The organism is Streptomyces populi (assembly GCF_002911015.1).
In the GTDB taxonomy this organism is placed as follows: domain Bacteria; phylum Actinomycetota; class Actinomycetes; order Streptomycetales; family Streptomycetaceae; genus Streptomyces; species Streptomyces populi.
On record NZ_KZ626852.1, the window covers coordinates 57,672 to 112,664 of the forward strand.

Annotated in this window: 58 protein-coding genes (2 of these 58 running past the window's edge); 35 read left to right on the forward strand and 23 right to left on the reverse strand. The window is 71.2% G+C overall.

What is annotated here, in order from left to right:
• The 4 genes from CW362_RS09650 to CW362_RS09665 all read left to right on the forward strand — a co-directional run.
• Positions 1–769 carry the end of a thioester reductase domain-containing protein gene (locus tag CW362_RS09650; protein ID WP_240657733.1) on the forward strand. It extends 2,090 nt beyond the left edge of the window, so 769 of the gene's 2,859 nt are visible here — the last part of the coding sequence; its start codon lies beyond the left edge, outside the window; it ends in the stop codon at positions 767–769.
• A complete protein-coding gene (locus CW362_RS09655; protein ID WP_103548966.1) occupies positions 766–1,902 on the forward strand; it encodes an alpha/beta hydrolase in 1,137 nt (378 codons plus the stop codon). Before CW362_RS09650 ends, CW362_RS09655 begins: the two co-directional genes overlap by 4 nt.
• 240 nt (positions 1,903–2,142) lie before the next feature.
• Positions 2,143–2,922: an alpha/beta fold hydrolase gene (locus CW362_RS09660; RefSeq protein WP_103548967.1), complete on the forward strand. Its 780-nt coding sequence runs from the start codon at positions 2,143–2,145 to the stop codon at positions 2,920–2,922.
• A gap of 279 nt (positions 2,923–3,201) precedes the next feature.
• Entirely contained in the window at positions 3,202–5,241 is a 2,040-nt protein-coding gene (locus CW362_RS09665) for a DUF11 domain-containing protein (protein ID WP_103548968.1), read from the forward strand.
• A gap of 677 nt (positions 5,242–5,918) precedes the next feature.
• On the opposite strand, the gene CW362_RS09670 is transcribed toward CW362_RS09665, so the two are convergent.
• Both CW362_RS09670 and CW362_RS09675 read right to left on the reverse strand, forming a co-directional pair.
• A complete protein-coding gene (locus tag CW362_RS09670) occupies positions 5,919–7,217 on the reverse strand; it encodes an MFS transporter (protein WP_206300917.1) in 1,299 nt (432 codons plus the stop codon).
• Between the two features lie 17 nt (positions 7,218–7,234).
• Positions 7,235–7,774, reverse strand: coding sequence for an ArsR/SmtB family transcription factor (locus tag CW362_RS09675; RefSeq protein WP_103548970.1), 540 nt, complete (start codon positions 7,772–7,774; stop codon positions 7,235–7,237).
• Positions 7,775–8,106: 332 nt separating this feature from the next.
• Here CW362_RS09675 and CW362_RS09685 point away from each other — a divergent pair, with 332 nt between their 5' ends.
• Together CW362_RS09685 and CW362_RS09690 are read left to right on the forward strand one after the other, a co-directional pair.
• Positions 8,107–8,466 (forward strand): hypothetical protein, encoded by a 360-nt coding sequence (locus tag CW362_RS09685; protein ID WP_103548971.1) that lies wholly within the window; start codon positions 8,107–8,109, stop codon positions 8,464–8,466.
• 490 nt (positions 8,467–8,956) lie between these two features.
• Complete coding sequence (locus tag CW362_RS09690; RefSeq protein WP_162684023.1) at positions 8,957–9,445, forward strand: hypothetical protein; 489 nt, start codon at positions 8,957–8,959, stop codon at positions 9,443–9,445.
• A gap of 66 nt (positions 9,446–9,511) precedes the next feature.
• Here the strand turns inward: CW362_RS09690 and CW362_RS09695 are convergent, their stop codons facing one another.
• Positions 9,512–10,066, reverse strand: coding sequence for a WhiB family transcriptional regulator (locus CW362_RS09695; RefSeq protein WP_103548973.1), 555 nt, complete (start codon positions 10,064–10,066; stop codon positions 9,512–9,514).
• Between the two features lie 233 nt (positions 10,067–10,299).
• Here CW362_RS09695 and CW362_RS09700 point away from each other — a divergent pair, with 233 nt between their 5' ends.
• Positions 10,300–10,827 (forward strand): hypothetical protein, encoded by a 528-nt coding sequence (locus tag CW362_RS09700; protein WP_103548974.1) that lies wholly within the window; start codon positions 10,300–10,302, stop codon positions 10,825–10,827.
• Between the two features lie 358 nt (positions 10,828–11,185).
• Here the strand turns inward: CW362_RS09700 and CW362_RS09705 are convergent, their stop codons facing one another.
• The 3 genes from CW362_RS09705 to CW362_RS09715 form a co-directional block, all read right to left on the reverse strand.
• Entirely contained in the window at positions 11,186–11,926 is a 741-nt protein-coding gene (locus CW362_RS09705; RefSeq protein ID WP_103548975.1) for an alpha/beta fold hydrolase, read from the reverse strand.
• A gap of 143 nt (positions 11,927–12,069) precedes the next feature.
• On the reverse strand, positions 12,070–12,432 hold the full coding sequence (locus tag CW362_RS09710; RefSeq protein WP_103548976.1) for an STAS domain-containing protein: 363 nt from the start codon (positions 12,430–12,432) through the stop codon (positions 12,070–12,072).
• 208 nt (positions 12,433–12,640) lie between these two features.
• Complete coding sequence (locus CW362_RS09715; protein WP_103548977.1) at positions 12,641–13,114, reverse strand: STAS domain-containing protein; 474 nt, start codon at positions 13,112–13,114, stop codon at positions 12,641–12,643.
• 129 nt (positions 13,115–13,243) lie between these two features.
• On the opposite strand from CW362_RS09715, the gene CW362_RS09720 reads away from it, so the two are divergent.
• The 3 genes from CW362_RS09720 (at position 13,244) to CW362_RS09730 (ending at position 15,215) form a co-directional block, all read left to right on the forward strand.
• A complete protein-coding gene (locus CW362_RS09720; protein WP_103548978.1) occupies positions 13,244–13,594 on the forward strand; it encodes a helix-turn-helix transcriptional regulator in 351 nt (116 codons plus the stop codon).
• 371 nt (positions 13,595–13,965) lie between these two features.
• Positions 13,966–14,550, forward strand: coding sequence for a TerD family protein (locus CW362_RS09725; protein WP_103548979.1), 585 nt, complete (start codon positions 13,966–13,968; stop codon positions 14,548–14,550).
• A 191-nt stretch (positions 14,551–14,741) separates the two neighbouring features.
• Positions 14,742–15,215, forward strand: coding sequence for a hypothetical protein (locus CW362_RS09730; protein ID WP_103548980.1), 474 nt, complete (start codon positions 14,742–14,744; stop codon positions 15,213–15,215).
• 36 nt (positions 15,216–15,251) lie between these two features.
• Here CW362_RS09730 and CW362_RS09735 read toward each other — a convergent pair whose 3' ends face one another.
• On the reverse strand, positions 15,252–16,502 hold the full coding sequence (locus CW362_RS09735; RefSeq protein WP_103548981.1) for an MFS transporter: 1,251 nt from the start codon (positions 16,500–16,502) through the stop codon (positions 15,252–15,254).
• 97 nt (positions 16,503–16,599) lie between these two features.
• Here CW362_RS09735 and CW362_RS09740 point away from each other — a divergent pair, with 97 nt between their 5' ends.
• Together CW362_RS09740 and CW362_RS09745 are read left to right on the forward strand one after the other, a co-directional pair.
• Positions 16,600–17,118: an ArsR/SmtB family transcription factor gene (locus CW362_RS09740; protein WP_206300911.1), complete on the forward strand. Its 519-nt coding sequence runs from the start codon at positions 16,600–16,602 to the stop codon at positions 17,116–17,118.
• A gap of 76 nt (positions 17,119–17,194) precedes the next feature.
• Positions 17,195–17,701: a hypothetical protein gene (locus CW362_RS09745; RefSeq protein ID WP_103548983.1), complete on the forward strand. Its 507-nt coding sequence runs from the start codon at positions 17,195–17,197 to the stop codon at positions 17,699–17,701.
• Positions 17,702–17,968: 267 nt separating this feature from the next.
• Here the strand turns inward: CW362_RS09745 and CW362_RS09750 are convergent, their stop codons facing one another.
• Complete coding sequence (locus CW362_RS09750) at positions 17,969–18,643, reverse strand: MBL fold metallo-hydrolase (RefSeq protein ID WP_103548984.1); 675 nt, start codon at positions 18,641–18,643, stop codon at positions 17,969–17,971.
• A 439-nt stretch (positions 18,644–19,082) separates the two neighbouring features.
• On the opposite strand from CW362_RS09750, the gene CW362_RS09755 reads away from it, so the two are divergent.
• A complete protein-coding gene (locus CW362_RS09755) occupies positions 19,083–19,748 on the forward strand; it encodes a transglutaminase domain-containing protein (protein ID WP_420856866.1) in 666 nt (221 codons plus the stop codon).
• 263 nt (positions 19,749–20,011) lie between these two features.
• Complete coding sequence (locus CW362_RS09760; RefSeq protein WP_240657734.1) at positions 20,012–20,761, forward strand: maleylpyruvate isomerase family mycothiol-dependent enzyme; 750 nt, start codon at positions 20,012–20,014, stop codon at positions 20,759–20,761.
• Positions 20,762–20,779: 18 nt separating this feature from the next.
• Here CW362_RS09760 and CW362_RS09765 read toward each other — a convergent pair whose 3' ends face one another.
• Entirely contained in the window at positions 20,780–22,291 is a 1,512-nt protein-coding gene (locus tag CW362_RS09765; RefSeq protein ID WP_103548986.1) for a DUF4246 domain-containing protein, read from the reverse strand.
• A gap of 149 nt (positions 22,292–22,440) precedes the next feature.
• On the opposite strand from CW362_RS09765, the gene CW362_RS09770 reads away from it, so the two are divergent.
• Positions 22,441–22,644 (forward strand): hypothetical protein, encoded by a 204-nt coding sequence (locus CW362_RS09770; protein WP_103548987.1) that lies wholly within the window; start codon positions 22,441–22,443, stop codon positions 22,642–22,644.
• Between the two features lie 51 nt (positions 22,645–22,695).
• Here the strand turns inward: CW362_RS09770 and CW362_RS09775 are convergent, their stop codons facing one another.
• Complete coding sequence (locus CW362_RS09775; RefSeq protein ID WP_103548988.1) at positions 22,696–23,247, reverse strand: DinB family protein; 552 nt, start codon at positions 23,245–23,247, stop codon at positions 22,696–22,698.
• A 260-nt stretch (positions 23,248–23,507) separates the two neighbouring features.
• Here CW362_RS09775 and CW362_RS09780 point away from each other — a divergent pair, with 260 nt between their 5' ends.
• Positions 23,508–23,957, forward strand: a complete 450-nt coding sequence (locus tag CW362_RS09780; protein WP_240657735.1) for a GNAT family N-acetyltransferase — start codon at positions 23,508–23,510, stop codon at positions 23,955–23,957.
• A 278-nt stretch (positions 23,958–24,235) separates the two neighbouring features.
• Here CW362_RS09780 and CW362_RS09785 read toward each other — a convergent pair whose 3' ends face one another.
• Both CW362_RS09785 and CW362_RS09790 read right to left on the reverse strand, forming a co-directional pair.
• A complete protein-coding gene (locus tag CW362_RS09785) occupies positions 24,236–24,799 on the reverse strand; it encodes a GNAT family N-acetyltransferase (protein ID WP_103549029.1) in 564 nt (187 codons plus the stop codon).
• Positions 24,800–24,883: 84 nt separating this feature from the next.
• Positions 24,884–25,636, reverse strand: coding sequence for a hypothetical protein (locus tag CW362_RS09790; RefSeq protein ID WP_103548990.1), 753 nt, complete (start codon positions 25,634–25,636; stop codon positions 24,884–24,886).
• A 523-nt stretch (positions 25,637–26,159) separates the two neighbouring features.
• On the opposite strand from CW362_RS09790, the gene CW362_RS09795 reads away from it, so the two are divergent.
• From CW362_RS09795 to CW362_RS09825, 9 genes are all read left to right on the forward strand, one after another.
• On the forward strand, positions 26,160–26,846 hold the full coding sequence (locus CW362_RS09795) for an HAD family hydrolase (protein WP_240657736.1): 687 nt from the start codon (positions 26,160–26,162) through the stop codon (positions 26,844–26,846).
• A 495-nt stretch (positions 26,847–27,341) separates the two neighbouring features.
• Complete coding sequence (locus tag CW362_RS43240) at positions 27,342–27,563, forward strand: hypothetical protein (RefSeq protein WP_162684022.1); 222 nt, start codon at positions 27,342–27,344, stop codon at positions 27,561–27,563.
• 196 nt (positions 27,564–27,759) lie between these two features.
• The gene (locus tag CW362_RS09800) at positions 27,760–28,707 is read left to right on the forward strand and encodes a M4 family metallopeptidase (protein WP_338069054.1); all 948 of its coding nucleotides are present in this window, start codon (positions 27,760–27,762) and stop codon (positions 28,705–28,707) included.
• Positions 28,708–28,824: 117 nt separating this feature from the next.
• Complete coding sequence (locus tag CW362_RS09805; protein ID WP_103548992.1) at positions 28,825–29,127, forward strand: protealysin inhibitor emfourin; 303 nt, start codon at positions 28,825–28,827, stop codon at positions 29,125–29,127.
• Positions 29,128–29,517: 390 nt separating this feature from the next.
• Positions 29,518–29,793: a peptidoglycan-binding domain-containing protein gene (locus CW362_RS09810; RefSeq protein WP_206300913.1), complete on the forward strand. Its 276-nt coding sequence runs from the start codon at positions 29,518–29,520 to the stop codon at positions 29,791–29,793.
• 305 nt (positions 29,794–30,098) lie between these two features.
• Entirely contained in the window at positions 30,099–31,088 is a 990-nt protein-coding gene (locus CW362_RS09815; RefSeq protein WP_103548994.1) for an aldo/keto reductase, read from the forward strand.
• 280 nt (positions 31,089–31,368) lie between these two features.
• Complete coding sequence (locus tag CW362_RS09820; protein WP_103548995.1) at positions 31,369–32,127, forward strand: MBL fold metallo-hydrolase; 759 nt, start codon at positions 31,369–31,371, stop codon at positions 32,125–32,127.
• A 359-nt stretch (positions 32,128–32,486) separates the two neighbouring features.
• The gene (locus CW362_RS43245; RefSeq protein ID WP_162684025.1) at positions 32,487–32,642 is read left to right on the forward strand and encodes a hypothetical protein; all 156 of its coding nucleotides are present in this window, start codon (positions 32,487–32,489) and stop codon (positions 32,640–32,642) included.
• 343 nt (positions 32,643–32,985) lie between these two features.
• Complete coding sequence (locus CW362_RS09825; protein ID WP_103548996.1) at positions 32,986–34,233, forward strand: MalY/PatB family protein; 1,248 nt, start codon at positions 32,986–32,988, stop codon at positions 34,231–34,233.
• Between the two features lie 83 nt (positions 34,234–34,316).
• On the opposite strand, the gene CW362_RS09830 is transcribed toward CW362_RS09825, so the two are convergent.
• The gene (locus tag CW362_RS09830) at positions 34,317–34,988 is read right to left on the reverse strand and encodes a hypothetical protein (RefSeq protein ID WP_103548997.1); all 672 of its coding nucleotides are present in this window, start codon (positions 34,986–34,988) and stop codon (positions 34,317–34,319) included.
• Positions 34,989–35,133: 145 nt separating this feature from the next.
• Between CW362_RS09830 and CW362_RS09835 the strand changes: the two genes are divergently transcribed.
• Complete coding sequence (locus tag CW362_RS09835) at positions 35,134–35,628, forward strand: SRPBCC family protein (protein ID WP_103548998.1); 495 nt, start codon at positions 35,134–35,136, stop codon at positions 35,626–35,628.
• Between the two features lie 324 nt (positions 35,629–35,952).
• Positions 35,953–36,768, forward strand: coding sequence for an endo alpha-1,4 polygalactosaminidase (locus CW362_RS09840; RefSeq protein WP_103549030.1), 816 nt, complete (start codon positions 35,953–35,955; stop codon positions 36,766–36,768).
• Between the two features lie 167 nt (positions 36,769–36,935).
• Here CW362_RS09840 and CW362_RS09845 read toward each other — a convergent pair whose 3' ends face one another.
• On the reverse strand, positions 36,936–38,384 hold the full coding sequence (locus CW362_RS09845; RefSeq protein ID WP_103548999.1) for a DHA2 family efflux MFS transporter permease subunit: 1,449 nt from the start codon (positions 38,382–38,384) through the stop codon (positions 36,936–36,938).
• 110 nt (positions 38,385–38,494) lie between these two features.
• On the opposite strand from CW362_RS09845, the gene CW362_RS09850 reads away from it, so the two are divergent.
• Together CW362_RS09850 and CW362_RS09855 are read left to right on the forward strand one after the other, a co-directional pair.
• Complete coding sequence (locus tag CW362_RS09850) at positions 38,495–38,980, forward strand: MarR family transcriptional regulator (RefSeq protein ID WP_103549000.1); 486 nt, start codon at positions 38,495–38,497, stop codon at positions 38,978–38,980.
• A gap of 566 nt (positions 38,981–39,546) precedes the next feature.
• A complete protein-coding gene (locus tag CW362_RS09855; RefSeq protein ID WP_103549001.1) occupies positions 39,547–39,816 on the forward strand; it encodes a hypothetical protein in 270 nt (89 codons plus the stop codon).
• A gap of 148 nt (positions 39,817–39,964) precedes the next feature.
• Here the strand turns inward: CW362_RS09855 and CW362_RS09860 are convergent, their stop codons facing one another.
• The 4 genes from CW362_RS09860 to CW362_RS09875 all read right to left on the reverse strand — a co-directional run bounded on the left by CW362_RS09860 (position 39,965) and on the right by CW362_RS09875 (position 43,952).
• Complete coding sequence (locus CW362_RS09860; RefSeq protein ID WP_103549002.1) at positions 39,965–41,110, reverse strand: FAD-dependent oxidoreductase; 1,146 nt, start codon at positions 41,108–41,110, stop codon at positions 39,965–39,967.
• Positions 41,111–41,150: 40 nt separating this feature from the next.
• The gene (locus tag CW362_RS09865) at positions 41,151–41,831 is read right to left on the reverse strand and encodes a TetR/AcrR family transcriptional regulator (protein ID WP_103549003.1); all 681 of its coding nucleotides are present in this window, start codon (positions 41,829–41,831) and stop codon (positions 41,151–41,153) included.
• A 441-nt stretch (positions 41,832–42,272) separates the two neighbouring features.
• Entirely contained in the window at positions 42,273–42,932 is a 660-nt protein-coding gene (locus CW362_RS09870) for a DUF5701 family protein (RefSeq protein ID WP_103549004.1), read from the reverse strand.
• 372 nt (positions 42,933–43,304) lie between these two features.
• Positions 43,305–43,952, reverse strand: coding sequence for a TetR/AcrR family transcriptional regulator (locus CW362_RS09875; protein ID WP_103549005.1), 648 nt, complete (start codon positions 43,950–43,952; stop codon positions 43,305–43,307).
• A 159-nt stretch (positions 43,953–44,111) separates the two neighbouring features.
• On the opposite strand from CW362_RS09875, the gene CW362_RS09880 reads away from it, so the two are divergent.
• Complete coding sequence (locus CW362_RS09880) at positions 44,112–45,584, forward strand: MFS transporter (RefSeq protein WP_103549006.1); 1,473 nt, start codon at positions 44,112–44,114, stop codon at positions 45,582–45,584.
• 200 nt (positions 45,585–45,784) lie between these two features.
• On the opposite strand, the gene CW362_RS09885 is transcribed toward CW362_RS09880, so the two are convergent.
• The 3 genes from CW362_RS09885 to CW362_RS09895 form a co-directional block, all read right to left on the reverse strand.
• Entirely contained in the window at positions 45,785–46,207 is a 423-nt protein-coding gene (locus tag CW362_RS09885) for a DUF6193 family natural product biosynthesis protein (protein ID WP_103549007.1), read from the reverse strand.
• A gap of 221 nt (positions 46,208–46,428) precedes the next feature.
• On the reverse strand, positions 46,429–46,995 hold the full coding sequence (locus CW362_RS09890) for an HD domain-containing protein (RefSeq protein ID WP_420856867.1): 567 nt from the start codon (positions 46,993–46,995) through the stop codon (positions 46,429–46,431).
• A gap of 183 nt (positions 46,996–47,178) precedes the next feature.
• Complete coding sequence (locus CW362_RS09895) at positions 47,179–48,024, reverse strand: oxidoreductase (protein ID WP_103549031.1); 846 nt, start codon at positions 48,022–48,024, stop codon at positions 47,179–47,181.
• Between the two features lie 108 nt (positions 48,025–48,132).
• On the opposite strand from CW362_RS09895, the gene CW362_RS09900 reads away from it, so the two are divergent.
• The 3 genes from CW362_RS09900 to CW362_RS09910 all read left to right on the forward strand — a co-directional run bounded on the left by CW362_RS09900 (position 48,133) and on the right by CW362_RS09910 (position 50,989).
• Positions 48,133–49,047 (forward strand): LysR family transcriptional regulator, encoded by a 915-nt coding sequence (locus tag CW362_RS09900; RefSeq protein WP_103549009.1) that lies wholly within the window; start codon positions 48,133–48,135, stop codon positions 49,045–49,047.
• Positions 49,048–49,191: 144 nt separating this feature from the next.
• Positions 49,192–50,178 carry an NAD-dependent epimerase/dehydratase family protein gene (locus CW362_RS09905; RefSeq protein ID WP_103549010.1) on the forward strand — a complete coding sequence of 329 codons (987 nt, stop codon included), beginning with the start codon at positions 49,192–49,194 and terminating at the stop codon, positions 50,176–50,178.
• A gap of 322 nt (positions 50,179–50,500) precedes the next feature.
• Positions 50,501–50,989: a carboxymuconolactone decarboxylase family protein gene (locus CW362_RS09910; RefSeq protein WP_103549011.1), complete on the forward strand. Its 489-nt coding sequence runs from the start codon at positions 50,501–50,503 to the stop codon at positions 50,987–50,989.
• Between the two features lie 164 nt (positions 50,990–51,153).
• On the opposite strand, the gene CW362_RS09915 is transcribed toward CW362_RS09910, so the two are convergent.
• A complete protein-coding gene (locus CW362_RS09915) occupies positions 51,154–52,269 on the reverse strand; it encodes a serine hydrolase domain-containing protein (RefSeq protein WP_103549012.1) in 1,116 nt (371 codons plus the stop codon).
• Positions 52,270–52,555: 286 nt separating this feature from the next.
• Here CW362_RS09915 and CW362_RS09920 point away from each other — a divergent pair, with 286 nt between their 5' ends.
• Entirely contained in the window at positions 52,556–53,437 is an 882-nt protein-coding gene (locus CW362_RS09920; RefSeq protein WP_103549013.1) for an AraC family transcriptional regulator, read from the forward strand.
• Positions 53,438–53,615: 178 nt separating this feature from the next.
• Here CW362_RS09920 and CW362_RS09925 read toward each other — a convergent pair whose 3' ends face one another.
• Complete coding sequence (locus CW362_RS09925; RefSeq protein ID WP_103549032.1) at positions 53,616–54,038, reverse strand: MarR family winged helix-turn-helix transcriptional regulator; 423 nt, start codon at positions 54,036–54,038, stop codon at positions 53,616–53,618.
• Positions 54,039–54,269: 231 nt separating this feature from the next.
• Here CW362_RS09925 and CW362_RS09930 point away from each other — a divergent pair, with 231 nt between their 5' ends.
• Positions 54,270–54,993, forward strand: partial view of an alpha/beta fold hydrolase gene (locus CW362_RS09930; RefSeq protein ID WP_103549014.1) — the 5' portion only. Its footprint extends 143 nt past the window's final position; only the first 724 of its 867 coding nucleotides appear in the window; the start codon lies at positions 54,270–54,272; the stop codon falls past the right edge of the window.

A 54,993-nucleotide genomic window follows, 5' to 3' on the forward strand; every position in this document is an offset into this window, starting at 1 on the left:
CGCCACCGACGACCGCACCGCCGCGCTCGTCGAGGCGCTCGGGCTGCGCCCCGCGGCCCGCTACGACGCCCGGGCCCAGCTGAGGACGTTCGAGCGGCTCGCCGAGGACGGCCTGGCCCGTCTCCCGCACAAGGACGACCAGCCGTACCTCTGGTTCACCGAGACCACCGAGGGCGCCGTCGGCCCGGTCGGCGCCGACGCCGACATCCCCTGCTCGATGGAGCTCACGCTCTCCATCGCGGGCATGCACCAACTGGTGAAGGAGCGGCGGGTGGACGCGGGCGGCGAGCTGGTGTGCGCCGCGGTCCATCCCGCGCCGCTGCGCGTGGAACGCGGCGACGTCTGGATCCGTCCCGAGGAGGGCATCCCGCAGCGGCACGGTATGCGCGGCCGACTCCTGCGCTACCGACTGACGTTGAGCGACACCGACGGAGGCCGGTGGTGGCTGGAGGGCCACAAGTACGCCCGTGCCCGCCGTGACGTGTGGCGGCAGACCCGCGCGCTGAGCGTCGAGATCGGCCGCGAGGGCGAACCGGCGAGCCTCGCCGGCGAACTCGTCGTCCCCGCCGACAGCTACGTGCGCGACCAGATAGACGGCATCGAGGTGGACCCGCGCCTGACCGGCCGGGAGAAGCGCGCCGCCAAGCTGACCTGGCTCGCCTGGTTCGGCGCGGAGATGGGCCGCGGCCTGTTGGGCCCCTTCACCCGTGCCGCCGCCGACCTCCTCGACCTGCGCCCTGCCCGGACCCCCTCGGAGCGCCACCGATGATCTTCAGAACCACCACCTCCCGTACCAGGCCGACGATCCGCAAGGTCAGGACGGGCACGGCCCTGCGGCCGCTGCGCCACCGCCTCGACCCGGCACGGGTCGAGGAGATCCCCTTCAGGGCCGGGGACGGCGTACGCCTCGGTCTCACCCGTATCGACAGCGGGGACCAGGACCGGCCCGCCGTGCTGCTCCTGCACGGACACACCGCGTCCGCCGACATGTTCCTGCTCCCCGAGACCCGCAACCTGGTCGACGTCCTGCTCGACGACGGGTACGAGCCCTGGCTGCTCGACTGGCGGGGCAGCTGCCGGCTTCCCTACAACGAGACCGGCCAGAGGTACACCTACGACGACGTCGCTCTCCACGACATCCCGCAAGCCGTCTCGTACATCCGCGAACGCATCGGCGACCGGCCGCTGTTCGTGGTCGCCCACTGCATCGGCTCCCTCACCCTGTCGCTGAGCATGACGGCGGGGCTCGTGCCCGGGCTCGCGGGCGTGGTCTCCCAGGGCGTGTTCCTGACGCCGAAGCTCGCGGGACGGACCTCGCTGCGGATGACGGTGGCGGGCGAACTGCTGAAGAACCGGATCGACCACATCCCGGTCGACTTCCGCAAGGTGGGCCTCCGGTCGCGCTACACCCCCCTGTTCGCGCTGGCCTCCCGCGGGGCGGACTGCCCGGACCCGACCTGCCAGATCCTCCACAACTCGGCCTGGGGCTCGGGCGCTTCGCTCTTCCTGCACGAGAACCTGTCCGACGCCACCCACGACCGGCTCGCCGAACTCCTCGGGCCGGCGCCCCTGTGGATCCTGCCGCACCTGCGCCGCATCGAACTGGCCCGCAGCGTCGTCCGCTGGCACGACACGGACCACCGCTACCGGGTGCTGCCGCCCAACGCGCTGGACGCGGCCGCCCGCATCGACACTCCCGTCCTGCTGCTCGCGGGAAGCGAGAACGGGCTGTGGCTGGACTCGCAGAAGCTCTGCCACGAGGTGCTGGCACACCGCCAACCGCAGCTGGACGTGTCGTACACCGAGATCCCCGCCTACGGCCACCTGGACACCTTCCTGGGCCGGGGGGCCGCTCTCGATGTCTTCGGACACATCCTGGAATTCCTCGGCGAACGACGGTGACGGCGGGCCCCGCGGCCGGTTACCGTACCGATCAGTAACCAGAGTGCGGCCCAGGAGTCCGATCCGGAGATCCGCCACCCACCGAGGTCCGACCGCTTCCGGCCGCACAGGACGGACGCGTCCCGATCGGCGGCCAGGGTGCCCGGAGAGCCGGACGGCCACTCCTGGCCGCCGCCGCAGACGAGATCCCACAAGCCCCGTCCGGCCCTCCCGGGCCACCCGACAACTCACGGAGACCCCATGCCGCAGCTCGAAGTCGACGGTGCCGCGCTGACGTACGACGACGAGGGCCCGCGCGACGGCGACGGTGTGCCCCTGGTGTTCATCCACGGCTGGACGGCCAACCGGCACCGCTGGGACCACCAGACGGAGCACTTCGCCCGGAAGCGGCGGGTCGTACGGCTGGACCTGCGCGGGCACGGGGAGAGCGAAGGGTCGGGGCGGCGGACCGTGGCGGAACTGGCCGCCGACGTTCTCGCCGTCCTCGACCACCTGGAGCTCGACCGGTTCGTGCTCGTCGGCCACTCGATGGGTGGGATGATCGCGCAGACCCTGACGCTCGCCCACCCCGAGCGGGTCGAACGGCTGGTCCTGGTGAACTCGATCAGCAGGATGAGCTACAGCCGGGGGAGGGGCCTGCTGATGGCGGTCTCGACCCTGGTGCCGTTCAAGCTGTTCGTGGCCGCCAACATCCAGCGCGCCTTCGCCCCCGGCTACCCGCGCGAGAAGATCCGCGAGTACGTCCGGGCCTCGGCGGACACGCCCCAGGAGGTGGTCATGACGTGCTACGGCGCCATGCGGTCCTTCGACGTCCTCGACCGGCTCGGGGAGATCAGCACCCCCACCCTCCTGGTCCACGGCTACCACGACGTCCAACTGCCCGTCTCCCAGATGCTGCGGATGGCGAAGGCCTACCCGGACGCCGTGGTGCGGATCGTGGACGCCGGTCACGAACTGCCCGTGGAGAAGCCGGAGGAACTCACCGCCGTGCTCGACCGGTTCGTGACGGACCAGCCGTAGCCGAAGCCTTCGGCGGGGGGCCGAGGCGGACAGGCCGGCCGGTTTCGTCGGCGTACTCCGTGACCAGGGGTCCGGGTCCGCTTCCGCCTCCCCCGGTGGCGTTCCGCCGCGGGGACGCGATCTCCCGGCGCCGGCCCGGGTTCCGTGCCCCGCCCGCGAAGGGGCGGGCGAAGCCGTGGCGAGGGAGGCTCACCCGCGCGGATGGATTCGTGCGTCCGGTGAGTGCAACGCCGCTCGTCGTGGCCGTCGGCGCGTGCGGGCGACGGAAGGCTGGCGTTTATGTTCACAGCATATGTACGACCGGCGCGGCAGCGGCACGGTGACCGCCGCCGGTCCTTCCCGGCCCGGGCCGGGACCGTCGCGGCGACAGTCCTGGCACTGGTCCTGACCCTCCCGGGCAGCGCCGCCGCGGTCCCGGGCGGCCTGGACACCGTGTTCGGCGGGGACGGCAAGGTACTCACCGGCATCGCCGCCGACGATCACGCCGACGACGTGGCGGTACAGCCCGACGGGAAGATCGTCTCTGTCGGCGCCTCCGTCGACGACACGGCGACGGAGAGCGACTTCGCGCTGACCCGCCACAACCCCGACGGCACCCCGGACACCGGCTTCGGCACCGGCGGCACGGTGACGACCGCCGTCAACAACACGGGTTCGAACCTCCAGTGGAGCGAGGCGCACGCCGTGGCACTGCAGGCCGACGGCAAGATCGTGGTGGTGGGCGGCAGCTGGCGGGAGTACGAGAACTGCTGCTGGTTCGTGGTGGCCCGCTACAACCCCGACGGGAGTCTGGACAACACCTTCAGCGGCGACGGCCGGGTCTTCGCCGACTTCGACGGTCCGACCGAGGCCCGCGACGTGGCCGTCGACTCGAGCGGCAGGATCGTCGCGGCCGGCTACGCCGGGGGCCGGATGGCGGTGCTCCGCCTCACGAGCAACGGCACCCCGGACACCACGTTCGGGGGCGACGGCACGGTGACCGCCAATCCGGCGGGGCCGGTGCCGCAGGAAGGCGGGGACGGCCGCGCCCTGGTGCTGCAACCCGACGGCAAGATCGTCGTCGGAGGCCAGGTCGGCTCGACCGCGTTCGACTTCGCGCTGATGCGCTTCAACGCCGACGGCGGTGTGGACACGAGTTTCGACGGCGACGGTGTCGTCCGAACCGACTTCGGCGACTACGAGTCGGTGGAAGGGCTCGCACTCCAGCCCGACGGGAAGATCGTCGCCGTGGGCGGCAGCGGCACCAGGTTCGCCCTGGCCCGTTACCTCCCCAACGGTGCCCCGGACACGGGCTTCGGCGGCAACGGCAAGGTGATCACCCCCGGCGGCGGAGCGGCGGACGTGGCGCTGCAACCGGGTGACGGCCGGATCGTCGTCGCCGGAGGCAACGGACCCGGCGGCGATTTCGCCGTCCTGCGCTACAACCCCGACGGCGGCCGGGACACCGGCTTCGGCACCGGCGGCCTCACGACCGCCGACTTCGGCGGCACCGACGCCGCCCGTGGCGTCGCCCTCCAGGCGGACGGAAAGATCGTCGCCGCGGGCGGGGGCGGACCGAACGACGACTTCGCCCTGGCCCGCTTCGAGGGCGGCGGTTCCCCGCCGCCACCGGCCGGCGTGAACCTGTCGGTGACGAAGTCGGGTCCCACCACGGTCAGCATCGGTGACCGGGCCGCCTACAGCGTGCGGGTCACCAACAACAGTGCCACGGCCTCCGCCACCGACGTCTCCCTGTCCGACACGATCAGCGGAGTCGCCGCATCGGTCGTCTCGGTGACACCCAGCTCGGGCACCTGCTCCATCACCGCCACCACCGCGAGCTGTTCCCTCGGCACCCTCGCCCCCGGAGCCACCGCCACGGTGACGGTCGCCGCCGAACCGCGGGCCGTCGGCACCCTCACCGACCGGGCCACGGCCGGCGCCGCCCAGACCGACCCGACCCCCGGCGACAACACCGCCACGGCGACCACCGCGGTCGACAACGCGCGCGGCTGCACCCGCGTCGGAACCAGCGGCAACGACACCATCACCGGTACCAGCGGCAACGACGTGATCTGCGCCCTCGGCGGCGACGACACCGTCAACGCGGGCAACGGCAATGACACCGTCCACGGCGGGTACGGCAACGACCGCATCGACGGCGGCTCCGGCAACGACACCCTCACCGCGGGCCCCGGCAACGACAACCTGATCGGCAACTCCGGCACCGACACCCTCGACACCGTCGACAACGTGTCCGGCAACGACACCGCCAACGGCGGCCTGAACACGGACACCTGCACGACGGACGCGGGCGACATCCGCATCGGCTGTCCCTGAACCGCACCGCACCGCCGTGTCCCGGGCCCCGCATGCCGTACGGGGTCCGGACGGCACGCGGCGCGTGTGCGACGGCCGCGCCGTCGGGGGCGGCACGGGCCGCGGTCCGCGCGCCGACGCCTTCCCGGCATCCCCCCCCCCCGCAGACGAAGAAGACCCCGTCCCGAACCCGGGACGGGGTCTTCGCGGAGCGCCGGGCAGGCCTTGCACCTGCATCTCCCCGCAGGAAGCGGGACGTCTTTCCTTGACGAAGCCGCGGTGCCACCCGACGACACGGGTCAGCGGGCCGTCCGTCTCGATGCGGGTGCTGCCGCCGGGCGGGGTGACGCCACGGAGCTGAGCGTCGTACGCGGCGCGGAGACCGTCGATCGAAATGTCCTTCACGCGAACACCGTACGGACCGGGTCACATGAATAAGCCCCTGCCGGACCGAGCGAGCACCGCGCCCGCACCCCCCGGCACCGGGGCCGGGGCCGGTCGACGCGTCCCGCGCCCACCGTGGGTGACGGTCACTCAGTTCTGTACCCCTCGTTCCTCGTCCGCGCGCCGCATCCGACGCCGGTCCGTGCGCGGTGGTCGATCCGGCGGGCGCCGTGGTCGACGCCGGTGAGGCGGTGGCGGAGCCCCGGACCGGGAGGCGTCCGGGGCTCCGGTGCGCATCGGTGGCCTCGGGTGGTTCAGCGCTCCGGAACCTCGGTGGGCCGCGGCCGTCCGGGGACACTCTCCCGAACGGGTTCCCCGGATTCCGGGTGCCCTGGACCGTCGGCCGGGGCGGCGTCGCGCAGCGCCGCCTCGACCCGGCGGTTGCTGGTCATGGTCGCCGTGACGGCGGTCATGGCGAGGAGGAGGCCGGCGGCGGTGTAGAGCGGGGCGCGCACGTCGTACGTGGTGGCCAGCCAGCCGCCGAGGAAGGCGCCGAACGGGGCGGCGCACATGGCGAGCATGCGGGAGGTGGAGGCGACCCGGCCCATCAGGTGGGCGGGGACGATCGCCTGCCGGAGGGAGGGGCCGAGCACCATCGTGGCGCCCATGCCCGCTCCGCAGACGGCGAGCGCGAGGCCGGCGACGTACGGGTTCGGGGCGGCGGCAAGGCCCAGGACGGCGAGTCCCTCGACCGCGGCCGTGCAGGTGAGCGCGGCGCCGGTGCCGAGCCGTCGGCCGAGGAGGGAGGCGACGCCCGCGCCGAGCAGGCCGCCGGTGGCCTCCGCCGTGAGGAGCAGGCCGAAGCCGTAGGTGTCGATGCCGAGGCGGTCGTGCGCGAAGAGGGCGAGTACGGTCTCCACGGCGATGAAGGCGATGTTCCCGACCGCCGGGCGCAGCGCGAGCCCGAGCAGCAGCCGGTCCCGGAAGACGTACGAGGCGCCGGCCCGAGCCTGTCGCAGCAGCGACTCGCGGGCCTCCGGCACGGGCCGGGGCGTGGCGGGCAGCGACCGTACGAGCAGTGCGGAGAGCATGAACGACACCGCGTCGGCGAGCAGGGGGAACGCCCGCCCGAGCGCGAGCAGGGCACTGCCCGCGGGCGGCCCCGCGAAGCCGGACATGGCGGTCTGGGCGCCGCGCAGGCGGGAGTTGGCGCGCTCCAGGAGCGCGGGGTCGCGGCTGAGCAGATCCGGCAGGTAGGCCGTGGCCGCCGTGTCGAAGAAGAGTCCGCCGAGGCCGAGCAGGAAGGCGACGGCCGCGAGGAGCGGAATGCTCAGCACGTCGAGCGCGGCAGCCGCCGTCGGTATCGCGAGCAGTGCCGCACGTGCCACGTCCGCGGTCCACATCGTGCGCCGGCGGTCCCAGCGGTCCACCAGCGCACCGCCGAGCACCCCGAAGAGCAACCACGGCAGCGTCCCGGCGGCCGTGACGACGGCGAGCGCCATCGGATCCCGCGTCAACGTCAGCGCGAGCAGCGGCAGTGCGGCGTGCGTCACCCCGTCACCGAGCGAGGACACCGTCTGAGCGGTCCACAGTCGCCCGAACCCGGTCGGCAACTTGCCTCTCTCGAAGGTCACTTGGCATCCCCTTCGGCCTGATCGCGCCGCGCCGGGTGGAACAGCGCGAAGACGAATGACGTGTCCGGAAGCGACGGGTCGGACAGCTTCCGGTACTCGTCCGCCAGTGCCCCCAGCCGCGCCCCCAGCTCCGCGAACTGCTCATCGGTGAGCCGCAGATGCGCCATGCCCACGTGTCGCTCGGCATCCGCCGGCGCCGCCTCCAGGTCCGCCACCGCGTGCCGCATCAGCACGTCCGGCTGCCCCGCTCCCGGATCCGGCAGCACGATCGCCTGTGCGGCCATCGCGTAGTACCGCTCGGTGACCCCCCGCACCTTCCGCGTCCGCACCACCTTCACCAGGCCGGCCCGCTCGAGCAGTCGCACGTGATAGCTGGAGCTCCCCTTCGCGAGGCCCACCCGCTCGGCGATCTGCGTGATCGTCGCCGGCTCGAAGCGGAGCACGGCCATGATCCGGTGACGGGTGAGGTTGGAGACGGCGCGCAGTTGTTCGGCGGTGGTGACGTGAAACGTCTCGGGAAGATCATCGGTAGGCATGCGCTCAATGGTCAACGATTCTTGACCATTAGGCAAGGGGGTTCGCCCGGTTGCCCGGAATCCGCTGTCCGGCACCGGTCGGACGGGGCTGTGACCGCGACGCACGCGGCAAGTGGCCCCGGAGGGCCTGGGGAGGGCCCGGGGAGGGCCTGGGGAGGGCCCGGGAGGGCGCGGCGAGGGCGCGAACGGGCGTGCTGCAGCGCACTCTTCCGACGGCGGGCGCCCCGGCGCTGGTCGGAGACGCCCCCCGTTCCGGTGCGACCCGGCCGATCGGCGCCCTGGGCCGCTCCACCGCCGCTAGCATCCCGAGACCGCGCAACCTTGGGGAATTCATGACGAACGATCTGCCGCCGATGCCCGACGTCCCGCCCGCCGTCGCGTCGAAGCCGTCCGCGACGAGGCGCCGCAACCTGATCGTGGCCGTCGCCGTCGCGGGTGCCCTCGCCGTCGGCGGAATCATTTACTGGGCCGGCCGGCCGTCGTACAACGACATCGTCAAGGGGTGTCAGAGAGCCCTCGTCGCCCAGTACGAGGCCGATGGGAGGGGTAAACCGTCCGCCTGCGACGGCGTGAAGGGCGACGACTACGACGCCCTCGTCCTCGGTGCGGCCATGGGTGACCTCGGCTGGCTCGACGACGACGGTGACTTCGACAAGGACAAGATGCTCGAAGGCCTCCTCGGCGAGCCGTAGCCCACCCGGTGACGCCGACGCCCCGGCGTCACGGTCCTGCCGCGGCCCGCCGGCTCCTGCCGTGACGGGAGCCGCGGTGTGCGGCACGTGTGTCGCGGCCGGTCCGCGCCCGTCCGGTCGCCCACGTGGGCCTCCAGGCCGGCCCGCCACCGGGACTCCGCCGCGCGGACGGGGTCGGTGATCAGGGCCGTCCTGGTGGGCACGTAGTCGGTGGCCACGGCCGTGGAGCCGCCGAGTTCCTCGGCGACGGTGCGGATGGTGATGACGTGCACCCCGTCGCGGGCGGCGACCGCGAGGGTCGCCCGGGCGATTGCCTTGCGGCGCTGGACTTCGTCGACGCCGATCGGCATGGAGGAGACCTGGCTCGGAGGCGGGTTGACGCAGAACACCATGTGACGCGGCCGGAACGGCGGTGGTCAGGTCGCCACGGGCGCGGGCGCGGGCACGGAATTCGGTGGCCGGGGCGCCGCGTCGGCTCCACGATGGGCGCATGGATCGACTGCGGCACAGCGCTTGGCGATACGTGGCGGAGGCGCTCCCGCCCGAAGAACTCCCGATGCTCGCCGCTCATGCGCTCGTCGACGGGCGTGATTCCCCTGCTCTGCGCGAGCTGGCCGGACTGCCGCGCAGAGGAGACGGGGACGAGATCCGCGCCCTGTACGTCCAGGCCCTGAAGGAACTCGGCATACCGCTTCCCGACGAGGAGACGGCGGGCCGATGCCTCCTCGTGAGTCTCGCGTTCGGCCTCGAAGAGGGCGAGCTGACCCCCATGGACGTGGTCGCCCGTCTGTCGACGACGGTCGCGTCCGACACCCGGGAGGAAACACGGTTCCTCTCCGTCGCGGCGGACTACAGCGAATGGATCGGCCCCGACGAACTCCCTGGATGGGAACGCGATCTGAGAGCCGCCGCCCGCTCACTGACCGCTTCCACCGACCTGGGCGCCTCCATCGGAGTACCGAGTCCGCGGCGCGCCTGACCTGCCCGCCCGAATCCGCCCCGTGCCCCTGACGGCACCGGCCTCGACGTGTCGTGCGCGGGCTCGTCAGGAGACCTCCGCGAGCGTCTTCGCCGGGCGGGAGGAGCGGACGCCGGCCACGAGCCGGTTGCGGTTGCGCTGCTGACGCGCGGGGGAGAGCGCGCGCGGACGGGGCATCGGGCCGTTGACGTCGCTGTCCAGACGAACGATGCGCGCCTGGTCGATCGTCAGCGGAGCGGTGCGGGCCTCGGCGGCCCGCTCGCGGCGTGCCTGGCCCTGGGCGGCCAGCAATTCGACCCAGTCAGGGCCGAGCCGGTCCGCGATGCGCTTCCGCAGCTGGGTCCGCTCCCTGGGGGTGGTGGCCGCCCAGATGCCGACTCGGGCCGCCGACTCGTTGACCAGCGCCCACAGCAGGCATCCGGCTGCGACGGGACAGCGGGCGCACTCCTTGCGCGCCAGTTCCAGGCGCCGCTCCGCCGCTTCGTCGGTGCGGTCACCGTTCGCGCAATCGAATGCCTGAGGTATCAGCCGGCACCGGGTCGGCTCGGAGGTGTGAGGAAAGCGGAAGCGCGGGTCGGCGCCGGTGCGCTCGGTCGTTCTCGTGGCTGCGGGACGGCTCATGGCTGGACCTCCGTGAGAAGCGCTTCGGGGCGGAGCGGTTGGGGCAGGACCGCTTGAGGCCGGGCGGGCGAGAGCACCGCGGTCCGAACCGGCGACCGCGGGCACGGGCACGGGCAACAGCGGACCGCGGTTGTTGTTCAGAACGAGACAGGAGGCGCCGGAGGTACGCTCACCGGCCGAACGCGCTGTCGCCGGCCCGCTCTTCGTCGCGTGCAGGCCCGGGAAGGGGTGTCATGGGGGTACTGGCGGAGCTCGAGGAACGGCTCGCGGTGATCGATGCGTGCCTCGAGCCCATCGCGACGAGGCCGGTGGACCTCGGCGACCCCCATTGGGCGCGGAAGGCGCGGGAGGGCCCGCGTCCGATGGACGAGGCGGGGATCCGGCCGGAGGCCGAGGCGGCACTGGAGGACGTGCTCTCCCTCTACGAGGAGGGCGACGACGACGTACGGGTCGCCTTGCGCGCGCTCCTGGCGCGGTGCCACTCGTTCCGCTGGGCCACGAGGCTGCCCCTCGAACTCTCGCCCCGAGGTCTCCGGCAGCGGCTGCTCCAGATCTCGGTCGAGGACCAGGGCCACGACGCACGGGACATGATGGCCGACCTGAACGATCTGTGCGGGCGGGCGTGGGACGCCGGAGTCGACATCCGGCCCCTGCTGCTCGACGTGGCCGAACTCTCCAGCGGAGCCGACAGGTACGGGACGGGTTCCACGCGGGACATCCTGCTCAGGGCGGCCCGGAGGGAACCCGGCGGGCCTCGGTGAGCGCGAGCGCCACAGGGGCGGGCGTCGACGTCACGGCCGAGCGCTCTCCCGCGGACGGCGAAGGCTTCCGGTTCCCGCCCCGCGCGGTGGTCACCCACGGCCTCTCCTGGCGCACGGGGCGCGGGCACGGTCGCCGTCGGCCGGACCATCGCCCCGTGCGATCCCCGCGGCGGGCGGGACGGCGCCCACCGGCTCGGGCACCGCCGAACGAACGGTTCCAGCGGACCTCGAGCCCGGGGCGGGCCCGCCGGGGCGTCCGGCACGCCGGTGCGGAACGGGAGCGAGGGACGAAAGGCGGGTCCCCGGCTTTTCGGCGTGCCGCGGCGCGGACCGCCCGGGCGGTCCGGAGGACGGGCGGTCAGTCCTCGTACAGGCCGACGCCCTCGCCGGCCGCCGCGCGCATCAGGACGTCGGCCAGCTCCACCGGGGTGGAGAGCATCGGGTAGTGGCCGGTGGCCAGTTCGAAGAAGGTGACGGCGGGGTCGGCGAGCTTGGCGAACCGCGGCAGGCCGGTGCCGTGCAGCGTGCGGGCGAACTCCAGGCTGAGGCCGTTGGCGAGGCAGAACACCCCGGTGGTCGGGAGCTTGAGCCAGGCGCCGGTCAGCTCGATCGGCTCGGTGACGGTCCGGACCGGCTGCGGGGTGGCCAGACGGTGGTAGCGCTCCAGCTCCGACGGCGGGACGGCGTGCACCGCCGGGATCTCCTCGGGCACCGGGACGAGGCCGTCGAGGGCGTGGTCCGGCAGGCCGAGCTGTGGCATCTGCGCCGCCACCGACTCACCCGGCTCCGGGAAGCCGGTGTCCACGAACACCACCCGGGCGACCTGCCCGGGGTGCCGGTCGGCCGCCGCGAGGGCGGGGAAGATGCCGTAGCTGTGCGCCACCAGCACGATCCCAGGGCCCTCCGTGTCGAGCAGCTCCGCCACGGCGTCGGTGTGCTCGCGCAGCCCGACGCCGACGGGGTCCTCCTCCGCCCGCTCGGCCATGCCGGGCAAGGTGACCGGAAGTGCCCGATGCCCTTGCGCGGTCAGTTCGGCGGCCACCGCCTCCCAGGCCCAGCCACCCATGAAAAGCCCCGGGACCAGCAGAAACGTCGTCATGACAGACCTCTTTCGAAGCAGCGCGTGTGGTCGGTCAGGACGGTAGGACTTCCCCCTGGGGGAGATTCCAGCCGTTCCCGGCGTGCGGGCCCGGCAGGATCCGCCGGACCACTTCCTGCCCGGACCTCCCCGTCACGGCCGGGTCAGGCTGCGAGGGCTTCGTCGAGGCCGGGGTAGCAGGGGAGGACGGTATCGACGCCGACTCTTTGCAGGGTGCGCCGTACGGAGGCGGGAACGCCGGCCAGGCGCAGCCAGCCCTCGGCCCGGGTGAGGTCGCGGTGCGTGGCGAGAAAGGTGTTGATGCCACTGGAGTCCATGAAGGACACGTGCCGCATGTCGACGATCACGCAGGGGCGGCCGACGAGCCGGCCGGGATCCAGGGCCTGGACGAGGGGCCCGACGCTGGCGTGGTCGATCGCACCGGAGACGGTCACCACGACGATGCCGTCGGAGGCGGTGGAGACGACCTCCAACGGGTGCGGCCGGTACGTTTTCTCGCTCTCCACGACGACTTCCCCAGCATCTTCGACGACGGATACGACCTGGTGTTCCGCCCTGGCCGATGCCCGGCACCGTCAGGGCCGACGGTTGCGCGAGGCCCTGCCGACCCGGCGTGATGCCGCCTCGCGGCCGGGCCGGTCCCGCTGCGCGGGCGATTCCCCTCAAGCGGGCTCGGGCACACACCGTGACGGGAAGCGGGCGCGCCGTGCGTCGTCACCGGGCGGTGTTCCCGGCTCCGGCGAGGGCGTGGTGACGGGCCCGCGATGACGCGGTTGCGCGCACCGCGCCCGTAGGGGGCGAGAACAGCTCCCGAACCCCCACGAGATCGAGCAGTCTGCCGACCGCGGGGCCGGCGGCCCGGATGGTGACGGTCTTGCCCTGGCTCAAGGCACGGTGCCGGAGTTCCAGCATCACGTTCAGACCGGCGCAGTCACAGAAGGCGAGCCCGCTCAGGTCCAGCTCGAGACCGCTGGACGAGGCGGCGAGGGCTTTGCCCAGACGATCTCGGACCTGGTGCCCCGAGGCGAGATCGAGTTCACCGCGCACCGTCACCAGGGTCGGGTTGCTGCTCGGTGTGGACGACACGGATGTCCGGCCGGACGGGAGCGGCCCCGCGGCACCGCCTTTGCCGGGGCGGGGGAGGTTCGGCGCCGTGAGGGGCTGGGCCCGGTGCGAGGGTTGCTTCATGGCTCACTCCCACATGCGTTCGCGTGCTCCACTCCAACGTTCCCCCAGGAGGGCAACATACGTCAACTGATACGTGAACGGTAGTACGTGTTTTTGGATGCGCGCATGTCTGCTCAGTAGACTCGGGGCATGGATGGGGTACCCGAGTCACACAACGGATGGACGTTCCTGACGAACCACGCTCGCGTCCTCGCGGCCATCGCGGACAACCAGAGCGCGCGCGTCCGCGACATCGCCGCCCGGTGCCGGCTGACCGAGCGGGCGGTGCAGAAGATCATCGCGGACCTGGAGCAGGCCGGTTACCTCTCACACATCCGACAGGGACGCGGCAACAGCTACCAGATCGACCCCGGCAAAGTCCTGCGTCATCCGACCGAAGCGGGTCAGGGTCTGACGGTGGCCTCGCTCCTCTCGCTCCTCATCCAGGACGAAGCCCATCGTGCGGCGCTGTCCGTCGAGCCCACGCACGCATCCGGATGACGGCTGACGGCGGTTGAGTCCACACCCGCGGGCAAGGACTGCCCGGATCGGCGGACGGAGAAGGCGGGGGTGCCGGGGAAGTGCGCGCCGGCCCATGTCCGTCGGCGTGGCCGACCGGGCCGACGACCCGCAAGGGCGCTCCCTCCGCGACCCGGGTGTCCGCCCCCGTCCCGCCCCGCCGCCCGCCGGGTCCGCACCGTCATGAAGACGTCGGACGACCGTCGCGGTGGAGGCGTCGACGGCCCGCGCGGGAACGTCCGGTGACGCGTCCGCGGCCGAAGCCGGCGAAAGCGGACCCCGAGGCTGTGGAACCAATGAGGGCCCAGGCACACTCTGCGTGTTGTAGCCCTGATCGAGAGGACGGCCCGGACATGATCACGCTCACCAAGGAAGACGGCCCTGCGGACCTGGACGGAGTGACCCATCTGTCCATCGGTGTGTCCTGGGACCCCACGGCCGGCAGCAGTGGTGGAGTGCTGGGCAAACTGCGCCGCAAGACGGGCACCGATCTGGACCTGATCGCCATCGCCATGCAGGGCCGGGACCCGGTACGCCTCGCGGGTCTCGACTCGCTCGACCCCATGGGCAACGGCTCGTTGGTCCACAGTGGTGACAACCAGACCGGACACGGGGACGGCGACGACGAGACGGTGACCGTCGAGTTCGCCCGGATCCCGCCCCACATCACGTCGATCGTGTTCGTCGCCGCCGCGTACAAGAAGGGCAGCGCCTTCGAGAAGGCGCGCAACATCAGCTTCAAGGTGTACGACGCGACCGGTGGGAGTTCTCAGCAGGTCGCCGACATATGGCCCAGCCTGCTCACCCAGGACAACGGCTGCGCCGTGGCGAAGGCGATGCGGGTCGGCGCGGCCTGGAAGCTCGAAGTCATCAATACGACGGGGAAGATCAAGCAGGGGGACGAGCACGCCCTGATGCGCTTCGCCGTCAGCAAGTAGTCCGTCGACGGAGCGGTGGCCGCCGAGCCGGCCGACGCCCTCGCGAACGCTCCGTCGTCCCGCTTCTCCCCGCCGCGGTCGGCCCGCGTGCTGCCCGTCGAGCGGCGCACGCGGGAGAGGGGCGGCCACGAGCCCGACGGCGGGCCGGGCACGATCATGATCACGGGAAAGCCGGGCCGAAGGAGATGTCTGTGGGGGAGAAGCTTTTCGTCGCCGTGGTCCTCGCCGGCGTGGTCCAGCCGCTCCTGCACCGGATACGGAAGCGGTGGCACGGGAGGCGCGTCTCCCGGACCGTCGAGGCACTGAACCGCGGAGGAACCGCCCGCGTCGATTGCGCCGCACGATTCCGCAACTCCGGCGGGGGACGGCACCGCGCTCGCCTGACGGTGAAGGCCGAAGGCGTCTTCCTGTCCACCAAGGACGGCACGGTGGCGGAGCTGCGGATCGGGACTCCGCACAGCGATGTCGAAGTCGTCGCCGAGCTGTCGATGCTGGTGTGCGACGTGGCCGGGCGACAGCTCGAGATTCTGCTTCCGGCCGAGGAGGACCACCTCTTCAAGGCGCTGGAGGCCAGGCTCCTGGACCGCGGCGACGGACTCCCCACCGCCGCCGGTGCCGCCCCAGGACCCCTTTCGGGCTCATCGCCCACGCACCGCGGGAGCTGAGCCGGAACCCGGCCCACCCGCCCGGCGCCGCCCCTTCTACGTCACGTCTGCTTCCTTCGTTCCGGGTGCGGGCCGGGCGCCGACCGGTGCCGTGGTGCGCGTGGTGCGGCCGGTCATGGCGAGCACGGCTGCCGCGGCCAGGCCGAACGTACCGGCGGCGAGGAGCTGCACCCGGTAGTCGAGGCCGGCCACCATTCCCGTGCCCAGGAGCAGGGCGAGTCCGGTGGGCGCGTACATCAAGGTGTTGGCCGTCGCCGCGACCCGGCCGAGCAACTCGGACGGGGTGTGCCTCTGGACGGCCGTCAGCGCCGCGATGAGCGGACAGGGCAGGCCCAGGCCGAGTGCCAGGCTGCCGCCGAGCACGACGGGTGTCCAGGGGGTCGCCCGTGCCAGCACGCCGACGGCGAAGAGGGCGAGGCCGGCCGCCGGGAAGGCGCGCCCGGGCCACCGGCGCATCAGCGTACCGGCCGCCAGTCCGCTGACGACCGATCCGAGGCCCTGGAGCGAGGTGAGCACGCCGGCGAAGGCCGGGGACCGGTGCAGCCCGGCGTCGAGCATCGCGTACGTGGCCGTGCTGTTGAGGCCGCCCAGCACCATGGCCGTCCCGCTGGTGACGACGAGCGGGCGCAGTACCGGGTGCCGCCGCAGGTAGCGGGCTCCTTCGGCGGTCTCGGTGGTCCACGACCGCCTGATGCGGGCCGCGGGCGGGTCTTCCTGTACCCGGATCAGCCTGAAGGCGACCGCTGCCAGGACGAAGGTGGCCGCGTCCAGCAGCGCCACCGTCGGCCCGCCGAAGGCGGCGAACAGGCCCGCACCGGCCAGCGGAGCGAGCAGCTTCATGCTCTCGATGGCGGTGAGCACCAGGCCGTTGAAGTCGCCGCGCAGTTCGTCCGGCACGGCGGTCGCCACCAGGGCCGTCTCGGCCGCGTCCGTGAGCACCATGCCCGTGCCGACCAGGGTCAGCACGGCGAACAGCAGCCAGACCTGTTCCCGCGAGCGCACCACGAGCGGTGCGGTCATGACGGCGGCCAGGGTCAGATTGGTGGCGACCAGAAGCGGGCGGCGGCGCACCCGGTCCGCCACGGTGCCGACCACCGGCCCCGCGAACGTCGGCAGCCAGATGCAGAAGCCCACGAGCGCGGCGAGGCTGCTGGAACCGGTGAGCGTCTTGACCCAGATTCCGGCGGCCAGCGACATGGCCGAGTCACCGAAACCGGAGACGATCACTCCGCCCAGATAGAGACCCGCGTTGCGGTCCCGGAAGACCTTCGACGTGTTCCAGCCCATGTCCGCCCCCTCGTCGTGCGTGGCTGCACAACCTACCCCCAATCATTTGATTGGCGGTAGCGGGCCCATGGTGCCGACGTGCGCTTTACTGGCTTGCGTGACCGATACCGATCCCGTGCTGCGCGCGCTCGCCCATCCCGTGCGACTGCGGATGCTCAGCCTCATGTGGCCGGGGCCGATGTCGGCCGCCGAGCTCTCCCGCGAGTTGGACATCTCCCACGCGCTGGCCAGCCAGCACCTGCGGCGCCTGGACGCGGTGGGCCTGGTCGAGCTGGCGGAGGAACGCACGCGCCGCGGTGGCAGGGAACGCCGCTACCGCACCGTCCAGGGCACACCGCTGTCCGACCAGCGCGAGGGGACCCCGATGCTGGCCGAGACCATGGCGCACACCCTCCGGGAACGTGCCAGGCGGCGCGTGGAGGGCGGCGAGGGCGTCACCGTCGACGCGGAACTGTGGGTGGACCCCCGGATCTGGCGGAACGTCCGGGAACGGCTCGTGGAACTCGCCGACGAGCTCCACGAAGCGGCCCGGCCGCCGCACACACCGGGCACCACCCCCCTGGGCGTCAGCATGATGGCCTTCCCGCTGCAGGACGCGACACACCCACAGGAGTGATCCGCGGGGCGGCACCGATTCCGGCCGGGCGGGAACCCCGAGGATTCACGAGGTCTCGTTCTGAGAGGATCCAGGCGTGTTCGACTTCGGGATCGAGAACTACCGGCCCCAATGGCTGAACGGTCACTCCGAGGTCGTGGTGGCCCACGGCCTGAGACTGCGCGCCCTCGTCGGCCGCCCGTTGACCCGTGCCTGGCTGGTCTGGGACGTCCAGGACGACGAGTGGTTCTCCGACTGCCCCGTCCTGCTCGACTTCACCGGAGAACAGGTCGAGATCAACCACCAGAAGTTCGACGACCTCTCGATCACCTGGAACACGGTCGACCCCCGTCGGCCGGTTCAGTGGTCCGACTTCGATCTCCAGTGGCGTCACGACGCGCATCCCGAGCTGGACGTCCTGCGGGGCCAGGTCCTTCAGGACGTCCAGCTCTTCGAATGGACCGGGAGTGACATGGCCCGAGGAACGATCGCCGTCAACTTCGGTTTCTCCCACGGCCAAGTGACCGTCTTCAACACCCTCGACGAGAACGGGTTGACGTTCGGACCACCCGATCCGCTCTACTGGCGTCACCTCCTGGTCTGAAGCACTCCGAACCGGGCGTCCTCACGCCCCTTGCCGAAGTCCTGGAGCGGATTCCGGTCAGCGGGTCACGATCTACGGCTGGAGTGCCGGTTCCGACAGCGGTCCGGCGGAGCGAGCCGGTCGTCACGCGGCGCCCGGGAGGTTTCCGGACGCTGGGGGCTCCACGGGCCGTCACCGGACGGTTGCTTCGTCCTTCGAGGACACCGACACCTGATCAGAAGTGCCGATGGCGGTGAAGCCGTGCCCGTCCATGGCGCCGTCCGGTTCTCATGGTCCGGTTGCGGCGGCCGCCTTCCGCAGGGCTGCCGTCGCGCCGTGGGTGACCGGGTCGCCGTGCCCGACGACCGCCGTTTCGACCGTCAGTTCGGCGAGCCGGCGCAGCGACTCGACGGCTCGGACGCGGTCGGTGTTGAAAACGCCCATCATGGTCCGGCCGACGTTGGCGACCGCGTCTCCGGTGAACAGCACCTTCGGCCCGGGCAGATGGAGCGCGATCGATCCGTCCGTGTGCCCGGGCACCGCGACCACCACGGCCCCGCCGCCGAAATCCAGCACGTCGCCGTCCTCCACCTCCCGGTCCACCCGGCAGGGCGGGGCCGCGGGCAGAGGTGGAAGCGCCGCTCTGATCGCCACCTCGAACTCCTCCAGCACCGGCGGTGCCCCGGCCGTCCGCCCCCGGATCACCGGAGCCTCCAGCCGATGGGCCACCACCTCCGCCCCGTGCCGTGCGGCGAGTTCGGCGGCCGAGCCCGTGTGGTCCTCGTGCCAGTGCGTCAGCACGATCCGGCGTAATCCGCCGTCCAGCGCTTCCTCGATCTCTGCCGCGCGGTCCGCCGTGCCGGTGTCGATCAGGGTCAGTTCGGAGCCGTCCCGCCACAGATAGGCCGAACCCACCGGGAAGCGGAGCATGCGCAGTCTCGGCAGTACTTCGATCACGTCCATGTCCTCAGCCTGTCGTGTTGGGCTCTCCGGCCGCGCCTTCGTTCGCTGACGGCTCACCGGTGCCGTGACCGGGAAGGTCCACCGGGTCGGCGCCGGCCGAGTGGCGGCTGCGGGACGGCGTCGACGCGGTGCGCTGTCAGTGGGCGTTGGTTCCGGCTTCGGCCGGCGGGACCGGGTGCCGGCTCGTGCGGGCGGACGAGGCACGGGTCCGCATCGACGGCCCGGCCCACGTGCCCGCCGACCGTCCATCACACTTGAACGTGTTCAAAAAAGCTGGGAGACTGGGCTGCGACCAGGGCAGGAGGGGCCAGTTGTGGTGAGTACGCTGCTGACGCCGTGTGGGCGGGCTCGACAGGCCGTGGCCGGCGGCCACGACGCGTGCGGAGGAACGGAGCCGACGCGGATTCTCGATCGGGGACATCCGAGGGTCCGGTCCGTCGTGCGGAGCATCGGCAGGGCGGACCGGGAAGGGGAGGGGCCCGCGGCGAAAGTGGCGGCCCTCCGCCGCGCGCACCGATGGATCTCCGCAGAGGTTCGCCCCGTGTACTCGGTCCAGGAGGCGCGACCGGTGTCCCAGGTTCTGCGACTCGGCCGCGGTTCCTGCAGCCAGCGGATGGCCGTACTGGAAGCGGTCGCGCGGGCGTGGGGCGTTCCCTCCCGGGTGCGTGGCCTGGTCGTGGACGGCACGTTCTGGTACCCGCGCTTCCCCCGGATGCGTCGGCTCATCCCCGACCAAGTGGTGCTGGCCTGGCCGGAGTTCCGCATCGAGGGGCTGTCGAGGGACGATCACACGGCCGCACCCTGGCTGCCGGTGTCCGAGCTCTTCGGCGGTGCTCGCGAGCCGCGTGGACGGATCGGCGGCGGCTTCACGAACGCAGGTCCGGAGACACTCTTCGAGGCGCTGTCCAGGACGAGCGTCGACTGGGACGGGGTCGCGGTCTGCCCCGCGTCGGACGGTTCGTGCGATCTCTCGGCGTACCTGCTCGCGGATCTCGGGCGCTTCGACTCCCGGGACGAGCTTTTCGCCCGGTACGGCCAGACCCTGTGCGGCCCGGCGAGACTCCTGGCCGAGCCCGTCCTGGGCCGACGAGCCGCCGGACTCTAGCGCTCTGACGGGGGAAGGCCCGCCGGTCTACGAGATCGGCCCGGCCTGTCCGGCCCCTCGACGGCCGGGAGGCCACCCCCGGCCCACGTCCACCCGCCCGACCGAATCGGTGCGTCGTTCGATCCGGCGGACCTTCGCGGCCAGAACACCCAACGCGCGGAAGGCGGTCGAGAGGGCGGTCGGCCACGGCCGGTGTCGGAGGTGACCGCCTCATGGGGGTGCCCGCCGGGAGCACCGAATCGCGTGACGAGAAGATGACGTCTGTGACCGAGACCTCTGGCATCACCCTCACGGACATCGACGTCCTCCTCGACGAGATCCGGGGTTCCGTCGCGCGCGTCGGCGCCCGCCTGGGCTCGCTGAGCCGCCTCCAGGCCCGCGAACCGTCGGCGTTGCCCGGCTGGAGCCGCGGCCACGTCATCACCCACCTCGCCCGCAGCGCCGACGCGTACCGTCGGCTGCTGACACTGGCGCGCACCGGCGGTGAACCCGGCCCACGGGCGGACGCCGCCGCCCTGGACCGCGCGCTGCGCGAGGGTGCCGAGCGTTCCGCCGATGAGCTCGTGGCCGATCTGCGCGGCAGCTTCGACCGACTGCTCGACGAGGCACGAGCCGTGCCGGCCGAAGGCTGGTTCGTCCTGGTCACCGCGCTCGCGGGGTGGCGGCACCCTGCCTGGTTCACCCTCCGGCGCTGCCGACGCGAACTCGAGACGCACCACGTCGACCTGAACCTGGGGTACACCGCGGCCGACTGGCCTTCCGGCTACGTCGCATGGGCACTCGACGACACCGTCGCCGCGCTCACCGCACGCGACTTCCCGGTCGCCCGTATCCAGGCCACCGACCTCGATCGTGCCTGGACCCTGGCCCCGGCCGGTCCCACCGTCACCGGCACGGGGCACTCCATCCTCGCCTGGCTCGCCGGACGCGGCACGGACGTGCGGCTCCGGGCGGACGTTCCGCTGCCGACCCCGCCCAGGTGGCCGCTCCCGCCGACGCCGGGCTGGTCCTGAGTCCGGCGACGAAGGGGTTCAGTGCTCGCAGAGGGAGAATTCTCGTTCGTAGAGCTGCTCGTTGTGCTCGTCGACGAAGAACTTGCGTTCCTGCATGAGCTGTTCGCGGTAGTTCTTGGCCTGTTCGAGCGTCATGGTCGAGGTGTCGGACCACGGTTGCTGCGGTGGCACGTCGGACGTCGAAACGACCTTCTCCGACGGGTCGACCAGGAAGAACGCGAGAATCTTGCGATGCCCCGGGCGGGCCGGGTCCGTGAGGCGGAACGAACCGACGCGGTGCTGGAGGATGTTCGGGAACGCCAGGCAGCGGCCCGCCGGGGTCGATGCCGATCCCAGTACCTGGTTCAGGGCGTCCGCGTCCTCCAGGCCGTAGACCTCACGCATACCGTCGTCGTCACTCTGTTCGTAGTGCGGGTCGTCGAGTGCCGTCCGGAAACTCAGCCGGCTCTCGGTGATGTTCTCACTGTCCCAGTAGTAGATGCCGGTCGAGACGATCCGCTCGTTCAGCATCCCCTCGACGTGCCAGGAACCACCGGGGTACTCGGGCTTGTCCGGGGTGAGATGAATGGTGGCGAGCTTGACGATGACCTGGAGACCGCGACCGCGCAGGTCGACCCGGACGGATTCGTCAGGCGACTCGGGCGGGGTGAAGACCGGGGCGTCCGGAATGGTCGGGCTGCGGTTCTCCCACCAGTCGTCCTGAGCCGCTTCCCATAGGCGGACGGCTTCCGCGTGGGCCTCGTCGTCGCTGTAGGAGGATTTGTTCGGGTACTCCGGCGCCTGCGACTCGTACCACCCGTAAGGATCGGCCTCGATCCGCAGGGGTCGCGGATGGCGCAGGTCGGTGAGCACGTTCTCCAGCAGCGGACGGAAGCGCGCGAACAACTCCGGCAGGACGGAGGCCAGTTCGTGATGAGTCTCGGGGTGGACGTTGTTGACGTACGAACGGAAGACGGCGGCGCCGTCGTCGCTGACGTCGACGTCCGTGGGCAGCCACTGGAACTTCTCCGAGAACTCGTACTTCGAGTAGCGGTCCGTCGGGTTCTGCCAAGCCCGCTCGGGCGCGCCGCTCACCTCCCGCACCAGACAGAACAGGGAGGGATGAACCAGATCCAGTACCTGGCCGTCGGATCCGGGGTGCCAGTCCCGTTCCCCCTCGGGGACCTGTTCCAGAACCCGGACCGCCTCGCGCAGCCGGGATCCGAGCTTGTCGTCGACCAGGGTGTCCGACTGCCACACCCCGTCGACGGCGGACACCTCGATGCCGGTCCGTCCGTCCCGCAGCGCGGCGTAATGCGCGAGTTCGGCGAGCACGTAACGAACCTGTGCTTCGGTGAGACCCTGGGCGACCGCTTCCTGTGTCCACCTGGCGACGATGTCGGCGTCGTTCATCTTGTCGAACCACCCGGGTTTCGCCCGGATGTGGGCGCTGCACTGCATCATCTGAAGTTCCCGCAGCGTTCGGGGAGTCGCGAACGATATGGAACGGGAAGCGTGAAAGGGCAGCGGGAAAGCAGACAGGCCGGTCAATTCTCCGGGTCCTCCCAGTCGGTGTGCGGTGGCTGGAAGGGTACTTCAGCGGACTGACACCGCTCAGCGAGGGGGAGAGGCCTTACTCGATTGACCGGGGCCTGCCCGGTTGCTGTACTCCCTTGCCGTACGGCGACTTCGGAGGACCCATGACCACACTGCCGACGAGTGTCGACCACGACATCCTCGACCGTCGAATCGTGTTCGCGATCAAGACGATCCGCGAAACGCTGGGCTGCACGATTCATGAAGCCATCGACGTGTTCGTGGTCCGGTACGAGGAGCTACGCCGCGATCGGCCGGACGACTTCACCGTCGGACCCGAGGAATACGGCCGAGGCTTCTATTCCTGATCGACGGCGCGCAAGTCCGGAAAACCGTCTCCTGCGAGGAGGGGAGTGAGGTCAAAGGCCGATCGCCCCGTCGATGCGCTCGCGGAGCAGGTCGGCGTGGCCGTTGTGGCGGGCGTACTCCTCGATCATGTGGATGAGGACCCAGCGCAGTGACACCGTTCCGCGCCAGGAGTCCTCGCCCTGGATGTCGAGGCCGGGTGCATCGGCGACGAACTGTTCGGCGAAGGCCACCTCTGTCCGCCACGCCTCCCAAGCCGCCGTGACGACCTGGGGGTCGTCCGTGGCGCCTTCGAAGTCCCCGTCGGGGTCGGCCGTCGAGGAGAAGAGGGGCGACGCGTCCTGCCCGGCCAGGACCTGACGGAACCAGCGGCGTTCCATATCGGCGAGGTGCCGGATCAGGCCGAGCAGTGAGAGCGTGGACGGTTCCACGGACCGCAGGGACAACTCCGGGCCCAGACCGGAACACTTCAGCCGCAGTGTCGAGCGCTGGGCACGCAGGACATCGATGAGCATGTGCCGTTCGTCGCCGGTCGTCGGGCCGGTGAACCGGCGGGCGCCGTCGGCGCGGTCGAACAGGTCGCCTCTTCTGACAGGGCCGTTCATGTCCGCCCTTCGGTTCGCTTCGGTTCGCTTCGGTCCGCGCGGCCCCGATCACCGACAGGGTCTGTCCGGCGGACCGCACGTCCATGGTGGTTGCCCCGGAAGGCCGTGCATCATGATCGCATGACGGATCTTCGTGAAGTTCTGTTCGGACACCCGGTGGCGCCGACTGGTGCGGACGCGTCACGCGAAGGGCGGTCGGCCCCGTGGCGCGACGGCATGCTGGAAGGTGAGGTCCGTTGACGGACGCCGGAGCGCCGCGAGTGCGGCGTGCACGCCCCCTGGACCTGCCGCACGTCGCCCGGCTGGCGGCCGAGCACGCCGCGTACGAGAAGGTGACCACGCCCCTTCCCGCCGATCTGTCGCAGCGGCTGGAGACACTGCTCTTCGGCTCGGCCGCGCCGCGCCTGCGCTGCTTCGTCGCGGAGCTGGCCGACGGCGAGATCATCGGATACGCCTCGTGCGCGCCCGAGTTGTCCACATGGGACGGTGCGGAATACCTTCACATGGACTGCCTGTTCCTGCGGAACGGCCACCGGGGCCTGGGAATCGGTCCGATGCTGATGGAGGCCGTGCAGGGCGAAGCACGTGCTCTCGGACTCGGCCAGGTGCAATGGCAGACTCCGCCGTGGAACGAGGACGCGATCAGGTTCTACGATCGACTGGGCGCTCGAGCGAAGGAGAAGCGGCGTTACTTCCTGCCGGTCGACTGAGGTGCGGCGGCGGGCCCGCCCGCGGAGTCACGGTCCGACCGCGGAGTCACGGTCCGACCGCGGCGACCGTGGTGGTGCCGCGGAGGACGGAGGCCCGCCCGCCGTACTCCGTGGTCACGGCCCGGCAAGTCCCCCAGGGCGTTGACCGTTCGCTCCGTCCGGTCCTGCCTCCCGAGCGACGAGCCGGCCGTCCTTGAGTGCTTTCGACGCCGCCGATGGTCAACTGCGCGGACCATCAACGTACTTGAGGCTCGAGAAGGCCTGCGCCCGCACGGTGGCTACTGCCGCTCCCACTGCTCCTTGGTGATCTCGTACCGCACGCCTCCGTGCTCGGAGCCCTCGATCATCTCCATGTCGGGGGGAGTGGTGAGGGTGTCCGTGAGTGTCATGTCGAGCTTCTTCATGATGTTCTGCGAGGCGTGGTTCACGGACATCGTCTCGGCCCAGACCATGCGCACACCGAGCTCCGTGAACGCCTTGTCCAGCAAGGCCCTCGAGCCTTCGGTGGCGTAGCCCCTGCCCCAGGCCGCCTGTCGCAGCCGGTAGCCGAGTTCCACCTCGTCCAGCGGACCCTCCGGCTCGGGACGCAGGATGAACCAGCCGATGAACGCGCCGCCGTCCTTCTCGTGCGCGGCGAACAGTCCGAGGTCGCCGCCCCACTTCTCGTAGCCGGCGAGGATGTTCGGCAGCTGGCGCTCGCGGACGAGCTCCGGCGCGGTCGGCCGGCCGCCGGTCAGATAGCGCATCACGGCCGGGTCGCTGTCCAACTCGATCAGCAGGTCCGCGTCATCGGCGGTGAAGCGGCGCAGGGCCAGGCGCCCGGTCTCCAGATAGGTGTTCACGAGTGGATCATGCCCGAAGCGGATCAGGAAGCCCAACGGGTTTCCTCGCCTCCGCCGTCCCGGCCTTCGTGCCGGGACGCCGGCTCAGTCCTGTCCGGAACCCGCCAGGGCGGTGAGGACGCGTCGGGTCTTGCTCTCGGGATGTTCGGAGAGTGCCACCCCGCGCTCCCGCACCGCGTCCTCCAGCTTTCGCTGCTTGCGCTCGGCCCGCTCCGTCAGCTTCTCCAGGTCGTCCTCGTCCTTCGGCTTCACCCGGATCGATCCCTCCAGGAAGTCCAGACCGGCGACCGACCACGCCTCCAGGTCCACGTCCAGGTCGTCGAGCCGGACGTCGTCGAACTTCGTCGAGCGGATCGGCCCCAGCGCGACCAGCCGGCCGATCGGGACGGCGGGCCCGCAGTCGTGCAGGAACCGGTCCTGCACGGCGTCGATCACCGTGGCGGGGTCGGCTCCGGTCTCCACCGCACCCGACAACGCTCCCGACGGGTGATCGCGAACCAGGGAGGCGGACAGCACACGGCTCTTCCCCGACCAGTCCTCCTCGATCTTGTACGTGAACGGCTCCGCGTCGAACGGAGCAGAGAACCGGCCGACCAGCCGCTCCCGGACGCATGGACGCAACTTGACGGTCAGATCGTCCGCGTCGCCGCCGATCCTGAACCTCACGATCACGCCGTCCTCCAGCAGGGCCACGCGTCCCTGGGCTACGCCCTCCCGGTCCTCGGCGAACCAGATTCGGCGCGTGATCATCGCGCTGTCCGATGCGCCGAGGGCCGACAGCGCGGCCGCCACGTCGTCCTCGATGTTGACCTTGATCTCGACCGGTGAGAGGTGCATGGCGTCGCTCCCATGCGTTGTCGCGTACGTCCTGTGAGGACCCCTGGACGGAGGCGTCGAACGTCGTCTGCTGATTCAGGGGCGAATGATGTCGATCGTCGCCGGAAGTGACCGAAGGGCGACCATTTCAGGATATCCGATCCGACGGGATCTTCTCGTCGACCATGGGGTAATGTCCAGAAAGGGAAAACCAGTTGAGAAGAGGGCGTGAAAACCGGACCGTCGCGGAGCCGACCGGCCACCAGCGGCTCGCGCCACCCGTACTCCGTATCCGCTTCAACTGTCCAAAATCGAATGGCATTCGCATACATCCCAGGATGCGAAAGCGCAACCGAGGGCGGACGATGGAATGGCCGAGTATGTCCTCGGAGCGCTTGTGCGGCCGCGGGGCGTCGGAACTCCGCGTGTCGGGCGACACCCGCTCCTTCGGCCCCGTTCGCTCCCGAACGGGCCCTTCCGCCATGACCGTTTCACTGGGGCGCGTGCCGATTCCGGATCCGGTTCACTTCGCGGAGGCATCGAAATGCCCGTGCTCTTCTTCGACATAGGAGCGACCCTGGCGGACGTCCGCGTGGAGGCGGACGGTTCGCTGGTGTTGTCACCCAGACCTCGTGTCCTCGCCGTGCTCGAGGAATTGCGCGAGGTCCGCAAGGGCGTCATTTCCGACCCCGGTCCGGGTGAGGGTGCCGCGGAACGCGCCGCGTCGGCTCTGCGGAAGGCGTTCCCCGGCCGTTTCACGGACGGCGCGCTCGTGCACTGGGGCTCCAAGGACGGCCGGGAGATCTTCGACGAGGCGGTCGCCGGCACGGCGGAGGAGGGTGCGCCGCCCTCGGCGGCCGACGAGTGCGTCTTCGTGGGCGAGGATCCCGAGGAGCGCGCGTTCGCGGGGGAAGCCGGACTGCGTACGGCGGCTCACCCCGTGTTCGCCCGTGCTTCCATGGAGAACCGTCCCGTCTTCCCGGCGAGGATCGAGCTGTCCGAGGGACAGGAGCTGCCCGCTCTGGAGGCGGTCGCGAACCGGACCGAGGTCGTGCCCGTGCGCATCGCCTCCGCCCGGCTCGTACTGGCCATGGCGAGCGCGCGCGGGACCACGGCGCTCGAACAGGCCGGATTCACGGTCGACTTGCGGGAACCGGTGGAGGGTGCGGCGGCATTTCCGGTTCGCGGCGATCACCCCCTGGCCCCCGCCCGGGGAACCGCTCCTGGATAGGCGCGGACGCGAGCATCCGCCCGGTCCGAAGGTGGTTCGAAGGTGACGAGCGGTCCGCCCGCATCGGTGAGGAGTTGTGGAAGGGAGCCGTTTCCGTCAGGCCGAGGAAACTTCCGAACGGTGAGTCACCGACATTGTTTCCCCGGCAATCACATGGGGGCGCGGAGAAGAACGGTACGGCCGGTGATCACCGGTACCGCGTTCGAAGTGACCGGGCGCACGCAGAAGTTGTTGCCCCGGGAAAGCTGTCGACCGGGTCCGTCCCGTCACGCGAAAAAGTGCCCTGCTCGGGGTGCGTGTCCATGGCGCCGAGAGGATACTCGAAGTAGACACGGTTCTCACCTCTTCGGCCCTGCGCGCCAAGCAGATGGTGAAACCGCTCGCTACACGGCTGAGCCGGCATCCCGGAACCCACCTCGCCGTCCATGGACGCGGAGCAGGTGTTGTCCGGCGCGTCAGACGCGATTGTCCGGTCACGGCAAAACCGTCCGCCTGGTGATCGATGCCGTCGGTGTGCCGCCTCCGGCGCAGGCGACCGACGACGGCGAACTCCGGTCGGGATCGGTGCGACTGTTCCGCAACGCGGAGAACGATCCACGCAAAGCACTCGAGGAGCAGGGTCTCACCGCTTCTCCTCATGTCCGCGAGGTGTCCCATGACCTGCCACTTCAATTGCATCATCCCCCCACACCTTCTCGAGAAGCTCCTGAGAAGTGACGACAGCGAGGTGCGCCAGGCTGCGCTGGACACCCTGATGACCACCTCTCGGTTGCGGGGTGAGCGAGGGGTCCGAGCATCCTTCGTCGGTTCCGCTGCCGCCCCCGGCGGCGGTCGGCGGACCGTCTTCGACTGCAAGCACAGCACTTCCCTCCCGTCGGCCGTTTTCGCCCGGTCGGAGGACGGACCGGAGTCCGTGGACGTCTCCGCCAACCGGGCGTTCGACGGGCTCGGCGCGACGCGTGATTTCTACAAGGCGGTGTTCAACCGCGATTCGATCGACGGCCGGGGGATGCGTCTGACCGCGTTCGTCCACTACGACAAGAGGTACAACAACGCCTTCTGGGACGGGCATCAGATGGTTTTCGGCGACGGGGACGGAAAGATGTTCTCCGACTTCACCGGATCCGTCGACGTGATCGGCCACGAGCTGGCGCACGGGGTCACCGAGAACACCGCGGGACTCGAGTACCACAACCAGTCCGGGGCCCTGAACGAATCCATGTCGGACGTCTTCGGATCGCTGGTCAAGCAGTGGTCGCTGAAGCAGTCGGCCGACGAGGCGGACTGGCTGATCGGGCCTGAGATCTTCACCCCGGGAATCGACGCCGACGCCCTGCGGTCGATGAAGGCCCCGGGGCACGCGTACGACAACGACCTGTTCGGCAAGGACCCCCAGCCCGACAACATGGAGAACTACATCAAACTGCCGGACAACGAGATGGGCGATTTCGGCGGGGTGCACTTCAACTCCGGCATTCCGAACAAGGCGTTCTACCTGACGGCGGTGCGCGTCGGCGGATTCGCGTGGGAGGCTCCCGGACTCATCTGGTACGAATCCCTCAAGGCGTCCCACGCCGAGACCCAGTTCCAGGAGTTCGCCAACACCACCTACCGGAAGGCCGCGGAACTGTTCGGCGACGACAGCGCCGAGCAGTTGGCCGTACTGGCGGCCTGGCAGGACGTGGGCATCCAGATCAGCGGGATCCTGGCGGGCGTCGCCCGGGCGCGGAGCCTCGCCGCCGACCGGAGCGGTGGTACGGGCGGAGAGAACGGCCTGGCGACCGTGAGCCAGCAGATCGGCGCACTGGCCGCCCAGGTGACGGGGCTGGCCAAGGACGTGACCGCACTGAAGAGCAAGTGACCACCAGCGGTTGACGCGGGCGGCCCCGACGGCGAGGAGTGCCGGTCGGCCGACGGGGAGTACCGGTCGGCCGGCGGGGAGGGCGTGCCCGATGGACCGGCTGGGAGGGGGTGCCCGATGAAGGTGACCTGGGGAGCGTACGGAGGGCAGGCGGCCGTGATCCGCCTGGGCCTCCCGCCCAAGGTGCTGGACACCGATGCCCTGTCCGAAACCGAGGCGGTGGAGCTGGACCGGTTGGTGGCGGCGGTCGCACCGGCGGCCGGGGAGGAACGGCCCGGCCGCGCCAGGGACGCGATGAGCTACACGATCACGGTGGAGGACGGTGGTCGCTCGACCACGCTCACCCGGTCCGACGCCACCATGTCCCCGGCGTTCGCCGCCCTGCTCGGCTGGCTCGAGGAGCACTTCGCGCGGCAGTGACACGCGCCGGTGGGCGCCGCCCGTTCCCAGCCCTGTTCAACCTCCCGTGGGAGCAAGTCCCATGAGGGTCCGCCACCTCGGTGACGGGCCCTCACGCGAATTCGTCGACAGCGTCGGAGCGGAGAGGGACCTGCCGCTCGCGGCATCCCGTGCCTCGGAGTCCTCAGGATGCAACCGGGTTGCGTGAAGCGCATGATGAAGAGGGGGCTCTCTCCTTGAAGTCTCTCCTTGAAGGTGATGAGGATGCGACGTGTGTTCACCGCCGCAGCGGCCCTTGCTCTTCCCATCGCTCTTGCGGGAGCGCCCTCCGTCGCTGCGTCCACCGGAACTTCCGCGAACGCGGTTCCCGGTGTCCAGGTCGTACACCAGCCGAAGAACCCGGCACATCTCGTGTCCCTGGGACCGGATGACGTCTGCGACTACACCAAGAGCCGACCGACCCTTCATCGAGGATCGTCCGGGCCGGCGGTCCAGCAGGCCCAGTGCTACCTGAACCAGGCGATCGGTGCGGGTCTGGACGAGGACGGGGACTTCGGTCAGCTCACGAAGTCCGCGACGAAGGACTTCCAGCAATGTGCCGGTATCGTCGTCGACGGGCTTGTCGCAGCACAGACCTGGTCCTTCCTCTCCTTCTGGGCCAATGCTCCGGACGCTCCCTTCTGCTGACCAGGCCCGGGAAGCGACTCGGATCCCCTCCTCCGGCACGGAGCCGGCAGTGCCCGCGCCGGAGCCGCCAGGCCGGCCGGTGGTCACGCGCAACGATCTGTCCGGGACACGGGCCGGCCCGAAGGCCGACTTGCGTTGGAGAGCGCTCCAGGTCGTAGCGTCACGCACAGCACGGCTCACGAAGCCCACGGGCCCGGCGCCCCTCACGGGATGCCGGGGCGCGAAGAACGTCGCTGGACGGACCAGGGGCTTCGTGCTGTCCGACGAACGACGAACGAGTGTGCAGAGAAAGGCTGGGACGCGGTATGCAGAAGCGCAGTCTGCGAGACCTTCAGGTATCGGCCATCGGCTTGGGATGCATGGGCATGTCCGCCTTCTACGGATCCGCGGACCAGGAGGAGGGGATCGCGACCATCCGGCACGCCCTCGACCTGGGGGTGAACTTCCTCGACACCGCGCAGATGTACGGGCCGCTGACCAACGAGTCGCTCGTCGGCGAGGCGATCCGGGGGAATCGCGACGCGTACGTGATCGCGACGAAGTTCAACTACCGGATGGACGACGCCGTACCCGGTGACATCAGCACCGTCGGCCCGCAGGACGGCTCGGCCGAGCACGTACGGAGCTCGGTCCACGGGTCCCTGCAGCGTCTGGGCACCGACCACATCGACCTGTACTACCAGCACCGGGTCGACCCGAACGTGCCCATCGAGGAGACGGTCGGCGCGCTGGGCGAGCTGGTCGCCGAGGGCAAGGTGCGGTACATCGGCCTGAGCGAGGCGAGCGCGGAGACCATCCGGCGCGCGAACGCCGTGCACCCGGTCACCGCGGTGCAGAGCGAGTACTCGCTGTGGTCACGGGACGTGGAGGCCGAGGTGCTGCCCGCCTGCCGTGAGCTCGGCATCGGCTTCGTGCCGTACTCGCCGCTCGGCCGCGGCTTCCTCGCCGGCCGGTTCAGCTCGCCGGACGAGCTGGACGCGAACGACTGGCGCCGGACGAACCCGCGGTTCCAGGACGCCAACCTGGAGGCGAACATGCGGCTGGCGGCCAAGGTGAAGGAGATCGCCGCCGAGAAGGACGTGTCCCCGGCCCAGCTGGCCATCGCCTGGGTGCTGGCCCAGGGCGAGGACCTGGTGCCGATCCCCGGAACCAAGCGCCGCACCTATCTGGAGCAGAACGCCGGCTCGGTCGACATCACGCTGACCAAGGACGACCTGGCCCGCATCGACGCGGAGCTGCCCGAGGCGGCCGGTGAGCGCTATGACGAGGCAGGCATGCGCTCCGTCAACCGCTGAGGCGCCTCCGGTCGACGGCGAGCGCGGACTCGACCTCGTGCCGGGTCCGCAGGCACGCGGCCGGAGCCCACAGGAAAACCCCGAGTGTGCCGGGGGAAGAGGCGCACACCCTGGGAGCACCGCCCGGACGGGGGAACCGGGCGGTGCTTACGGGGGGCCTGACCCGCGAGATCCGTCCGGGACCGACCGGAGCGTGTCCCGGGAGGGGCCCCGGCCGCGCATCCGGACTCGAAGGGCGTCACGACTCGCTCCGGGCACGGGCACCTGACACAGTGGACCGGTGCTGAATCAGGTGGCCGAGGGAGTCTGGGTCCGGCAGAGCGAATGGGTCTGGAGCAACGCCGTCGTGGTGCGCGGTGAGGACGGGTTGATCCTGGTCGATCCCGGCATCGACGGTTCCGATCTGGACCGGCTCGCCGATGACGTGGACCGGCTCGGCACCGAGGTGGTCGCCGGGTTCTCCACGCATCCCCACTGGGACCACCTGCTCTGGCATTCCCGGTTCGGCGACGTGCCGCGCTACGCCACCTCCGGCGGCGCCCAGGCCGCCGGTGAGGCCCGGGAACCGGCGCGGCAGATGGCGGCGCGGAGCGCATCGGGCATCCCTCTCGAGCTGATCGGGCTCCTCACCCCGCTGCCCGCGGACGGGGGGCCCGTGCCGGGTGAGATCGTCGAGCACCAGGCGCACGCGATCGGCCACGCCGCGCTTCTCCTCGCGGACCGTGGCGTCCTGCTCGCCGGCGACATGCTCTCCGACGTCCTGATCCCGCTCCTCGACCCCCGCCGCCCCGATCAGGTGAGTGCCTACGAGACGGCACTCGACCGGCTGGGGGAGGCCGCCCGGCACATAGATGTCCTGGTCCCCGGCCATGGAGCCGTTGCCGAGGGGCCCGAGGTGGCGGCCCGCCTCGCCGCCGATCGTGCGTACATCGACGCGCTGCGGCGTGGCGGGGAACCGGTCGACGCACGGCTCGAGCAGGACTGGCTCTCCGGTCCCCACCGGTCGAACCTGGAACAGGCCCGCCGGTCGTCCGGGTGAACTTCGGCGCCGTCGTGCTCGTACGGATTCGACGTGCGTATACCAACGTGCGCATATCGACATGTGCATACGGATCCGGCACCCGGGCGGCGCATCGGTGTCAGAACCCCGGGCCGTGCGACGGACGGCCTCTGTGGGGCGGTCCGTAGGACGGACACGTCGCCCGCATCCGCCTCGTCGCACACCTCCGTGCGCACGACGGTGTCCGGGCATGGTGGGGGCGGAGATCGTGCAGGGGGTGGAGCAGGCCGGTCCGGCCGCGTCCGCCGCGGTCGGCGCCTACGGGGCAGGTGTGTCGACCCGGACGCAGGACGCCGCCGCGGACGCCACGGTCGGTCCGGGCCGAGCTGGAACGGGCCGTGAACGAGGCCGCCGAGGAGTCGGAGGGCCCCGCCACCACCGCCGCGCTACGGCAGTTGCTCAAACGTGCGCTGTGGGAGGACCCGGCGCCGCGAGAGGAGCTGACGGCCCTGTTCCCCGCCCCGGCACCGGGTGTCACGTCCATCTCGGCGTGACCGCGGTGGCCACCGTCGCCTCGGTACTCGGAGCGGCCGGCCTGTTCATCGTCGCCGCCGCCCGTCACCACGCCTTTCCGCCGACCCGGACCACGCCGTGACACGCCGACGGCCCGCCGCTTCCCCGGAGCCGGCCACGCGGACCGGTACGCACCGCCGGGCGCGCATGCACGGCACGGGATTCCGGTGCCGCCCGGACGGCGATCCCTCGATCGCGAAGGTGGCGGAGGCTCGAGGGAGTCCGAGCGGGACGGGTCGTGCCGGTCGCCGAAGCCGTCCGGCGATCACCGGCGTCGGCGCAGTCCGCGAACGCTCTGTCCGTGGTCCTGGCTAGCATCCACCCATGGCAACCGACAACACCCCCCACGGCCGGGCGCCACGGAGCAAGCCCCCGGCCGGGGCCCGCTCGATCTTCGACACCGTCGTCGACCGCAGGCACAGCAACTCCATGAAGTGGGCCAGTGCCGGCCAGTTCCTGACGGCCGACGAGGCCGCGGCCGACCCGCTGCCCATGTGGGTCGCCGACACCGACTTCAGGGCGCCCCAGGTGGTGCTCGACGCGCTCCACGAGGCCGTGGACCACGGCGTGTTCGGGTACCCCGGCGGCGCGACGGACAGCTACCTCGACGCCGTGACCGGCTGGCAGGCCAAGAGGTTCGGCTGGGAGGTGCCCCGGGAGTGGGTGATGCAGACCGCCGGCGTCATCACCACGCTCAAGACGGTCGTGCAGGCGTTCTCCGCGCCGGGCGACTCGGTCCTCATCCAGCCTCCGGTCTACGTCCACTTCCACGAGGACGTCCTGCTGAACGGCCGTCACCTCGCGTTCGCTCCGCTGCGGCGGACCGACGACGGCTACCGGTTCGACGCCCGGGTGTTCGAGGAGGCCATCCGCCCCGACACCAAAATCTTCATCCTCAGCCACCCCCACAACCCCACCGGGAACGTGTGGACCGAGGAGGAACTGCGGACCATGGGCGAGATCTGCGCCCGCAGCGGCGTCCTGGTCGTCTCCGACGAGGTCCACCAGGACCTCGTCATCGGCCCGGACCGCAAGCACATCCCCTTCGCCTCGCTCGGCGAGGAGTTCGCACGGAACAGCATCACCTGTACCGCCCCCAGCAAGACGTTCAACCTTCCCGGCCTGCAGAGCGCCAACATCTTCGTGCCTGGTCCCGGACTACGGGCAGAACTGGCCCGTCAGTACGAACGAAACGTGTTCCCGCTGGTCAACGTGCTGGGCATGGTCGCGGCCGAGGCGGCCTACGCGCACGGCGAGCCCTGGCTGGAGGAACTGCTCGTCTACCTGCGCGGCAATCACGCGCACTTCGCGCAGGCGGTCAATTCCGCCACGTCCAAGGTGCGGGTCCTGCCGGCCGACTCCCTGTACCTGGCGTGGATGGACTGCCGGGGGCTGGGGATGGACGCCGATGCGCTGGACACGTTCATGCTGACCAAGGCGCGGCTGTGGCTGGACAAGGGACAGAAGTTCGGGATCGAGGGGCACGGTTACATGCGGGTGAACCTGGGCTGCCCCCGCTCCACGGTCGACGAGGCCGTGAACCGCCTGCTCACGGCCGTCGAGAACCTGTGAACACCGAGGACCGCTCCTCCTCGGGGAATCCCGGGGAATCCAGGGGCGCGCGTCATCGGTACCGTCCGACAGAAGTCGGCGTGTCACCGCCGCAGCACCGGCCGACCGGCCAGCAGGGCGGCGCGGACCTTCACGCGGTCGGCCCAGTGGCCCGACTCGTCGAGGAGTCCCGGAAGGACGAGTCCGGCCTGGTCCACGCCGGTGAGGTCGACGGGGCGGTCGGGGTCGTCCGGATGCGTGGGAGGGTTGCCGAAGAGGACCATCGGCTCGTGCACGGGGCCGGCGCACAGGCACGCCGAGGCGGTCGTGTCCCCCGCGACGGCCAGCATTCCGCCGTGGGAGAGACCTGACACCAGCAGCCCCTCGATCCGCAGGGCGCCCCCGATGTACAGGTGCGCCTCGTCCTCGATCAGGAGACCGCGCAGGCGCACGTCTCCCGTGACCACCAGAACGTTGGCCTGGTCCCACTCGGTGAACACGAGTGTCCCCTCGACCGTCAGATCACCGTCGACGACATGGACGCCGCAGTCACCGCCGTGACAGACGGGCTGATGGGTGTCGGATCCGATGACCAGGTCGCCGGTGTGGTGAACCGCACCGCGGTGGACGAGGACCTCTTCCAGATCGCCGCCGAAACAGTCGCTGTTGGTGTCGTCGAGTCCGTCCGGAGCGCATCCCGCGTACAGGTCGGCCGCCTCGGCGAACGGAACACGGTCGATGGTGCCGAGGGCGGCGAACCAGGGCGCGAACGTCACGTCCGGGCCTCCTTGTCTTCCGGGTGCGCGGTGGTCGGGGAGAAGGTAGCGGATCCCGCCGACACCGGCCGACCCGAGCGCCGCGGTGAGACGCGCGAACGGCCATGTGAGGCGACGGAGCGCAACAGTCGTTACTTTGACGGCCATGAGCGATATTGCTGCCGCCGGTCCGACGTCGAACGCGGACACGCCTGCGGTGCGCGCCCGGGCCATGCGCCTGCTCCACGCGGACGTGGAGCGCATCTGGCAGGCTTTCAGCGACTTCGGTGCCATCTCCGCCTGGCACCCGCTGATCGCCACCAGTTGCCTGGAGGAGGTACCGGCGGCCACCGGGTGCTCGGCCCGGAAGGTGAGACTTCTGCGCACGGTGGACGGCGCCGTGATCCGCGAAGAACTCCTGGAATGCGACGAACGGCGGCGCACCCTCAGCTACCGCTTCCTCGAAAGCCCCTTCCCCGTCAGCGACTACCGAGCGACGGTCGTGGTCGCCGAGCCGTCCGGTCCGGACGGCAGATGCCAGGTCACCTGGACCGCGCGGTTCACCCCCCACGACCCCGCCGCCACCGAGAGCCTGCGGCGCGCCTTCGGCGACGACGTCTTCCGCGCCGGACTCCAGGCCCTGCAACGCCACCTGGACTGAGTCGGTCCGTGGCGCGGCCGAGGAGGAGGCGGGAGCGGCAGGGCGGACGGCGGACGGCGGCGGGCTGCCGGGGCGGCGACGGGCCAGGTCTCGGCCGGGCCGCCGCGAGCGCCGGAACGCGGGAATTCACCGGAGAGGAGTTCCTGCGTTGACATCTTTACGGGCAGTCGCTTTACTCCCGGACGACACGGAGCCGCGCTCCGTGTCCAGAGACACGCCCAGCCGGTATGCAGGCCCCGTGCCACGAGCCCGGCCCAAGTCGCCAGGACGCCCTTGCGCGTCCGAGGCGGGGACGTGCCCTCTTCCCTCTGGGAGCTCATCCACATGAGCCGTTTCAGCCCCCCTTCCCGCAAGTTCACGGGCACCGTCATCGGCGCGGCGGCGCTGGTCGGTGCTCTGGTCGTCCCGGCCACCTCCGCGCGGGCCGCGGCCGTGCCCCTGCCGCCCACGCACGTCGGCTTCGACTACCAGATCGGTGGTGCCTACACGCCGCCGGCCGGGGTGAAGGTCGTCACCCGGGACAACACCGCCTCCCCGGCGGCAGGTCTGTACAACATCTGTTACGTCAACGCCTTCCAGGCGCAGCCGGGTGCGGAGAGCGAGTGGAACTCCGACCTGCTGCTGCGCGACTCGTCCGGCAAGGTCGTCTACGACGAGGACTGGGGCGAGGCCTTCCTCGACATCGGCACCGACGGCAAGAGGCAGCGGATCGCCGGCAGGATCGGAAGCCTGATCGACAACTGCAAGGCCAAGGGCTTCCAGGCGATCGAGCCCGACAACTACGACAGCTACACCCGTTCCGGGAATCGCCTGACGGCCGCCGACGCGCAGGCGTACGTCAAGCTGCTCTCCGCCCGTGCCCACGCGGACGGCCTGGCCATCGCCCAGAAGAACACTCCCGAGCTGGCGGGCAACCACACCGCCAACGGTCTGGACTTCGCCGTGGCCGAGGAGTGCGGCCAGTACGACGAGTGCGGCGACTACACCGGCGCCTTCGGGAACAACGTGATCGTGATCGAGTACACCAACTCCGGCAGGTCGAAGGCCTGCAACGGGTGGGGCGGCAGACTGAGCATCGTCCAGCGCGACGTGGACGTCAAACCGGCGGGCAGCAGCGGCTACGTGCGCAAGACCTGCTAGAGCGCGGGCCGGCCCGAGTCGGCCACCGGCCCGCGGCGGCCGAACACCGTCGCGGGCCGGCACGGCTTCCGTTTCGGCCTGGAACACCCGGCCCGGTGCCGTTCCGGAGCCGGCTGCCCGGCGTCGGATGCTGTCGGGCAGCCGGCCCGCCGGGGGAGGGGGCCAAGTCAGCGGGTGGTGGCGGGCTGCGGTGCGGTGGTGACCGGGGCACCCGCCTCCCGCCGCGTGGTGCGGGGGCGCAGCACGAGGCAGGCCAGGGCGCCGGCGACCAGCACGGCGACCGGCAGGATCGCGGTGGTGTGCAGGGTGGAGGTGAAGGCGGCCGCGTAGGTCTTGCCGGTGGCGAGCTCGGCCGCGAGCCGGCTCTGCAGCAGCGCGCCGACCGCCGCCGCGCCGACCACCGAACCTGTCTGCCGCACCGTGTTGTTGACGCCGGAGGCGGCGCCGGCGAGATGCCGCGGCACGTACCGCATCGCCTCGGTGGACATGGGGGCGATGATGCAGCCGACGCCCAGACCGGTCAGCAGCGTGGCGGGCACGAACGCGAACCAGGCGGTGCCCGGCGCCGCGATCAGGGCGATGGCGATGATCCCGGCGGCGTAGCAGGTGAGCCCGGTGAGCAGGAGGTACTTGCCGCCGACGCGATCGGCGAGGCGCCCGGCGAACGGCCCGACGGTCATGGACACCAGCGACGAGGGCGCGAGCACCAGACCGGCCTTGACCGCGCTGAGGTGGAGAACCGACTGCAGGTAGAGGTTGAACGGCAGGACCAGGCCGAGCATCGCGACGGAGACCAGACCGACCAGGACCGTCATCGAGGCGAAGTTGCGGTCGCGGAACAGGGCGAAGGGGACGAGGGGTTCGCGGTCCTGGCGGCGGCGCTGGTGCAGCAGGAACCCGGCGGCGAGCGCGGCCCCGGCGACGAGCAGTGCCTGGATCCCGGCGCCCCAGTGGTGGCTCTCGCCTTCTTGCAGGCCGAAGGCCAGGCAGAACAGGGCGCCGGTGGCCAGGGCGGCGCCGACGAGGTCGAAGCGGTGGGCGCGGCCGGGCCTGATGTCGGGCACGACGAGGAAGGTCAGGACGAGGGCGGCGCTCCCGATGGGCAGGTTGACCAGGAAGATCCAGCGCCAGTCCAGGGCGGAGACCAGGAAGCCGCCCAGTGTCGGGCCGGACAGGGTGGCGAGACCGGCGACCATGCCCCAGACGCCCATGGCGGTGCCGCGCCGCTCGGCCGGGAAGACGGCGACGATCAGCGTCATCGTCTGCGGTGTGAGCAGGGCCGCGCCCAGGCCCTGGACGACACGGGCGGCGATCAGGGCCGACGCCGTGGGGGCGAGGCCGCAGGCGAGGCTGGCCAGGGTGAAGACCGTGAGGCCCACCGCGAACAGGTTCCGCGGGCCGCGCAGGTCGCCGAGCCGGCTGGCCGTGATGATCAGGGCCGAGAGCGTCAGCGCGTACCCGCTGACCACCCATAAGGTCTGGCCGAGCGAGGCGCCCAGGCCGTCCATCATGTCCGGGATCGCGATGTTCACGATGGTGAGATCCAGCAAGGTCATGAAGAACCCGAGCGACAGAGTCACCAGGACGGCCCAGGGGTTCGCTCGCCACTTTCGCACGGTCCCGCTCCTTGTCCCGACCCGGCGGTCTCCGGGTGCCTGACACGAAGGTAATCCATCTTTCTGGATGTATCAAGTTCGATGTATCTCCATTGATGTAACATGAGGGCATGAACGGAGTCGAGCTCTTCCTCCTCGGGCGCACCCTGATGAAGATCGGCGAAGCCGCGATGCCGGAACCCGAAGGCGGCGGCGGGCAGTACGGCGGCAGCGTGCGTGCCGTGCTCATCGTCGCCAGCGACGTGGCGGCCCACCCCGACAGCGCCGTGGGGGAGATCGCCGCCCGCACCGGCCTGCCGCAGAGCCAGGTGTCCACCTCGGTCGCGCGCCTCAAGGAGGCCGGCGCCGTCGTCGCCGCGTCGGACCCCGCCGACCGCCGTCGGCTGCTCGTCCGTCAGGCTCCCGAACTCTCCGCCCGGGTGGCCGAGGTCAGGACCACCACGATCGAGGACGCGCTCGCCACCGCCCTCGCCGACAGTACGCCCGAGGACCGCAAGGAGGTCACGGACGCCCTCGAGGTGCTGTCCCGCCACCTCTCGCCGCGCTCCTCGGTCCGCGCGCGCACCCGCGACGCCGCCCCGCGGACGTCGCGCTGACTCCGTACCGGCGCACACGAGGAGGACCGTCGGCGCCGCGGTCCCGGCTCCTGGCCCGCCACCGGTGCCGCGGCCGGTGGACACCTGCCGGTCCCGGAGCCGCTGCCGTGCGGGCAACGCGCGCGGGGGAGGGGGCCGAACGGTCCGGGCCGTGGCCGTGATCCTGCCCGTTCTCGAGCCGGCGGTCCTCGCCCTGATCTGCCTTTCCTGGACGGCGACTTACTGGTCGTCGATCGACCCGCGGGACTACGGTGCGTCGCCGGGCCCCTGCCTGCGGAAGGCCGTGTTCGTACCGACGGCCGCCCTGATTGCCGCGGTCGTGGCCGGAGTCCGTCGGGTGTACGCGGTCGCCATCACTCAATTAGTGATGGCCCTGGTCGTCTGCGGGGTCCATCGGAGGGAGGGCGATCTGCGTGCAGGCCGGTGTGCGGGGGTGAGGACACGGGCTCGGTGGAAGCGCACCGGTTGTGATCGCAGGGGTCCGGCAGCACGGCGGCGTGGGTCCGTTCGGCTGATGGTGGTCGTGTGCCGCCCGTCAAGGCCGTCGCGGGTGGAGGATGGGGGGCGTGGCAGCCCACCTGCGCTCTGAAGACGGCTGGCTTCTCGTCGGTGATCGGCGGATCGTCGTGGAGGTCGACCTGGGCCTCTTCCTCCCGGACACGGGGTTGTGGGGCGGCGTCCTGCGCAACATTCCACGAGGGCTGGCGAGTTCCGTGAGAGATGTCGAGGCCCGCTTGCAGCTCCAGACAGGCCAGGCGCGCCGGATCCGTCTTCTTGCCGGCCCCGACGACGAGACGTCCGTGCCTTTCATCGGTGAGGGATCGGCACCGTTCTGAGGGGCGTGAACGTCGTTGCGGCAGGGGCCCGATGGTCAGGGCGGACGTGCGCAGCCCCCACCGGGTCCACTTCGGCGGGGTCGACGGGGGTGTGCGCCGGCAAGGACGGCGGCGATGCCGGGCACGTGAGGTGCTCTGTGCGGCGGGGTCACTGCCCGGGGGCGTGCGGGCCGCGGAACATGTCGGCGAGCGGTGCCGGGGCTTGGGGATGGAAGATCACGTCGAGGGCCCGGGCGGATTCACCGGCCATCTCCGCGGCGCGGGTGAACATCTCCTGCTCGTAGGCGCGCACTCCGGCGCCGGTGTCGTCCGGGTGGGCGAGCAGGTGGCGGCCCAGTTCGGCGCCGTCGAACAGGGCGAGGTTGGCGCCTTCGCCGGCGAAGGGGGACATGAGGTGGGCCGCGTCGCCCAGGAGTGTGGCGCCGGGGCGGCCGGACCAGGACAGTCCGGCGGGCAACGCGTGGATCCAGCGCGGGGTCAGCGCCCCGTCGGCGTCGGCGATCACGCGCCGCAGGACGTCGTCCCAGTCCGCGAAGTGCCCCAGTACGGCCTGCTTCGCGGCGGCGGTGTCGGCGAAGTCGATGGTGTGCAGCCAGGTTTCCTCGGCGCGCAGGGCGATGTAGAAGTGCAGACTGCCGTCGGTCTCGCGGTGGGCGAGGAAACCCTTGTCGTCGCCGAGGGCGAAGAACATGCCACCGCCGATGAGCGCGGCGGCCCCGGGGTGGCGGTGGTCGGCGTCTTCGAGGTCGAGCTCGACGAAGGAGACGCCGCTGTAGGCGGGGCGTGCGTCGGTGAGCAGCGGCCGCACCTTCGACCAGGCGCCGTCGGCGCCGATCAGGAGGTCGGTGGTGAAGGTGCGGCCGTCGGCGAGGACGACCTCGTGCCGACCGCCGGCCAGCTCCCGCACTTCGGTGGCCTTGGAACCCCAGTGCACGGTGGAGTCGGGCAGCGAGCCGAGCAGGAGACCGCGCAGGTCGCCACGGTCGATCTCGGGCCGGGTGCCGTCGGCGTCGTCGGCCTCCTCGTGGACGACGTTCGCGTGCTTGTCCGTCACTCGCAGCGCCTGCCCGCCGGGGTGGACCTTGGCGAGGAACTCGCTGTGCAGGTGACCTTGGCGCAGCGCCTGCTGTCCGGTCTCGTCATGGATGTCGAGCATTCCTCCCTGGACGCGTGCGTCGGCGGAGGGTTCGAGGTCGAAGACGGGGACGTCGGTGCCGTTGACGTGCAGGACGCGGGCGAGCATCAGACCGCCCAGGCCGCCCCCGAGGATGGCTGTGGGGTAGTGCGGAGTCATGCCCCCAACATAACGAACATGTTCGTAACGAACAAGTTCGTCAGGAGTTCGCCGTCGTCGCGGAGGTGCTCTGGATGCCGTTGAGCAGCATGTTCACGCTCCAGCTACGGCGTTCCGCGGGCGTGCCGGCGACCAGATTGGCGGCTTGGGCCTGCACGTGCGGGTGCACGTCGGGGGAGGCGGCGGCGAGGGCGTCGTTCAGCCGGGCCCAGTCCTCGTCCGCCCCGGAGTCCTCACGGCGGGCGGAATGCTCCGCGGCCGAGGCCGTGGCGCTCTGCAGCAGGATGTCGACACCCCAAGCGGCCTGGAGGTCGGGTACGCCGCCCTCGGCGAGCAGGGCGAGCAGCGCCTCGAGCAGTGCGAGGTAGTTGCTGCCGGCGGGGCGGGCGGTCAGCGCCGACTGGGCGAGCGCGGGGTGGGCGAAAAGCACTTCCTCGTAACTGGCGAGGACCGCGTCCAGCCGCTCACGCCAGTCGGCGCCGGTGGCGGCCAGGTCGACTCGCCCCATGAGGCGGTCCAGGATGTCGGCGTGCAGTTCGCCGGTGTTGGCGAAGTAGACGTACAGCGACGCCGGCCCGGTGTCCAGGGCCTGGGCCAGGCGGCGCATGGTGACGCGTTGCAGCCCTTCCTGTTCCATCAGGGACACGGCGGTGTCGACGATGCCCTCACGGGTGAGGGCCGGTTTGGCCGGGCGCTCGCGGCGGCTCTGCGGGGTAGGCATAAGCCCGATTTTAGGTCCAAACGCGTTCGGGGCGAACATGTTCGTCCCCGGCCGGACCTCTGGATCCCGCACGGCGGCGATCCCGGCGGGCAAGGTCTTCACGAGTCTGGGCGGCGTGCTGCTCGCCCGGTCCCGAGCGCAGGCTCCGCCTGCGGTTCGGCGGCGGGGAAGCGTCCGGGACCGGCCTGCCCGCACACCTCACTCGCGCACCCGGCCACGTCGCGCCGGGAGTTCCCGCGATCCCGCTCGGCGGCGAGGGCGGTCGGGCGCGGCATGGCGCACGGAGACCCCGGGCCGCGCGGCGAGGAGCATGCCGGGCCGGGGTCCGGGCCGCCCGGCGACGCCGGCGACCGCCGGGACCTTCGCGGCTCGCCCGCCGCCTGGGCTGCCTTTCGGTGGTGCGGGCCCGGGCGGCGGGGCGAACGGCTACGGGACCGGGTGCTACCGGGCCCTGCGGTCCGCGGCGGAGGCGAAGCCCAGCCAGGTGTGGCGGTTGCCCCACCAGCACCAGCCGACCTTCGGGGCGTTGCGCCGCTCGCGGCCGTCCCGCCCCGTGCCGTTGCTGATCCAGATCGCCGGGGTGCGGGCGTCCAGGGCACCGTTGGCCTTGCGCAGTCGTGAGCCGATGGTCATGAAGCAGCGGTTGCGCTCGAGGACCGCCGGCTGCTGGAGCACCCAGTGGATGCCTTCCGTGAGCAGCAGCGGGGTGCGGTCCTCCTCGGTGAGGGCGGGCAACGCCTCGTCGGGGCTCCAGTTGGCCATGTGGTCGCCGCGGTCGAGGCCGGTGACGAGGTAGAGGGGAGCGCCGGGGAGTTCGACGGCGCAGGGGGCGAACCGGTCGACGTCGGTCATGTCGGTGACGACGAAGCCCGGCTTGTCGTCGCGGCGGAGCAACGGGGCGAGGGCGGAGGCGGGAACGTGGTCGGGGTGGACGGCGAGCAGGGCGTCGCCGTCCTCACGGCCGGCTTTCTCGGCGAAGGCGTACAGGTCGTCGGCGGGGATCCGCGCGAGTTCGTGCACCCCGAGCTCGATCAGGCGTTCTGCCTGGGCGGCGAGCGGCGGGAGGGGGGTCACGGTGACGGTGGACGAGGTGTCGGGCAAGGTACTCCCTCGGTTCACGGTTCGGAGCGATGAGCCTGAGGTCGAACGAGGGGGCCCGCCGGAGTGTTCCCGGCGCGGCGGTGTCGCGGCAGGAAATACCCATGGGGACTGCGTGACGCAACTGCGTGGCCCTTCGCCGCCCCGGCATGTTTTCCGCGGTCCTGCGAGAGGGCCGCCAACCTCCGGGGCCGGCACGACTGTTCTCCTGTGGAGCGAATGCCGTGGAGGGTGGTGCCACCGGGCCCGAGAGGCGCCGTCGGAGAAGCTGACGGGAGGCCCGGCCACCGCCTGGCCCGGCGCGATGCCGGCCGTGAGGCCCTCCGCCGCCCGGGCGCCCGGGCGGATCGGGACGGGCGGAGGGGCCCGCTCGGTTCAGACTCCGGCTTGCAGACGGAGGCCCGCCAGTGTCAGCTCCAGTGCGGAGCGGAACTGGTCGACGTCGTCATGGCCGTCGAACTCGTCGACGATCTCGTGCACGAACGGGAATTCCTCGGGGTCGAGCTCCCGCCAGGCCTGGGCGAAGCGGCTGAGGAACTCATCGTGGGTCACGGTGCCGTCGAGGACCTCCTCGGGCGGCTCCTGGCCCAGGTCGACGGCGGAGCCGATGACGACCCCCGTGATCGCGGACACGGCGTGGAACCGCTGTTGCGCACTGAGGTCCAGGCGGAGGGTCTGCTGGCCGAGCTTCTCGTACAGGCGCAGGGCGTTGCCCTGGATGTCGGTGTTGCGCATGAAGTAGGTGCCCAGCCAGGGCCGGCGCACGATCGCGTCGAACAGTGTCACGGCCATCGCGCGCAGGTCGTCGATCGGGTCGTCGCTGCCCGGAAGCGCTTCGATGTCGGTCAGCACCGCGCCCACGACGTGGTCGGTGGCGCGGTCGAGGAGTTCCTCCTTGCTCGCCACGTACCAGTAGATGCTGGCGACGCCACCGCCGAGGCGCTGCGCGAGCGCCCGGAACGTCAGCGCCGGAGCCCCGGCCTCGTCGAGCAGGGCCACCGCCTCGGTGAGCACGGACTCCATCGAGTGCGAAGCCCGTCGACGTCCCCCGCTCGAGCGGTTCTGCAGGCGTGTCATGGCTTCCTCTCCATCGTCCTTGCATCGTATCGAACGTTGTTCTATCGTATCGCATCGTACGCTGTTCGATAACCGTACGGCGTTCGATAGAGAGGACTGATCGGCATGACCACCGCCACGCTTCAAGCCCCCGCATCACGTACCTATCCGTCGCTACGCGCGGCGTGGATTCCTCTGGCCGCCCTCTGCCTGGCCTTCTTCGTCGAGATGGTCGACAACACGCTGCTGTCGATCGCGCTGCCCACGATCGGCCGTGACCTCGGCGGCGGGACGACCGCGCTGCAATGGGTCACCGGGGCGTACTCGCTGACCTTCGGCGGTCTGTTGCTCACCGCCGGCTCGATGGCCGACCGGCTCGGCCGCCGCCGGGTGCTCCTGGTCGGACTCACCGCGTTCGGCTCGGTGAGCCTGTGCGTCGTCCTCGTCAGCACCACGGGCGAGCTCATAGCCCTGCGGGCCGTGCTCGGCATCGCCGCCGCGGCGATGGCCCCGATCACGAACTCACTGGTCTTCCGCCTGTTCGACGACGCGGCCCTGCGGATGCGCGCCATGACGGTGATGATCGTCGTCGGCATGTCCGGTTTCGTCCTCGGACCGCTGCTCGGCGGTACGGCGCTGGCCCATGTGGGGTGGGAATGGCTGCTGGTCGTCAACGCCCCGATCGCACTGATCGCGTGCATCGGCGTCCGGCTCGGCGTCCCGGCCGACCGGCCGGAGGACCTGACCGCCGACAAGCTCGACATGCCGGGCGCCGTCCTGAGCATCGCCACCATCGGACTCGCCTGCTACTCGCTGACCAGCGGTGTCGAGCACGGCTGGCTCTCGGCCGTCACCCTCGCGTCGATCGTGGGCGCCCTCGTCGCCGCGATCGCGTTCGTGCGGCACGAGCGCCGCAGCGCGGCCCCCATGCTGGACCTGCGTCTCTTCTCCGACGGCACCGTCCGCGGCGCCGCCATCGCCCAGATCGGGACGTCCGTCGCGATGGCCAGCGTGATGTTCGGGCTGATCCTCCACTTCCAGTACGCCTACGGATGGAGCCCGGTGCGGGCCGGCCTGGCCAATCTGCCGATCATCGTGACGATGCTCGCCGCGACTCCGCTGTCCGAGTGGCTCGCGCGCCGGTTCGGCCACCGCGTCGCCTGCCTGGTGGGCGCGGTCTGCCTGGCCGGCTCGCTGGCGGGTCTCGCCTGGGGCGTCGACCACGGGTACGCCGCCATCGCCGTCTGCATGGTGCTCATGACCGTGGGGCTGCGCACCGTGATGACGATCTGCGCGGTCGCACTCGTCGACGCGATGCCGAGCAACCGCACCTCCATCGGCGCCGCCCTCAACGACACCGCCCAGGAGGTCGGTTCCAGCGTCGGCACCGCCGTCGTCGGCACCCTGATCGCCGCGTTGGTCACCACCCGGCTCCCCGTCGGCACCTGGAGCGGCGACCTCGTCGCGTCGTTCTTCCACGGCGAGCGGATCACCTACGCCCTCCTCGCGGTCGTCGTCGGACTGATCACGGCCGGCGGTGCGCTGAGCCTCACCGACTCCCGCACCGTCGAGGAGCACGCGGTCGAGGAATCCGCCTGACGGCGAAGTCCGACGACGGCGTCACGGGACCTCTGGTGGCCACCCGGCCGAACACCCCACCCGTACGGAGGTGTTCGGCTCAGGGAACCGAGACATTCCCCGTCGGACGTGGATCTCGCCGCGCGTGGCCACTGACGTACTGCCCCTGCCGGTCGGCACCTGTTCGTCGGCGCGTGAGGAAAGTCGACGGCCGCGCACCGTCAAGTGCGGCTGTCGGTCGGGACGGTGATGACCGGTTCGAAGTCGGCGGGCAGGAGCCCCACGACGAGATCCACGGCTTCTTCGGCGGTCTCGACTTCGCCGATCACGGCGGAGGGATCGCGGCGGCGGACCCTGAACGATCCGTTGCGCAAGGGTTCGACGGATCCGGCCTGGACGGTCCAGGGGTAGCCGGTGCGGCTGCTGAAGAGCAGAGCGAAGTGACTGGTGAACGGGTACAGCCGCCGCAGCCGCGACGCCGCGGCAGCGGCCTTCAGCAGTGGAACGATGCCCGGACAGGGACGTCCGGGTGAACGGATCTCGTGGACATCGCGCTTCCACTGCCAGGCGAGTTGCAGAGACAGCCACTGGGCTTCGACGATCGCGGCCGACCCGTGACGGCGTGCTTCGGCCGTGTCGGGCATGACCGGCTTCGGGGGCAAGGGCGGTTGTCGGGAGGCGTGGCTGCTCGGTTCCACTGTCACAGTGTGCCCCTGAGTCGGGCGTTCACGGAACCAGAGGCAGTGCCGGATGCGTGACCGACGCCAGCGGACCGGAGAACGGCCCAGGCCGAGGAGGGCTTCGTGGACGCCGTCGTCCGGGGCCTGGCAGTCTGCCGGTTGAACGGCCCGGCAGCCCTGGGTCCTCAGCCGTGGACCGGGAAGGACGCCTGGAACGCCAGGCGCTCGTCCGCCGCGTCGCCGATGCCGGCGAGAACCCCGTCGAGCGCGATGAACTCCTCCCAGGCCGCCCGGCCGGTCGCTTCGGCCAGCCGGGCCACGACGAGGTCCTCCAGGTCGGGAACGCGCTTGTTCTTCCAGATCTTGTCGGCGAGGCTCACCAGAAGGTCTTCCACATCGACGGGCGACTCCGCCCACGACGCGTGCGTGGCGGCAAAGCGGGCCAGCCTCGGGCTGACGCCGTGGCCCAGCAGAAGCGTCTGCCCGGCCTCCTCGTGCGCGGCCCCGGGACCCGAGAGCTCGGAGAGGTGCACCGTCTTGCCCACGTCGTGCGTGGCCGCCCCGAAGAGCACGGCCTCGCGGTCGAAGACCACCGCGGGGTGAGTCCGCTCCATCCAGTCGACCAGCTGGTGCGCGACGTCGTGGACGGCCCGCAGGTGGGCCGCCAGCCGCGGCGGACTACCCAGCTCCGACAGAAGGTCTGCGACACGGTCGGGCAGCGGGAGCAGGGGTGGGTCGACGGTGCCGCTCATGGCTCTCGACAAGAGGGTGCTGTTGGCCATCACCGCGTCAGAGTACTGACAGCGCTCCCTGCTCCTGTCCGTCGAGCATCCCGTCGCCGACCTTTTCCCCGGTCGTCGTGATCCCGGTGGTGTGGTCGGCGCCGGACCCGGGAGGAACGGGTTCTGCCCGGGTTTCCACCCCGCGCCGGACCGTCACTGCGTGTCGAACCCCGTGCCCCGGGAGACCTTCTCCCACGCGGCGAGTTCGGCCCGCACCGAATCCAGGTGACCGACGAGGAAGTCCACCGCGTCGCCGCCGAGGGCGAGCCTCAGCGGGGTGTTCTCGGCTTCCAGGGCCTGCCGGATCGCCGCCGCGGCCTTCGCCGGGTCCCCGGGCTGCGTACCGGAGCCGTCCCGCACCATCTTCCGGGTCGCGCCGACCTTCTCCGCGTACGCCGGGTGCTCCTCGGAGAAGTAGGCCGCGCCCTTGCCGAACAGGTTGGTGCGGAAGGCGCCGGGCTCAACGATCAGCACCTTGATGCCGAACGGGGTCACCTCGTCGGCCAAGCCCTCGGACAACTGCTCCAGCGCCGCCTTGGTCGCGCTGTAGGCGGAGAACCCGGCGAAGGACAACTGCCCGCCGAAACTGCTCATGTTCACGATCGATCCGCTGCCCCGCTCCCGCATCTGCGGCAGCAGCGCCCGGGTCAGACGGGCCGGACCGAACACGTGCACCTCGAACAGGTCCCGCAGTTCGTCGTCGGTGGTCTCCTCGAACGCCCCGATCTGCGTGCGCCCGGCGTTGTTCACCAGCACGTCGACCCGGCCGTAGCGGGCCAGAACGTCGGCGGCCACCGCGTCGATCCGCCCGCCGTCGGTGACGTCGAGACCGATCGCCTCCACCCGGTCGGGGTACGCGGCGACCAGGTCGGCCAGCGCCTCGGTCCGTCGGGCCGTCCCGATCACCGTGTCCCCGGCGGCCACCGCGGCCTCGGCGATGGCCCGCCCGAAGCCGCTGCTCGCGCCCGTGACCAGCCAGACCTTGCCGTTCTCGGTCATCTCTTCGTCTCCCTCGTCGACTGCCGTCCGGGACATCCCCGCCGACAGCCCTGATCCTCGGCCGGGATCCAGGGCCGTGTCCAAGACCTGTTGTGATAGCCATGCGTTATGGACGTCCACGGGCGCGATCTGCGCTACTTCGTCGCGATCGCCGAGGAATTAAGTTTCACCCGGGCCGCCGAGCGGCTGTTCGTCTCCCAGCCCGCGCTCAGCAAACAGATACGGATGCTGGAGAAACAGCTCGGCGCGTGTCTGTTCCGCCGGGACCGGAGGAAGGTGCGGCTGACGGCGACGGGGGAAGCCCTGCTGCCGCACGCCCGCGAGACGCTGGCCACCTGGCGGGCCGCCGAAGCGGCGGTGGAGGAGGCGAAGGCCGCCGAACGGCACACCTTGGTGATCGGCATGTCCACCAGCCCGGGCCGTGGACTGCTGCCCGCCCTGCGGACCCGGCTGGTCTCCCTGTACCCGGACGCACGGCCCGTTCTGCGGCAGGTCAACTGGGCCGACCCCAGCGCCGGACTGGCGGACGGGTCCAGCGACGTCGCGTTCGTCTGGCTGCCGCTCCCGGACGGCGAACGCTACCGGTACGCGATCGTGGCCCAGGAACCACGCATCGTGGCGCTGCCCCACGGGCACCCCCTGGCCGCCCGGGCCGCGGCCGACCGCGAGGGCGCGGTGGACTTCACCGATCTCCTCGACGAGCCGTTCCTCGCCCTCCCTCCCGAGGCCGGTCCACTGCGGGACCACTGGCTGGCCCTGGACTCCCGTGGCGATCACGCGCCACGGATAGGCGGGGTGGTGGCCAGCGCCGAGGAGACCCACGAGGCGGTCGCCAACGGCCAGGGAGTGGCACTGCTGGCGACCGGAAACGCCCCGCTGGTCGTCCGGGACGAGGTGATCGCCGTGCCGGTCCGCGGCATTTCTCCGTCCCGCCTGGCGGTGGCTGCACGCCAGGACGACGAGCGGCCCACGGTGCTGGCCTACCTGGCCGCAGCGGAAAAAGTGGGAGCCGGCACCTCCTGACCACGCGCTCGGCGCTGTCGCCGAGCCGGCTCGGCGACGAGCACGGCGGCCCCGTGCGGACGGCGGAGCCGCTCCCGTGCGTGTCCGATCTGCTGTCGGCAGAGCAGCCTGGGCGTTCGGCTCCGGGAGTGCTTGGGTGGGGGGATGGAGATCTTGGTTCTGGGCGGTACGGCCTGGGTGGGCCGGGAGTTGTCCCGGCAGGCGATCGAACGCGGCCATCGGGTGACGTGCCTGGCCCGCGGTGAGAGCGGGGACGCCGCGGACGGCGCGAGACTGGTGGCCGCCGACCGGCGCGATCCCTCGGCGTACGAACCCCTGCTCGACCGGGAATGGGACGCGGTCGTCGAAGTGTCCTGGCAGCCTGCCTTCGTCCGTGGGGCGGTCGGCGCACTGGGCGGCAGGGCCAGGCACTGGGCCTATGTCTCCTCCGTCAGCGCCTACGCCAGCCACGCCTCGCCGGGCGCGGACGAGTCCGCGGCCCTCCTCGCCCCGACCGACCGGAGCGAGGTCGACCAGGCGTCGTACGGCGAGGCCAAGGTCACCTGCGAGCAGGCGACGGCGGGCGTCGTGGGCGACCGCCTCCTCATCGCCCGCGCCGGTCTCATCGGCGGCCCGGGCGATCACAGCGGACGCTCCGGCTACTGGGTGGCCCGTGCCGCGCGCGACCGGCAGGGGCCGATGCTGGTTCCCGACGCACCGGACACGCCGACCCAGGCGGTCGACGTGCGGGACCTCACCGCCTGGCTGCTCGACGCCGCGGAGGCGGGGAGCACCGGAACCTACGACGCCGTCGGCCCGGTCGTCCCGTTCCAGGAGTGGATCGAGCTGTCCCGCGCCATCGGCGGGCACACGGCTCCGGTGGTCACCGCCGACTCGGCGTGGCTGCTGGCGAACGGCGTGACCGAGTTCATGGGCCCCGAGTCCCTGCCGATGTGGGTGGTCGAACCGGGCTGGGAAGGCTTCTCGGCCCGGAACGGGTCCGCGGCGCTTGCCGCGGGGCTGCGCCACCGGTCCCGATCCGAACTGCTGGCCGACACACTGCGCTGGGAGCGCGAACAGGGTCTCGACCGGGCGAGGCGTGCCGGCCTCAGCACCCGGCGCGAGCGCGAGTTGCTCGACGCCCTCGGCTGACGGCCCCGGCCCCTGCCGGGAACGGCAGGTGGCCGCCCCGCAGTCGGCCCGGCCACCGGGCACTCGGCCGCCCCTCTCGTCGGGCCCCATCCTCCTTTCGAGCACGGGGCACGCCTTGACGGCCGCCCGAACCAAGGCCGACTCGGGGAGGACGCCGTCGGCCGAACCCGGTCCGGGGCGTGCGCGGCGGCCGGCCCACGGTCCCGTCACCTGGTTCCGCGCACGTCGGCGAAAAGAATTTCCCGGGTCCTGTCACGTTCCGGTGCGCCGGTCCGTCAGTGCGGTGAAGACGCTGAGCAGACGGACGCGAAGGAGCGCAGTCATGACGAACACCTCGATCTCCCGTATGCCGAACCCGGGCGAGTTCGTGCCGGAGCTGAACGACATCAGTGCGGCCCTTTTCCGGGCGACGGGCAACCGTTCGGTGCCGCGGACCACGATGAGCCTGGTCCACCTGCGGGCCGGACAGATCGTCGGCAACACGTATCTGACGGTCCTGAACACCGGTTTCCTGCGCAAGGCGGGGGAGTCCGAGGAGCGCATCACGGCGGTGTCCTCCTGGCAGGACGCCCCGTACTTCACCGATGCCGAGCGTGCCGCCCTGGCCCTGGTGGAGGCCACCCTGCAGCCCGCTCCGCACGGCCGGGAGCGTGTCACGGACGAGCTGTACGCGGAGGTGGCCAGGCATTACGAGCAGAAGGCGCTGGCCACCCTGACCATCGCGATCGGCCAGATCGGCTTCTTCATCGCGCTGGCCGTCATCGGCAAGCCCCAGCCGGTCACCTCCCTCGCCGACGAGCAGTGGGACTGAACCGGTCCCCTTGCCGTACGAGCGTTCAACCCGCTCGTGCGTTCAGCGCTCCGGCCGGAGGGACGGACGCCGCTCCGGCCGGCCGCGCCCCGGACCGCCGAGGCTGCGGCGGGCGGGTGCGGGTTCCGCCTGCGACGGACCTGTTCCCACCGGCCGTCGGGCTGTCAGCGCAGGCCGCTGTAGGCGGCCATCACGATCTCCATGCCGCGGTTGTCCTCCTGCCGGTCCCGGTCGATCATCTGGTTCATGACGTAGGCCACCGTCATGCGTGAACCGGGATCGCTCACGACCAGCGAGCCGCCCCAGCCGCCCCAGCCGAAGGTGTTGCCGAACCTGGCGAAGCCCACCGTCCAGGACATCGGTGTCCCCAGCACGCGGTCGTCACCGCGGAACACCTCCTGCCACGCGGGCTCGCAACCCCGGAGGGACAGCAGTCGCACACCGCCGGCCGAACCCTGGTTCGCCAGCACCGACTGCACGAGGGCGACGGATCGGGCGTTGCCGTAACCGTTCACCGCAGGGATCTGCGCACGGCGCCAGGCCGTGGAGTTGACGTCCTTGACCCGGATCGCGGCACCGGTGTCCTCCCGGTGTGTGCCGTCCGGTCCTGGTGGTGCGCTGGCGGCGTACTCCTCGGTCCGTGACGGCGGCGGGATGAGCGGTGCGACGCGATGGTCGTGCTCGGTGGAGAGCCCGATGTGGAAGTCCGCGCCCAGCGGTCCGGCCACCTCTTCGGCGAAGAACTCGCCGAGACTGCGGCCGGTGATGCGGCGGACGATCTCACCCACGAGGAAGCCGAAGGTGAGCGCGTGATAGCCGGCGGCCGTTCCCGGCTCCCATTCGGGTGCCTGCGCGGCCAGTCCTGCCGTCACGTTCTCCCAGGCGTAGAGCTCCTCGACCGTCTTCAGCCCGGGCAGGTCCGGAAGCCCCGCGGTGTGCGACAGCACGTGCCGCACCAGCACGTTCTCCTTGCCGGCCGCGGCGAACTCGGGCCAGTAGGCGGTGACCGGCGCGGACAGGTCGAGCTCGCCCCGGTCGGCCAGGACCAGCGCGCACAGGGCGACCATGTTCTTGGTCGTCGAGTTCACGCCGGTGAGGGTGTCGCGTTCCCAGGCGACGGAGCGGTTCGCGTCGGCGTACCCGCCCCAGACGTCCGCCACCGGCTCGCCGTCGACATAGACGGCCGCCGAGGCGCCCACGTCGTCCTTGTCGAGCAAGGCCGCGAGTGCCTCACGGACTGCGGCGAACCGCGGATCGCAATGTCCCTTACTATCGGTCATGGGTGTAAGCCTCAGGCGATGCCGGGGCTCCCTGCCCGACAATTCCCGTACTGGTTCTGTCGGGCGGGGCGCGATCGAATCTTCTCCGCTCGAGCGAGGCGGCCTGGCGGCCGTGTGGTCGGCCCGTCGACCGACCGCTCCTGTGTCCGCCCCGCGACCGGCGGACGGCCCGGTCGTCCCGGGGCCGGCAGTATCGGTGGCCGCTCCCGCGGGGAACAACCCCGGGGGTCACTCGTCGGCGTGGGCGCTCCTCCGGCAAGGACACGGGAAGGAAGGGCGGATACGCGTGCTGGAGCGGTTGAACGAGGCGCTGGACCACCTGGAAGCCTGCCTCGACCGGGAGGTCGACATGGCCGAGGTGGCCCGGATCGCCGCGGTGTCGGAGTACCACTTCCGGCGGTTGTTCTCCGCGCTGGCCGGGATGCCGCTCCCGCTCTACGTGCGGCGCCGGCGGATGACGCTCGCCGGGGCCGAGGTGCTGGCCGGGGAGCTGACGCTGCTCGATGTCGCGGTGCGGTACGGGTACGGCTCGGGCGAGGCGTTCGCCCGGGCGTTCCGGTCGGTGCACGGCATCGGCCCGGGCGAGGCCCGGCGCACGGGCGCGGTGCTCACGACACAGCCGCGCATGTCCTTCCGTGTCGTCGTCGAAGGCAGTACGGCCATGCGGTACCGGATCGTGGAGAAGGAGCCGTTCCGGGTCCTCGGCAGGAAGGCCCGGGTCCCCCTCGTGCACGACGGGGACAACGCGGCCGCCGCGGCGCACTTGGAGAGCCTGGACGAGCAGGTGATCGTACGGATGAAGGAGCTGGACCACCGGGAGCCGGCGGGGGTTCTGTCGGCGGTGGTGTACCTGACCGACAGCCGGGAGGAGGGCGCCGAGGCGGACTACTGGATCGGTGTGGTGACCGGTCCCGAGGCGGCCGCCGAGGAGCTCGACGCCCTCGACGTGCCGGCCGGGACCTGGGCGGTCTTCGACAACCACGGGCCCTATCCGAGCGCCCTCCAGGAGCTGTGGCGAGACGTGTTCACGCAGTGGTTCCCCTCGAACCTGTACGTGAGCCGGCCGGGTCCGGAGCTGCTGCGGACGCGGCCGGTGGAGATCGGTGCGGAGACCGACTCCCAGTTGTGGATCCCGGTCGAGCGGGGCGGCGGGAGCGCCGGGGCGTGAACACCGTTACCCGGACCCGGAGTTCGGAAGTGATCAAGTCGCATGAGACGTTCTCCGAGCCTCGGGCCGTGCCGTTCACCGCGTCCTTCGCTTCCTCCAGGCCCGTTTCGTGGCCTCCCGGTGGGCCCCTTGACCGCCTGGATCTTCTTTCCGTCGCGCACGGGGGCGGCGAGACCTGTCAATTCCGCGGCCGCTGACCCCGGAGCTCCTCGCCCGGAGCGCCGATGCGGCGCAACAGGCCGAGCAGCGTGGCCCGTTCGCCTTCGTCCAGCGGGCCGAAGGACGCGGCGAGGACATCGCGGGTGACGGCGCGCCCCGCCGTCAGGACGCGCTCGCCGGCCTCCGTCAGGTGGTGCTCGATACGCCGGCCGCGACCGGGCCGGCGCTCGATGAGGTGCTGGGCCGCGAGGCGGGAGGCCAGGGTGCCGAAGGACTGGTCGCCCTGGAAGGTCGCGACCGCCAGCTCGTGCGCGGACGCTCCGGGCGTACGGGCGATCGCCCGCAGCGCGTCCCACTGCGCCAGTGTCGTGCCGATCGCCGCGAGACGGGTGTCGAGCGCGCGGTGGTGCCGGTACTGCGCTTCCTTCACGGCGCGCCCCAGCTCCTCGAGGTCGACGGGAGCGGGGGGCCGGCTCGGGTCCCCGGCGGCCGGAGCGGCGAGGCCGGGCGCGGTGCCGGTGGTGGGTTCGGTGTCGGCGTCGGCAGTCGTCCCGGTCCCGGCTCCGTCGGCTGAGGCCCGGGCCCCGGGGTCTTCATGGTTCGCGGTCATGGCCGCATCCTAATCCAAAATCTAAGGTTGCTTATATACGGATGCGTATATAGCGTGGGGCGCATGACCGACACCGAGACGCGTACCCGTACCGTCCACCTGCGCCCCGACCTTCCCCTCACCTTCACCGAGACCGGACCCGCCGACGGCCGCCTCGCGATCGTCCTGCACGGAGGCGGCGGGCCCGCCACCGTCCAGGGCATCGCCGCGCACCTGGCCGACCGGTACGGCATGCGGGGCGTCGTTCCCACGCACCCGGGCTGGAACGGGACCGAACGCCCCGACTGGCTCACCGGCATCGACGACCTGGCGATCATCTATCTGCACTGGCTCAGGGACGAGGGGCACCGTGACGTCCTCGTCGTCGGCTCCTCGCTCGGCGGCTGGACCGCGGCCGAGATGGCCTTCCGTGACGACGGCGCGGTGATCAGCTCACTGGTGCTGGTCAACGCGGTGGGCGTGACCGTCCCGGGAGAACCGGTCCGCGAGATCTTCGGGGTCCGGCCGGACGAGATCGCCGCGTACTCGTTCCACGACCCGGCCCGCTTCGCCGTGGACCCGGCCACCCTCACCGAGGAGCGGATCGCGCTCCAGCAGGCCAACATGGCCAGTGCGCGCCTCCTGGCCGGTGATCCGTACATGCACGACCCGAAGCTCCTGAACCGGCTCGGCCGGGTGCGGATCCCGGCCCTCGTGCTGTGGGGCGAGAGCGACCGCATCGTCACACCCGCGTACGGGCGGGTCTACGCGGAGGCTTTCGCGCGAGGGCGGTTCGAGACGATCGCCG

Coding starts and splice junctions, on each gene's coding strand:
- CW362_RS09915 (WP_103549012.1), bottom strand. CDS start 52,269: ATGACCGATAGTAAGGGACATTGCGATCCGCGGTTCGCCGCAGTCCGT.
- CW362_RS09725 (WP_103548979.1), top strand. CDS start 13,966: ATGATCACGCTCACCAAGGAAGACGGCCCTGCGGACCTGGACGGAGTG.
- CW362_RS09690 (WP_162684023.1), top strand. CDS start 8,957: ATGGATCGACTGCGGCACAGCGCTTGGCGATACGTGGCGGAGGCGCTC.
- CW362_RS09895 (WP_103549031.1), bottom strand. CDS start 48,024: ATGACCGAGAACGGCAAGGTCTGGCTGGTCACGGGCGCGAGCAGCGGC.
- CW362_RS09665 (WP_103548968.1), top strand. CDS start 3,202: ATGTTCACAGCATATGTACGACCGGCGCGGCAGCGGCACGGTGACCGC.
- CW362_RS09825 (WP_103548996.1), top strand. CDS start 32,986: ATGGCAACCGACAACACCCCCCACGGCCGGGCGCCACGGAGCAAGCCC.
- CW362_RS09770 (WP_103548987.1), top strand. CDS start 22,441: ATGACCACACTGCCGACGAGTGTCGACCACGACATCCTCGACCGTCGA.
- CW362_RS09875 (WP_103549005.1), bottom strand. CDS start 43,952: ATGGAGTCCGTGCTCACCGAGGCGGTGGCCCTGCTCGACGAGGCCGGG.
- CW362_RS09910 (WP_103549011.1), top strand. CDS start 50,501: ATGACGAACACCTCGATCTCCCGTATGCCGAACCCGGGCGAGTTCGTG.
- CW362_RS09815 (WP_103548994.1), top strand. CDS start 30,099: ATGCAGAAGCGCAGTCTGCGAGACCTTCAGGTATCGGCCATCGGCTTG.
- CW362_RS09790 (WP_103548990.1), bottom strand. CDS start 25,636: ATGCACCTCTCACCGGTCGAGATCAAGGTCAACATCGAGGACGACGTG.
- CW362_RS09750 (WP_103548984.1), bottom strand. CDS start 18,643: ATGGACGTGATCGAAGTACTGCCGAGACTGCGCATGCTCCGCTTCCCG.
- CW362_RS09675 (WP_103548970.1), bottom strand. CDS start 7,774: ATGCCTACCGATGATCTTCCCGAGACGTTTCACGTCACCACCGCCGAA.
- CW362_RS09695 (WP_103548973.1), bottom strand. CDS start 10,066: ATGAGCCGTCCCGCAGCCACGAGAACGACCGAGCGCACCGGCGCCGAC.
- CW362_RS09860 (WP_103549002.1), bottom strand. CDS start 41,110: ATGACTCCGCACTACCCCACAGCCATCCTCGGGGGCGGCCTGGGCGGT.
- CW362_RS09735 (WP_103548981.1), bottom strand. CDS start 16,502: ATGGGCTGGAACACGTCGAAGGTCTTCCGGGACCGCAACGCGGGTCTC.
- CW362_RS09900 (WP_103549009.1), top strand. CDS start 48,133: ATGGACGTCCACGGGCGCGATCTGCGCTACTTCGTCGCGATCGCCGAG.
- CW362_RS09840 (WP_103549030.1), top strand. CDS start 35,953: ATGAGCCGTTTCAGCCCCCCTTCCCGCAAGTTCACGGGCACCGTCATC.
- CW362_RS09885 (WP_103549007.1), bottom strand. CDS start 46,207: ATGCCCGACACGGCCGAAGCACGCCGTCACGGGTCGGCCGCGATCGTC.
- CW362_RS09890 (WP_420856867.1), bottom strand. CDS start 46,995: ATGAGCGGCACCGTCGACCCACCCCTGCTCCCGCTGCCCGACCGTGTC.
- CW362_RS09660 (WP_103548967.1), top strand. CDS start 2,143: ATGCCGCAGCTCGAAGTCGACGGTGCCGCGCTGACGTACGACGACGAG.
- CW362_RS09720 (WP_103548978.1), top strand. CDS start 13,244: ATGGATGGGGTACCCGAGTCACACAACGGATGGACGTTCCTGACGAAC.
- CW362_RS09705 (WP_103548975.1), bottom strand. CDS start 11,926: ATGACGACGTTTCTGCTGGTCCCGGGGCTTTTCATGGGTGGCTGGGCC.
- CW362_RS09850 (WP_103549000.1), top strand. CDS start 38,495: ATGAACGGAGTCGAGCTCTTCCTCCTCGGGCGCACCCTGATGAAGATC.
- CW362_RS09775 (WP_103548988.1), bottom strand. CDS start 23,247: ATGAACGGCCCTGTCAGAAGAGGCGACCTGTTCGACCGCGCCGACGGC.
- CW362_RS09795 (WP_240657736.1), top strand. CDS start 26,160: ATGCCCGTGCTCTTCTTCGACATAGGAGCGACCCTGGCGGACGTCCGC.
- CW362_RS09880 (WP_103549006.1), top strand. CDS start 44,112: ATGACCACCGCCACGCTTCAAGCCCCCGCATCACGTACCTATCCGTCG.
- CW362_RS09805 (WP_103548992.1), top strand. CDS start 28,825: ATGAAGGTGACCTGGGGAGCGTACGGAGGGCAGGCGGCCGTGATCCGC.
- CW362_RS09715 (WP_103548977.1), bottom strand. CDS start 13,114: ATGAAGCAACCCTCGCACCGGGCCCAGCCCCTCACGGCGCCGAACCTC.
- CW362_RS09685 (WP_103548971.1), top strand. CDS start 8,107: ATGACGAACGATCTGCCGCCGATGCCCGACGTCCCGCCCGCCGTCGCG.
- CW362_RS09655 (WP_103548966.1), top strand. CDS start 766: ATGATCTTCAGAACCACCACCTCCCGTACCAGGCCGACGATCCGCAAG.
- CW362_RS09835 (WP_103548998.1), top strand. CDS start 35,134: ATGAGCGATATTGCTGCCGCCGGTCCGACGTCGAACGCGGACACGCCT.
- CW362_RS09700 (WP_103548974.1), top strand. CDS start 10,300: ATGGGGGTACTGGCGGAGCTCGAGGAACGGCTCGCGGTGATCGATGCG.
- CW362_RS09865 (WP_103549003.1), bottom strand. CDS start 41,831: ATGCCTACCCCGCAGAGCCGCCGCGAGCGCCCGGCCAAACCGGCCCTC.
- CW362_RS09905 (WP_103549010.1), top strand. CDS start 49,192: ATGGAGATCTTGGTTCTGGGCGGTACGGCCTGGGTGGGCCGGGAGTTG.